Origin of the sequence: Streptomyces sp. NPDC127119 (assembly GCF_042677425.1) — a bacterium.
In the GTDB taxonomy this organism is placed as follows: domain Bacteria; phylum Actinomycetota; class Actinomycetes; order Streptomycetales; family Streptomycetaceae; genus Streptomyces.
This window is the reverse complement of the sequence record NZ_JBHXTO010000013.1, coordinates 57,672-114,974: the sequence shown is the minus strand read 5'-3', so window position 1 is coordinate 114,974 and position 57,303 is coordinate 57,672. Positions and strand designations below refer to the sequence as shown.

49 protein-coding genes (2 of these 49 running past the window's edge) are annotated in these 57,303 nt (G+C 70.8%); 27 read left to right on the top strand and 22 right to left on the bottom strand.

Translation table 11 applies throughout. From position 1 onward, the window contains the following. From ACFVH5_RS09480 to ACFVH5_RS09440, 9 genes are all read right to left on the bottom strand, one after another. Positions 1-59, bottom strand: partial view of a type 1 glutamine amidotransferase domain-containing protein gene (locus tag ACFVH5_RS09480; protein WP_385832972.1) — the start only. The gene continues 631 nt to the left of window position 1, outside the view; the window shows 59 of its 690 coding nt (coding positions 1-59); its start codon is at positions 57-59; its stop codon lies off the left edge, out of view. A gap of 100 nt (positions 60-159) precedes the next feature. Then, positions 160-753, bottom strand: coding sequence for a TetR/AcrR family transcriptional regulator (locus ACFVH5_RS09475; RefSeq protein ID WP_385832971.1), 594 nt, complete (start codon positions 751-753; stop codon positions 160-162). A 50-nt stretch (positions 754-803) separates the two neighbouring features. Continuing rightward, positions 804-2,390 (bottom strand): GMC family oxidoreductase, encoded by a 1,587-nt coding sequence (locus tag ACFVH5_RS09470; RefSeq protein ID WP_385832970.1) that lies wholly within the window; start codon positions 2,388-2,390, stop codon positions 804-806. Continuing rightward, complete coding sequence (locus tag ACFVH5_RS09465) at positions 2,387-3,229, bottom strand: hypothetical protein (RefSeq protein ID WP_385832969.1); 843 nt, start codon at positions 3,227-3,229, stop codon at positions 2,387-2,389. Before ACFVH5_RS09465 ends, ACFVH5_RS09470 begins: the two co-directional genes overlap by 4 nt. 101 nt (positions 3,230-3,330) lie before the next feature. Beyond that, positions 3,331-4,617 (bottom strand): diaminopimelate decarboxylase, encoded by a 1,287-nt coding sequence (gene lysA, locus ACFVH5_RS09460; RefSeq protein WP_385832968.1) that lies wholly within the window; start codon positions 4,615-4,617, stop codon positions 3,331-3,333. Next, positions 4,608-6,083, bottom strand: a complete 1,476-nt coding sequence (locus tag ACFVH5_RS09455; RefSeq protein WP_385832967.1) for an aldehyde dehydrogenase family protein — start codon at positions 6,081-6,083, stop codon at positions 4,608-4,610. The genes lysA and ACFVH5_RS09455 overlap by 10 nt, the downstream gene beginning before the upstream one ends. 94 nt (positions 6,084-6,177) lie before the next feature. Beyond that, the gene (locus ACFVH5_RS09450) at positions 6,178-7,419 is read right to left on the bottom strand and encodes an amidohydrolase family protein (protein ID WP_385832966.1); all 1,242 of its coding nucleotides are present in this window, start codon (positions 7,417-7,419) and stop codon (positions 6,178-6,180) included. Between the two features lie 5 nt (positions 7,420-7,424). Beyond that, positions 7,425-7,853, bottom strand: coding sequence for a hypothetical protein (locus ACFVH5_RS09445; protein WP_385832965.1), 429 nt, complete (start codon positions 7,851-7,853; stop codon positions 7,425-7,427). After that, positions 7,854-9,287, bottom strand: a complete 1,434-nt coding sequence (locus ACFVH5_RS09440) for an acyclic terpene utilization AtuA family protein (protein ID WP_385832964.1) — start codon at positions 9,285-9,287, stop codon at positions 7,854-7,856. A 67-nt stretch (positions 9,288-9,354) separates the two neighbouring features. Here ACFVH5_RS09440 and ACFVH5_RS09435 point away from each other — a divergent pair, with 67 nt between their 5' ends. The 10 genes from ACFVH5_RS09435 (at position 9,355) to ACFVH5_RS09390 (ending at position 21,853) form a co-directional block, all read left to right on the top strand. Next, positions 9,355-11,475, top strand: a complete 2,121-nt coding sequence (locus tag ACFVH5_RS09435; protein WP_385832963.1) for a prolyl oligopeptidase family serine peptidase — start codon at positions 9,355-9,357, stop codon at positions 11,473-11,475. Between the two features lie 176 nt (positions 11,476-11,651). Then, positions 11,652-13,205 (top strand): ABC transporter substrate-binding protein, encoded by a 1,554-nt coding sequence (locus ACFVH5_RS09430; RefSeq protein ID WP_385832962.1) that lies wholly within the window; start codon positions 11,652-11,654, stop codon positions 13,203-13,205. Positions 13,206-13,254: 49 nt separating this feature from the next. Next, positions 13,255-14,184, top strand: coding sequence for an ABC transporter permease (locus ACFVH5_RS09425; protein WP_384797175.1), 930 nt, complete (start codon positions 13,255-13,257; stop codon positions 14,182-14,184). Further along, positions 14,181-15,068: an ABC transporter permease gene (locus ACFVH5_RS09420; protein WP_385832961.1), complete on the top strand. Its 888-nt coding sequence runs from the start codon at positions 14,181-14,183 to the stop codon at positions 15,066-15,068. Before ACFVH5_RS09425 ends, ACFVH5_RS09420 begins: the two co-directional genes overlap by 4 nt. Continuing rightward, complete coding sequence (locus ACFVH5_RS09415) at positions 15,065-16,051, top strand: ABC transporter ATP-binding protein (protein WP_385832960.1); 987 nt, start codon at positions 15,065-15,067, stop codon at positions 16,049-16,051. The genes ACFVH5_RS09420 and ACFVH5_RS09415 overlap by 4 nt, the downstream gene beginning before the upstream one ends. After that, the gene (locus ACFVH5_RS09410) at positions 16,048-17,031 is read left to right on the top strand and encodes an oligopeptide/dipeptide ABC transporter ATP-binding protein (protein ID WP_385832958.1); all 984 of its coding nucleotides are present in this window, start codon (positions 16,048-16,050) and stop codon (positions 17,029-17,031) included. Before ACFVH5_RS09415 ends, ACFVH5_RS09410 begins: the two co-directional genes overlap by 4 nt. 59 nt (positions 17,032-17,090) lie before the next feature. After that, positions 17,091-18,242 (top strand): acyl-CoA dehydrogenase family protein, encoded by a 1,152-nt coding sequence (locus ACFVH5_RS09405; protein ID WP_385832957.1) that lies wholly within the window; start codon positions 17,091-17,093, stop codon positions 18,240-18,242. 82 nt (positions 18,243-18,324) lie between these two features. Further along, a complete protein-coding gene (locus tag ACFVH5_RS09400; protein ID WP_385832956.1) occupies positions 18,325-19,482 on the top strand; it encodes a thiamine pyrophosphate-dependent enzyme in 1,158 nt (385 codons plus the stop codon). Then, positions 19,479-20,450, top strand: coding sequence for an alpha-ketoacid dehydrogenase subunit beta (locus ACFVH5_RS09395; protein ID WP_385832955.1), 972 nt, complete (start codon positions 19,479-19,481; stop codon positions 20,448-20,450). The genes ACFVH5_RS09400 and ACFVH5_RS09395 overlap by 4 nt, the downstream gene beginning before the upstream one ends. A gap of 59 nt (positions 20,451-20,509) precedes the next feature. Next, entirely contained in the window at positions 20,510-21,853 is a 1,344-nt protein-coding gene (locus ACFVH5_RS09390) for a dihydrolipoamide acetyltransferase family protein (RefSeq protein ID WP_385832953.1), read from the top strand. 62 nt (positions 21,854-21,915) lie between these two features. Here the strand turns inward: ACFVH5_RS09390 and ACFVH5_RS09385 are convergent, their stop codons facing one another. From ACFVH5_RS09385 to ACFVH5_RS09355, 7 genes are all read right to left on the bottom strand, one after another. Then, entirely contained in the window at positions 21,916-24,234 is a 2,319-nt protein-coding gene (locus ACFVH5_RS09385) for a family 43 glycosylhydrolase (RefSeq protein WP_385832952.1), read from the bottom strand. Between the two features lie 23 nt (positions 24,235-24,257). After that, positions 24,258-25,739, bottom strand: coding sequence for a sulfatase-like hydrolase/transferase (locus tag ACFVH5_RS09380; RefSeq protein WP_385832951.1), 1,482 nt, complete (start codon positions 25,737-25,739; stop codon positions 24,258-24,260). Then, a complete protein-coding gene (locus tag ACFVH5_RS09375) occupies positions 25,736-26,713 on the bottom strand; it encodes an aliphatic sulfonate ABC transporter substrate-binding protein (RefSeq protein ID WP_385832950.1) in 978 nt (325 codons plus the stop codon). The genes ACFVH5_RS09380 and ACFVH5_RS09375 overlap by 4 nt, the downstream gene beginning before the upstream one ends. Before the next feature lie 155 nt (positions 26,714-26,868). Next, complete coding sequence (locus ACFVH5_RS09370) at positions 26,869-27,735, bottom strand: ABC transporter ATP-binding protein (protein ID WP_385832949.1); 867 nt, start codon at positions 27,733-27,735, stop codon at positions 26,869-26,871. Next, on the bottom strand, positions 27,732-28,550 hold the full coding sequence (locus ACFVH5_RS09365) for an ABC transporter permease (protein ID WP_385832948.1): 819 nt from the start codon (positions 28,548-28,550) through the stop codon (positions 27,732-27,734). Before ACFVH5_RS09365 ends, ACFVH5_RS09370 begins: the two co-directional genes overlap by 4 nt. Positions 28,551-28,581: 31 nt before the next feature. Continuing rightward, positions 28,582-29,847 carry an ROK family protein gene (locus ACFVH5_RS09360; RefSeq protein WP_385832947.1) on the bottom strand — a complete coding sequence of 422 codons (1,266 nt, stop codon included), beginning with the start codon at positions 29,845-29,847 and terminating at the stop codon, positions 28,582-28,584. A 209-nt stretch (positions 29,848-30,056) separates the two neighbouring features. Then, positions 30,057-31,052, bottom strand: coding sequence for a formylglycine-generating enzyme family protein (locus ACFVH5_RS09355; protein ID WP_385832946.1), 996 nt, complete (start codon positions 31,050-31,052; stop codon positions 30,057-30,059). 267 nt (positions 31,053-31,319) lie between these two features. On the opposite strand from ACFVH5_RS09355, the gene ACFVH5_RS09350 reads away from it, so the two are divergent. From ACFVH5_RS09350 to ACFVH5_RS09340, 3 genes are all read left to right on the top strand, one after another. Beyond that, entirely contained in the window at positions 31,320-32,468 is a 1,149-nt protein-coding gene (locus ACFVH5_RS09350) for an acyl-CoA dehydrogenase (RefSeq protein WP_385832945.1), read from the top strand. A gap of 70 nt (positions 32,469-32,538) precedes the next feature. Continuing rightward, positions 32,539-33,117, top strand: coding sequence for a Dps family protein (locus ACFVH5_RS09345; RefSeq protein ID WP_385832944.1), 579 nt, complete (start codon positions 32,539-32,541; stop codon positions 33,115-33,117). Positions 33,118-33,191: 74 nt separating this feature from the next. Continuing rightward, positions 33,192-33,758 (top strand): type 1 glutamine amidotransferase domain-containing protein, encoded by a 567-nt coding sequence (locus ACFVH5_RS09340; RefSeq protein ID WP_385832943.1) that lies wholly within the window; start codon positions 33,192-33,194, stop codon positions 33,756-33,758. 266 nt (positions 33,759-34,024) lie between these two features. Here ACFVH5_RS09340 and ACFVH5_RS09335 read toward each other — a convergent pair whose 3' ends face one another. Then, positions 34,025-34,852 (bottom strand): glycoside hydrolase domain-containing protein, encoded by an 828-nt coding sequence (locus tag ACFVH5_RS09335; protein ID WP_385832941.1) that lies wholly within the window; start codon positions 34,850-34,852, stop codon positions 34,025-34,027. Positions 34,853-35,116: 264 nt separating this feature from the next. Here ACFVH5_RS09335 and ACFVH5_RS09330 point away from each other — a divergent pair, with 264 nt between their 5' ends. From ACFVH5_RS09330 to ACFVH5_RS09315, 4 genes are all read left to right on the top strand, one after another. After that, entirely contained in the window at positions 35,117-35,524 is a 408-nt protein-coding gene (locus tag ACFVH5_RS09330; RefSeq protein WP_385832940.1) for a YciI family protein, read from the top strand. 6 nt (positions 35,525-35,530) lie between these two features. Further along, a complete protein-coding gene (locus ACFVH5_RS09325; protein WP_385832939.1) occupies positions 35,531-36,676 on the top strand; it encodes an RNA polymerase sigma factor in 1,146 nt (381 codons plus the stop codon). A gap of 124 nt (positions 36,677-36,800) precedes the next feature. Beyond that, on the top strand, positions 36,801-37,544 hold the full coding sequence (locus tag ACFVH5_RS09320; protein WP_385832938.1) for a TetR/AcrR family transcriptional regulator: 744 nt from the start codon (positions 36,801-36,803) through the stop codon (positions 37,542-37,544). 108 nt (positions 37,545-37,652) lie between these two features. After that, positions 37,653-38,573, top strand: coding sequence for an HD domain-containing protein (locus tag ACFVH5_RS09315; protein ID WP_385832937.1), 921 nt, complete (start codon positions 37,653-37,655; stop codon positions 38,571-38,573). Positions 38,574-38,631: 58 nt separating this feature from the next. Here the strand turns inward: ACFVH5_RS09315 and ACFVH5_RS09310 are convergent, their stop codons facing one another. Next, entirely contained in the window at positions 38,632-39,888 is a 1,257-nt protein-coding gene (locus ACFVH5_RS09310; protein WP_385832936.1) for a hypothetical protein, read from the bottom strand. Positions 39,889-40,092: 204 nt separating this feature from the next. Between ACFVH5_RS09310 and ACFVH5_RS09305 the strand changes: the two genes are divergently transcribed. Genes ACFVH5_RS09305 through ACFVH5_RS09295 form a run of 3 tightly spaced genes read left to right on the top strand, consistent with a single transcriptional unit; the run spans position 40,093 to position 42,375 of the window. Further along, the gene (locus tag ACFVH5_RS09305) at positions 40,093-41,133 is read left to right on the top strand and encodes a beta-ketoacyl-ACP synthase III (protein ID WP_385832935.1); all 1,041 of its coding nucleotides are present in this window, start codon (positions 40,093-40,095) and stop codon (positions 41,131-41,133) included. 37 nt (positions 41,134-41,170) lie between these two features. After that, positions 41,171-41,404, top strand: a complete 234-nt coding sequence (locus tag ACFVH5_RS09300) for an acyl carrier protein (RefSeq protein ID WP_159074146.1) — start codon at positions 41,171-41,173, stop codon at positions 41,402-41,404. Next, positions 41,404-42,375: an alpha/beta fold hydrolase gene (locus ACFVH5_RS09295; protein ID WP_385832934.1), complete on the top strand. Its 972-nt coding sequence runs from the start codon at positions 41,404-41,406 to the stop codon at positions 42,373-42,375. The genes ACFVH5_RS09300 and ACFVH5_RS09295 overlap by 1 nt, the downstream gene beginning before the upstream one ends. A 108-nt stretch (positions 42,376-42,483) precedes the next feature. Here the strand turns inward: ACFVH5_RS09295 and ACFVH5_RS09290 are convergent, their stop codons facing one another. The 3 genes from ACFVH5_RS09290 to ACFVH5_RS09280 form a co-directional block, all read right to left on the bottom strand. Further along, positions 42,484-44,763: a M4 family metallopeptidase gene (locus ACFVH5_RS09290; protein WP_385832933.1), complete on the bottom strand. Its 2,280-nt coding sequence runs from the start codon at positions 44,761-44,763 to the stop codon at positions 42,484-42,486. Positions 44,764-45,109: 346 nt separating this feature from the next. Next, on the bottom strand, positions 45,110-46,117 hold the full coding sequence (locus ACFVH5_RS09285; protein ID WP_385832932.1) for an alpha/beta hydrolase fold domain-containing protein: 1,008 nt from the start codon (positions 46,115-46,117) through the stop codon (positions 45,110-45,112). A gap of 89 nt (positions 46,118-46,206) precedes the next feature. Then, positions 46,207-46,524 carry a putative quinol monooxygenase gene (locus ACFVH5_RS09280; protein ID WP_385832931.1) on the bottom strand — a complete coding sequence of 106 codons (318 nt, stop codon included), beginning with the start codon at positions 46,522-46,524 and terminating at the stop codon, positions 46,207-46,209. 192 nt (positions 46,525-46,716) lie between these two features. Here ACFVH5_RS09280 and ACFVH5_RS09275 point away from each other — a divergent pair, with 192 nt between their 5' ends. The 7 genes from ACFVH5_RS09275 to solA all read left to right on the top strand — a co-directional run bounded on the left by ACFVH5_RS09275 (position 46,717) and on the right by solA (position 56,644). Beyond that, the gene (locus ACFVH5_RS09275) at positions 46,717-47,655 is read left to right on the top strand and encodes an AraC family transcriptional regulator N-terminal domain-containing protein (protein ID WP_385832929.1); all 939 of its coding nucleotides are present in this window, start codon (positions 46,717-46,719) and stop codon (positions 47,653-47,655) included. Positions 47,656-47,836: 181 nt separating this feature from the next. Further along, positions 47,837-48,586, top strand: a complete 750-nt coding sequence (locus ACFVH5_RS09270; protein ID WP_385832928.1) for an SDR family oxidoreductase — start codon at positions 47,837-47,839, stop codon at positions 48,584-48,586. A gap of 260 nt (positions 48,587-48,846) precedes the next feature. Then, entirely contained in the window at positions 48,847-49,383 is a 537-nt protein-coding gene (locus tag ACFVH5_RS09265) for a hypothetical protein (RefSeq protein ID WP_385832927.1), read from the top strand. A 185-nt stretch (positions 49,384-49,568) separates the two neighbouring features. Next, a complete protein-coding gene (locus tag ACFVH5_RS09260; protein ID WP_385832926.1) occupies positions 49,569-50,981 on the top strand; it encodes a Rieske 2Fe-2S domain-containing protein in 1,413 nt (470 codons plus the stop codon). Then, entirely contained in the window at positions 50,968-52,536 is a 1,569-nt protein-coding gene (locus tag ACFVH5_RS09255; protein ID WP_385832925.1) for a glutamine synthetase family protein, read from the top strand. Before ACFVH5_RS09260 ends, ACFVH5_RS09255 begins: the two co-directional genes overlap by 14 nt. A 71-nt stretch (positions 52,537-52,607) precedes the next feature. Next, positions 52,608-54,077, top strand: a complete 1,470-nt coding sequence (locus ACFVH5_RS09250; RefSeq protein ID WP_385832924.1) for an aldehyde dehydrogenase family protein — start codon at positions 52,608-52,610, stop codon at positions 54,075-54,077. Next, positions 54,074-56,644, top strand: a complete 2,571-nt coding sequence (gene solA, locus ACFVH5_RS09245) for an N-methyl-L-tryptophan oxidase (RefSeq protein WP_385832923.1) — start codon at positions 54,074-54,076, stop codon at positions 56,642-56,644. Before ACFVH5_RS09250 ends, solA begins: the two co-directional genes overlap by 4 nt. A 98-nt stretch (positions 56,645-56,742) precedes the next feature. Here solA and ACFVH5_RS09240 read toward each other — a convergent pair whose 3' ends face one another. After that, on the bottom strand, positions 56,743-57,303 hold the 3' portion of the coding sequence (locus ACFVH5_RS09240) for a GntR family transcriptional regulator (protein ID WP_385832922.1). 204 nt of this gene lie beyond the right edge of the window; 561 of the gene's 765 nt are visible here — the last part of the coding sequence; the start codon falls outside the window, past its right edge; the stop codon is at positions 56,743-56,745.

The following is a 57,303-nucleotide window of genomic DNA, read 5'->3' as shown; positions in this document are numbered from 1 at the left end:
GTCTTGCGGCCGGTGTCACCCAGCTCGTCGTGCGAGGTGAGTACGAGGAGAACCTTCATGTCTGCCTGCTCCTTGGTCGGGTGCCTGGGGGACCGGGTCTGATTAGACCGGTCGTCTAGAAATGTTCAAAAAAGGGGAGGGAAGTCGGGGTGGTCGGGCCTACAGGTGCAGCAGCCGGCGAGTCATCGCCGTCGTGGTGTCCAGCGGCGCGGGGCTGCGGTGGATCTTCGCCATGACGCTGGCGCCGAGCCACATGTCGTAGAGGACCTGTGCCGTGCTGCGGGCATCGCCTTCGATGGTGACCGACCCGTCCGTCAGGCCGTCGGTGATCGTCCGCTCAAGGCGGTCGACGATCGCGTCCGTGCCTTCCTTCAGGACCAGACGCATCGGCTCCGACAGGTCGGACACCTCGGCGCCGAGCTTGACCGCGAGGCACTTGCCCTGGCAGTCGTCCAGGCTCTGCGTCTCCCGCCACTGCTGCCAGTAGGCCGTGAGCCGCTCGGCCGCCGACTGGCCGGGCCGCGCGAAGACGCGGTCCATGTCGGCGACGTACTCGTCGAAGTAACGCCGTAGCAGCGACTCTCCGAAAGCGTCCTTCGAGGCGAAGTAGTGGTAAAAGGACCCCTTCGGTACGCCTGCCTCCGCGAGCACCTCGTTGATGCCGACCGCGGAGTAGCCCTTGTGGGCCATGATCCGCTGGGCGGCGTCGAGGATGTTCCGACGGGTGTCGGTGGTGCGTGCGGTGGCTGGCATGTCGGTAACCGTAGCGCATGATTAGACCGGTCGTCTAGTCCGTGGGTCGTTCACGCCGCCGGTCCGCTCGCGAAGGCCGTCGGGCCGGTCATGAGGGCTGTCGGGCCGGTCCCGAAGGTCGTCGGTCCGGTCATGAAGGCGGCGATCCTCTCCGCGACCACGACGGTCGGGAGCGCCGGGGTGGCCCGCGGGATGTCGGGGAACACCGACGCGTCGGCGATCCGCAGCCCGCTGACGCCGACGACCCGTCCCTGATGGTCGACGACCGTCATCGGATCGTCGGGGACGCCCATGGCGCACGTACCGGCGGGATGCCAGTAGTGCGAGTGGTGACGCCTGATCCAGTCGTCCATGCCCTCGTCGTCCGGCGGGACCGGCTTGTGCAGGGGAGTGCCGAGGTGGCGGTCCATGCGGGGCAGTACGTTCTCGGCCGTCCAGCGCAGACCGTGGCGGACGCTTTCGAGGTCGGCGCCTGCCGCGTCGCTGAAGAAGCGGGGGTCGACGATCGCCCGTACGCCGGGTGCCCGGGACGCGAGCCGTACGGTGCCGCGCGAGCGCGGACGGAGCTGGCTGATGGGCAGGACGCACCGCCAGCCGTACTCCTGCGTCGGATCGGGCTCCACCCACGGATAGACATGGAGGTCGTACGGTCCGTCGGAGACCGGGGAGCGGAGTTTGACGACGCTCTGCTCCTGCGGCAGCCAGCCGCCCCCGGAGAACTCGGCCAGATCCCGTTGCAGTTCGGCGGTGCCGGCGAACTCCAGCAGGGCCGCCGGATGGTCGTGCAGATTGGCGCCGACTCCCGGGCGGTCGCTGACCAGGTCGATGCCCAGGTCCGCCAGATGGGCCGCGGGTCCGATGCCCGAGCGCAGCAGGACCTCAGGACTTCCGTACGCGCCCGCGGCCAGGACCACCTCCCGGGCGCCGATCCTGGAGGTCCGGCCGTGCCGGGTGACCGTGACGGCCTCGACGGCGCCGTCGAGGAACTGGATCCGGTCGACCAGCGCGTCGGCCGCGACGGTGAGGCCGGGCCGGGCGCGCTGCGCGTCCAGGTAGCCGAACGCGGTGTTGATCCTGGTCAGGTCGCGGACGTTCACGGGCGCGCAGCCCACGCTCTGCGAGGCTCCGAGATCGTCGAGGTCGTCCAGGGCCGGTATGCCCGACCGCCGGCAGGCGCGGATGAACTCGCGCTGGAACGGCTGGATCTCCTCCTCGCTGTAGCGGCGGAACCGCAGCAGCTCGGCTGCGGCCGTGAACAGGGGAGCGAGGTCGGCGGCGCCCCAGCCCGGACAGCCCGCGGCGGCCCAGGCGTCGTAGTCACCGGCCCAACCGACGCTCTGGCTGCAGCCGTTGTGTGCGGAACACCCGCCGATGACCCGTGCGCGGTCGTACGTCAACGGCTGCCCGGCCGCCCCCGTGCCCTGGTATCCCCAGTCGTGGGTCGTGGGCAGTTCGGCCGCGTCGAGCAGCTCCGCGGGCCAGGCGCCGTCCGCGAGCGGGCCGTAGTCGGGTCCGGCTTCCAGGACGAGCACCGTCCGCCCGGCCGCGGCGAGCCGCGCCGCGATGACGCAGCCGGCCGTGCCACCACCGATCACGATGGTGTCCGTCCGCTCCGGCAGCGGTCTGACCGAATTCATCGAGGCCTCTCGGGTTCTTTCGTTCCGTCGGAATCGCCGTCGGACTTTCCGTCAGGAATACCGTCGGAAATGGTTTCGGAACTGGTGTCGGGAATCGGTTCGCTGAACGCGTGGACCACTCCGAGATAGGCGCTCGCCTGGACGGTCCACCCGTCACGGTCCGTCCGCTTGGGAATGTCGGGATGCGTGCGCGAACGCAGCAGATACCCCACGGACAAGGCCTCGATGGCCCAGATCAGGTCCTCCATGGTGCGGTCGGCCCTCAGGCGGCGGCGCGCGTACCGCAGCAGAATGCCCAGCAGGTGATCCGTCGCGTTGACATAGCGTTCGTTCGCGCCGGCCTGGGCGTCCCGCACCATGTCGACCGGGGCCAGTGCCCCCAGCCCGAGGGCCAGGAACAGTTCAGGAGACGCGCTCGTCCACCGGAAATCGGCCTCGCTGATCTGACGGAAGATTTCCTCGGGTGCTTCTCCGTCGGCGACCAGCTCGAATGCGAGCGCCTGGATCTGCCCCGCCCCGGGCGTGGCGATCTCGTCCATCACATGGCTCATCAGTTCCCGCTGGAAAGCGGCCTGATCCTGCCAGATCTGGTAGAAGGCTCCCGTCGTCAGCTTCTTGTCGTCGGGATTGCGCCGGTTCACCTCGACGAGAACGTCGGAGATACGGATGTCCGCCAGGGGATTGTGCAGCTTCGCCGACTCGGGGCGCGTTCGCTCGATGGCGAGGTTCGTCGCCGCGTCGAGCAGCATGGCTCGGGTCTCCTCGCGGGGGCGGTGCCGGCGTTGAGGACGCTTGGGGCCGGTCGACTTCGTCGCGCCATCTTTCGGGGTATCCACCATGCGGCCAGCGTACTCCGTATCGCGAGATCGTAAGAATTTTACCATCAGGGGTCGTCGTTCGGCCGGGGCTGTCAGGACCGACCCGGACCTGCGCGTCAGCGTCATGACGCGTCGATCCACTCCGATGTGTCGCGCGCGAAGAAGTCGGTGAGGGTCTCGCGGCGGACCACCTCGCGTGCCTCGCCCTCGGCACAGAAGACGACCGGTGCCTTGAGGGCCCCGTTGTAGTTGTTCGCCATGGTGTGGCAGTACGCCCCGGTCACGGGTATCGCGATGACATCGCCGACCCGCGGTGCCCGCAGGGTGACGCCGGAACTGATCCGGTCGCCCGACTCGCAGTGCCGCCCCACGATGTCGACGGGCTCACCGCCGCCGACCCGGTCGACCAGAGTGGCCTCGAACCGCTGCCCGTAGAGCGCGACTTCCATGTTGTCCGCCATGCCACCGTCCACGGCGACGGTCACCCGGTCACCTCGTTTGACGTTGACCACGCGGTACAGGGTCACCCCGGAGCGGGCCACCAGACTGCGGCCCGGTTCGATCATCAGCCGCGCGGAACCGGGCAGATGACGCCGGGCGGTGTCGACGACCGCGCCGATCCACTCCTCCGGCTCGGGCGGGTGGTCGGTGTAGGTGTAGCGCGCGCCCAGGCCGCCACCGAGGTTGTAGGTCTCGAACTCCCCGAGGCCGGCGAGGGCCCGGACGGCGGCGGCGAACGGCTCCACGTCGAGGATCTGGCTGCCGACATGCGTGTGCACTCCGGCCATGCGCAGCTTCGCACTGGCACGTATGCGCTCGATCGCTCGCGGCACCTGGTCCAGGGGGAGTCCGAACTTGGACCCCTTCTGCCCGGTGGCCACCGCCTCGTAGGTGTCCGCGCGGACCTCGGGCAGCACCCGCACGAGGACGTCCTGACGGCCGGTCACCGTGTGGTCCAGCGCGCGTTCCAGACGGTCGATGTCGTCGAAGTTGTCCACCACGACCAGGCCGACGCCGGCGGCCACCGCCATCTCGATCTCGGCACTGGTCTTCGCATTGCCGTGCAGGACCAGGTCGCGGCCCTCGACACCCCCGCGGAGAGCGGCGGCCAGCTCACCGAGCCCGGCCACGTCCACGCCGATCCCCGCCTGCGCCATCAGCCGGTACGCGGCCACGCACGGAAAGGACTTGGAGGCGAACACGAGCCGCGAGTCGGGCCAACCGGCGCTCAACGCCTGCTGGTACCGCCGGATCCGTGCGCGCAGACCCGCCTCGTCGACGACGTACGCGGGGGTCGAGAACCGGTCGGCGACCTCGGACAGGGCGACGCCGCCGACGGTCAGGCCGCGGTCCGCCTCGACGGTCGTCCCCTCGGGGAACAGCTCCAGGATGCCGGGGTTCACGCCCATGCGAGCATCACATGCTTGATCCGGGTGTAGGCCTCCAGGCCGTACAGCGACAGGTCCTTGCCGTCGCCGGTCTCCTTGAAGCCGCCGTGCGGCATCTCGGCGGCCGTCGTGATGTGGGTGTTCACCCACGCGACGCCGAAGTCGAGCGCGCCGGTGACACGGAGGGCGCGGCCCACATCTCGCGTCCACACACTGGACGCGAGGCCCTGGCGTACGCCGTTGGCCAGGGTGATCGCCGTCTCCTCGTCGGTGAAGGTCTGCACGGTCAGCACGGGCCCGAAGATCTCCTCCTGGACGATCTCGTCGGCCTGCTCGACCCCGGTGATGACGGTCGGTTCGAAGAAGAAGCCGGGACCGGCCTCCACCTTCCCGCCGGCGGCTGTCAGGGCGGTGCCGCGTCGGCGTTCGACGAGCCCCGACACCCGTTCCAGTTGCGCCCGGCTGATCAGCGGGCTCCTGCCGTCCCGGGCGTTCCCCTGCTCCACGAGCGCGAACGACCGGGCGTGGTCGGCCAGGGCCCGTACGAGTTCGTCATGGACGTCGGCGTGCGCCAGTACACGCGACGGCGCGGTGCAGTCCTGGCCCGCGTTGTAGAAGGCGGCCTCGGCGATCAGCTGCGCGCAGTGGGTCACGTCGGCGTCCTCGAAGACCAGGACGGGACCGTTGCCGCCCAGTTCGAGATGCGTGCGGCGCAGGTCGCGGGCGGCGGTGCGCGCCACCTCGCTGCCGGCACGGGTCGAGCCGGTGAGGGCGACCATGTCCGCGCGCGGATGCCCCGCCACCAGCTTGCCCGTCTCCCGGTCCCCGCAGACGAGGTTCACGCAGCCCGGTGGGAGGTGGCGTCCGCAGATCTCGGCGAGCAGCAGCGCACTGGACGGGGTGGCCGCGTCGGGCTTGAAGACCACCGTGTTGCCCGCCGCGACGGCCGGAGCCAGCTTCCAGACCGCCGTCATCAGCGGGTAGTTCCAGGGGGCGATCGAGGCGATCACACCGACCGGTTCACGGCGGACCATGGAGGTGTGGCCCGCCACGTACTCCGCCGCGGCGCGCCCCTCCAGCAGACGGGCGGCACCGGCGAAGAACCGGAACTGGTCGATGATGGGCAGCAGTTCCTCGGACCGGAAGAGATCGGTCGGCTTGCCGGTCTCCCCGCACTCGGCGGCGACGAATTCGTCCGCCCGCGCCTCCATCTCGGCCGCTATGGCGAGCAGCGCCGTCTGCCGTTCCCCGGGGGTGCTGTGTCTCCAGGACGCGAAGGCCACGGCCGCCGCGTCGAAGGCGGCGTTCACCTCGTCGGCCCGGGAGACCACGGCGGTCCCGCGGACCTGTCCTGTACGCGGATCGGTCAGGGTCGACCGCCCGGCGGCGTCTCTGCGGGCGCCGTCGATGAAGTTGACGACGTGATGGGCGTGGTCGACACGTTCGGCTTGGTCGGCACGTTCGGCGTGGTCTGCTTGGTCGGTCATACGGGGACTCCTGTCGTGCTGCTCGTACTTCGAACACTGGTCGGTACCGCCGTGCACACCGGTCGGTCCTGTGGTGCGAGGAGGTGGCGGCCGGTCACCCGGACCGCGACTCCACCAGCGCGCCGTCCATGTAGACGGCGTCGATCCGGTGGGCCAGGCAGCTGAAGTCGGAGGCGTCGCCGGACACGACGACCAGGTCCGCGCGCTTGCCGGGCTCGATGCTGCCGTACCTGTCCGAGACACTCAGCAGCCGAGCGGCGTCCAGGGTGCTGGCGCGCAGCACCTTCGCGGGGCTCAGGCCGTTGGCGGCCATCAGCTCCAGTTCTTCCAGGTTGCGGCCCGGAGCGAGCCCGACCGCGTCGGTGCCCATGGCGATGGTGACGCCCGCCTCGCACGCCTTCTTGAACGAGGCGAGGTGGGTGTCGGCGACCTCGTGGGCCTTCGCGAGCGTGGCGTCGGTCAGCCGGGCGCCGTTGGCAGCCGCCTTCAGCACACTCCTCGGGGCCAGCAGGGTGGGCACGAGGAACGCCTCGTGTTCGAGCATCAGCTCGATGGCCTCGTCGTCGAGGAAGATGCCGTGCTCGATGGACCGCACCCCCGCCCGCAGCGCGTTCTTGATGCCGACGGAGCCCTGGGCGTGGGCCATCACCGGCAGGCCCGCCGCGCGTGCCTCGACGACGGCGACGGTCAGTTCGTCGAGACCGAAGTGCGCGTGGTGCGGGTTGTCGCGCGGCGACATGACTCCGCCGGAGGCGGCGACCTTGATGACGTCGGCGCCGGCCCGGATGACCTCGCGGACCGCCTTGCGCATCTCGTCGACGCCGTCGACGACCCCACGGGGCCGCCCGGGATGGGCGATCCTGTTCTCGACGCAGTTGCCCGAGGCCAGCCAGCCGTCCGAATGCCCGCCGGTCTGGCTGAGCATCGAGATGGCGATCTGCAGCCGGGGCCCGTCGATCAGACCGTCCTCCAGGGCGGTCTTGACGCCCAGGTCGGCGCCCGCCGCGTCCCTGGCGTGCGTGATCCCGATCCGGCGCAGGGTCCGTAGATGCCGGGCGGCCTGGAAGAACGGATAGGAGAACGGGGTCTGCAGCCGGTCCACGGTGTCGATGCTGCCGATCATCACGTGGACGTGGCAGTCGATGAGGCCCGGCAGAAGGGACTTCCCCGTCAGGTCCACCTCCACATCGCCGTCCAGACCGGTCCCGACGTCGATGATCCGGGCACCCTCCACGACCACGTCGCCGTGCCGCGGCTCCGCGCCCGTGCCGTCGGCGACGAGGCCGCCCCGGAACAGGATCCGCCGCGGGCTTGCCGGACGTTCGATCGAACCCATCGTGCTTACCTCCGTGTGCCGTGCGAAATTCTGATCCCCGACCACTCCGACCGCTCCGGTGACTCCGGATTAGGCTCCGGCTCCAACTCCAGTTCCGGCTCTGGGCCATGGCCGTCACCGATGTCCATGCCGAGGAGCAGGGAGCCCAGGCATTTGCCGTGGGTGTCGAGGTTGAGGCTGCGGGTGACCCCACCGTCCAGCGCGCCTTCGAGGACGAATTTCAGCGCGCCCAGGTGCGGCAGCTCGTAACGCCGGACATCGCCTTCACCGCGTTCTCCGCGTTCGAGCAAGGCGGAGAAATGTCGCCGGATCCTCTCGGCGGTCACGACCTCCCTCAGGAGGGGGAAGTCCCGTGCCTCGTAGGCGATGACGGTGATGTCCGAGACGTTTCCCTTGTCACCGGACCGGGCGTGGGCGAGTGCGTGCAGGAGCATCTAGACCTCCGCGAACGTGACCGACGGTGTGACGTCGGAGCGGGGCAGGAAGACCGACGCGATGGCGATCCGCTCGGTGACGGACGTGACCACACCACCGCCGCCGGCGGGGCCGTTGAGCCACATCGCGCTCACCTCGTGCGCGATCCGGCGGGCCCCGTCCTCGGAGTCGGTCCGGCCGGCGACCCGGACACGGACCTCGTTCAGCCGGTCCGGATCACCCGCGCCGAGACCGGGGCCGGGGCCGACATCGGGATTGGTGTTGGGGTTGGGATCGGCGCCGGGACCGAGGCCGCGGCTGACGGAGTCGACTCCGATGAGTTCGTAGCGCGCCTCCCCTGAGGTGATGCCCTGCTTCTCGATCCGCGCGCGCAGGACGTCCAGCGCCAGCCTGGCCCGGGGCAGTGCGTTGGGGCCCGCGTACGAGATCTGGCCCTCGCCGGTGAAGCCGTCGCGGTAGCCGACGGAGACCTTCAGGTCGTCCGGGCGCCGCCGCCCACGCGCTCCTCGGACCAGCACGGTGTCGTGGCCGGACTCGTCGAAGCGGACCTCGGAGAAGTCGGCCACCACATCGGCCGACGGATATGCCGACGGGTCGTGCACTTCGTAGAGCAGCTGTTCCGTGCACGTCGCGGGCGTCACCAGACCGCCCGACCCCGGCACCTTGCTGATCCTGAAGGTTCCGTCGGCGTGCACCTCGGCGATGGGGAAGCCCAGATCGGCGAGGCCGGGAACGTCCTTGTATCCAGGGTCCGCGAAATAGCCGCCCATGACCTGGGCCCCGCATTCCATCAAGTGCCCCGCACAGGCGCCCTTGGCGATCAGGTTCCAGTCGCTGGTGTCCCAGCCGAATTCATGGACAAGGGGTGCAATATATAGCGAAGGGTCCGCAACTCGGCCCGTGATCACTACATCGGCGCCCTGGCTCAGAGCGTGGGTGATCCCTTCGCATCCCAGGTAGGCGTGGGCCGACACCACGCGGTCGCCGAGGGAGCCGACGGTTCCCTCACGCTCCAGGAGCGGGAGATCGGGTCGCTCAAGGATGCGATCGAGTACATCGTCGCCCGTCACCACGGCGACCGACAGTCCATGCAGTTCGGTGGCCCGCGCGAGCCCGGCGACGAGCGCGCCCGCCGCCTGCGGGTTGGCCGCGCCCATATTGGTGATGACGCGAATCCCCCGGCGCGCGCACTCCGGCAGGACGGCCGCCATGCGGTCGGGGAGCCACGGGTTGTATCCGCGGGCGGGGTCGTGGCGCCGCTCCAACTCCGCCAGGGCGACCGAGCGTTCGGCCAGGCATTCGAAGACGAGGTACTGGATGTCGCCGGATTCGACGAGTTGTACGGCGGGCTCGATGCGGTCGTCGGCGAAACCGGCGCCGGAGCCGATGCGCAACGCGCCCCGCTCACTGCCTGAGGCCTGAAGAGTGACCATGTTCGGAGTGTACATACATTTTTTGTAACTGGTAATATTTTTACGAACTTCGATCCGAGGAGTAGCCATGTCCCCGACCGACACCGGATCCGACCGGACGATCACCCAGGCCGTAGAGGCGATGGAGCTGGTGCACAGTGCCGATCTCAGCCCGGACGGCACGCTCGTCGCGTGGTCCTCGTCCCGTATCGAGAGGGACACCGAGCGGCGCGGTCTGCGCCTGAGTGAGGTGGCGAAGGGCTCGGCGGCCTCCGTCCCCGCGCCCTCCGCCGCCCCGGCCTCCGTCCCCGCACCCCCCGCCGCCCTGGTCTCCACCGCCGTCGAGTTCGGTGACAGCGACCACACCCCCCTGTTCTCGCCGGACGGCAGCCGTCTGGCGTTCCTCTCGCAGGACGGACCGGTCACGCGCATCGTCCTCGTCCGCCCCGCCGACGCGCCCGACTTCGTGTTCGAGGTGCTCGTCGACCCGAAGGCGCCGGACCGCTCGGTCTTCGGACGGCCGGCGTGGAGTCCGGACGGCCGCCGTATCGCCTACGCGGCGACGCGGCGGACGCGCGTGCCCGGGGCGCCGTACCGGATCACCCGCGTGATCGGCTGGGCGGACGGGCTCGGCCTCGTCGACGACGCGACCGCGGACATCTTCGTCCTCGACCTCGACACGGGGACGCACACGCGGCTCACGGACGACGAGTGGGTCAACAGCCAGCCCACGTGGTTGCCGCCCTCGGGGACCGGTGAGGACGAGGCTGTTCCTCCGTCGTCCTGGCGGATCGCCTACCGCGCGGGCCTCGGCCCCGACCAGTGGCAACAGGGCGTCGCCGCCGTCCGCTCGGTCGCCGCCGACGGGACCGACGCGACTCCCGTCGAGCACCTGCGCGCACTCGACATCTTCTCCGTGGGTGCATTGGCCGACGGACGGATCGCGGTGACGTCCTCCGGCGCCAAACCGCACTCCGTGGGGCAGTTGTGGACCCTGCGAGCCGTCGACGGTGAGGCCGCGGACCCCGCGCCCTGGCAGTCGACCGACCGCGCCGCGGGTCTGGACCTCGATCTCAACGGCGACGTCCTGGGCGACATAGCCGTTCCGTTCATGGACCCCGACACGAGACTGCTCCTGCACGACGGAGACGCCGTACTGCGCGTGCAGGTCGAGGACCGCCTGGAGGTGCACCGTGTCGCGCTGGACGGCGAGCCGAAGGCCGATCCGGTACTGGCCGGCACGGGCTGCTTCTACCCGCTGGCGGTCGCCGGGCAGCGCCTGCTGTACGGCCACGGCACTCTCACCGGCCCGCCCGACCTGTGGCTCCGCGATCTGGACACGGGCGACGACGTACGCGTCACCGACACCGCCAGCCACAACAGGTCCTGCATCGTGCCGTGCACGGTCACCACCTTCCGCGTGCCCATCGGAAGCGGCGCGACGGTCCAGGCCAAACTGCTGCGGCCCGCCCACGCCGTCGGAGCCCTGCCGACCGTCCTGCTCATCCACGGCGGCCCCAGGTCGGCCTACGGCGAGGCCTATGTCACCGACGCCCATGTCCTGTGCGGCGCGGGGTTCGGGGTGCTCATGGTGAACCCCCGCGGCTCGCGCGGCTACGGCACGGACTTCGCCGACGCCATCATCGGCGACTGGGGCAACAAGGACTTCCACGACCTGATGGCCGCGGTGGACCTCGCGGTGGACGAGGGCTGGGCCGATCCGGACCGGCTGGGGGTCTCCGGGCTGTCGTACGGCGGCTACATGTCCAGCTGGATCGTCGGTCACACCGACCGGTTCAAGGCCGCCGTGATCGAGAATCCCGTGACGAACTTCTGGAGCATGTACGGGACCAGCGATGTCGGGCTGAGTTTCCTTCCCGCGGTGCTGGACGCGCTGCCGCAGACCGACTTCGAGCGCTACCGGCGGCTGTCGCCGATCACCACGGCCCACACCTGCACGACGCCGACCCTGTTGATCCAGGGTGAGGCCGACCACCGGTGCCCGCCCGAGCAGAGCAAGCAGTTCTATTCGGTGCTGCGCCGGGCCGGTTGCGTCGCCGAGCTGCTGATGCTGCCGGACGCCTCCCACGAGGGGGCGATCTCGGGGCCCGTGCCGTCCCGGCGGGCGCAGAACGCGGCGCTCCTCGACTGGATGGTGCGGCATGTGCAGGGGCGTGATCAGGCCCGGCGGGGCGGCGCGGACGACTGACGTGCCGATCCCGAAGCCGTATGAGCCTGCTGAAAGCCGCAGGTCGGACGGCAGATGTTCATGCGAAGTCCGCCCCGTCGGCACCCGCTTTTTCCAGCCACCTAGACGAGTGACGGAACCCGGCGTAGATTGAGAACGTCACTTGGTAGATAACTTACGAAACTGCGAGGGAAGTTATGCGCAAGTCGACAGCCGGGACCACCGCGTGCGGTACGGCGCTGATGGCCACCGCGCTCCTCCTCAGCGGATGCAGCTCCGGCGGTACGGACTCGGCGGCCTCCGGGACCGCCTCTTCGCCCGCGAAACGGGGCGGCTCGCTCTCCATGTCGCTCAGCAGCGCGATCGACACCTGGAACCCCCAGAAGGCACTGGCGACCCAGAGCTACCGGGTGTTCCCCCAGGTCTACGCCTCGCTCCTGCGTTCCACGCCCGACGGCAAGACCCTCCAGCCGGCCCTGGCCTCGTCCTACAAGGCCGATCCCAAGGCCAGGACGCTGAAGTTCACCCTGAGCCCGGACGCCAAGTTCAGTGACGGCAGACCCGTCACGTCGGCCGACGTCAAGTTCTCGGAAGGCCTGTGGAGCAAGGGAGAGCTGTACGGCAGCTACTTCTCCTCCATCAAGTCCGTGGACACGCCGTCCAGGAACACCGTCGTCTTCCACCTCTCCGAACCGGACGAGACGCTCCCCGCCGTCCTGTCGACCGCCAACGCGGCGATCTTCCCCGACAAGTACGGCGGCCGGAGCGCCGCCGCGTACTGGAAGAAACCCGTAGGGGCGGGGCCCTTCGTGATCAGCGGTGAGACCGTGGGACGGTCCATCGCCCTCACCCGGAACCCGCACTACTACCGCTCCGGCCTGCCCTACCTCGACAAGGTCGACTACAAGGTCGTCGCCGACAGGGGACAGCAACTCCTGCAGTTCCAGAGCGGTTCCCTCGACGTCGTCAACGGCGTGGAACTCGAAGCGGCCGCCCAGTACCCCAAGAACAGCATCGTCCGTGCGCCCTCCACCGGCGTCAGCGTCCTCACCATGAACACGAAGTCGGGGCCCCTGGCGGACGTCCGCCTCAGGAAGGCGATCGCGCTGGCCGTCGACTACCGCAAGCTCGTCCGCGGCGGATACGTCGGCGAGGCCGGCGTGGCCACATCCTTGCTGCCGCAGCAGGTGCCCGGCGTCGCCAAATGCCCCAAGTGCACCTGGTCCACCACCGACGTGGACGCCGCGAAGAAGCTGGTCGACGCGTCCGACTACGACGGCCGGACCATCGAGCTGATCGTGCCCAGCGACGGCGGCCCCGGAAAACTCGCGGCACAGGCCCTGACCCCGATGCTGGCCGAGGCGGGCATCAAGGCCACCGTCAGCCCGCTCCCGACCAGCTCCCTGATCGACGATCTGAGCAAGGGCTCCTTCCAGCTCGGCATGGTCACCTACAGCGCACTCGCACCCACCCCCATCGACCCCCTCGGCTTCCTCGGGGCGACCGGCGTCGTGTTCTCCCAGTCCGACCCCGGCCCGGCGAACAAGGCCCTGGCCGCCGTCCACGCGGCGAGCGACACGTCCGAAGTGAGCGCCGCCGTACAGGACTTCGAAGCCACCGCCAACGCCACTCACGCCGTGCTTCCGCTGGCCGTGCCCAACGCGCTCGACGCGGTCTCCGACCGCGTGCAGGGCTTCGTCCCGGCGCCCTACCAGGCGTACTGCGCGGATGAGTTGAACATCAGGAGCTGACAACCGTGTCCGGCACTCTCCATGGAAGGGAGGGAGTTTCGTGGTAGCGATGAGAACGGTGCTCGCCCGGCTGGTCCAGCTGGTGCTCGTCCTGCTCGCGGTCACACTGGTCGTGTTCGTGCTGACCCAGATCGCACCCGGCGACGCGGCCAGACTGCGCCTCGGACCACGAGCCTCGCCCGAGGCGGTGAGCGAACTGCGCCATCAACTGGGCCTCGACCGCAGCCTCCCGCACCAGTACGTGGACTACGTCACCCGGGTGCTGCACGGCGACTTCGGGACGTCCATCGACGGACAGAGCGTCAGCGGCGTCATCGGCCAGCGCATCGGAGACACCCTGTGGCTCCTGCTCGGCACCCTGGTGCTCGCGGTCACGACCTCACTCGTCCTCGCCTGGACCGCAGCCTGGTTCAGGGACCGCCCCGTCGACCACGTGATCAGGCTGGGCGTCCTCCTGGCCCTGTTCCTGCCGGCGTTCTGGGTCGGCTTCCTGCTCATCAGACTGGTGGCCATCCCCACCGGCTGGTTCCCCGTCGCGGACCTGGGATCGAGCCCGGCGGAACTGCTCCGCTCGCTGGTCCTGCCCTCCGTGACCGGCGCGATCATCCTCACGCCCGTCCTGGTACGGAGCCTGCGGTCCAGCCTGATCGACGTGCTCGACTCCGAATACATCGCGGTCGCCAGGTCGCTGGGCGTCGGCGGCCCCACCCTGATCGTCCGGCACGTGCTGCGCAACGCACTCGGCCCGGTCCTCACCCTCCTCGCACTCAACGTCGGCTACCTCTTCTTCGGAGTCGTCATCCTGGAAGCCACCTTCAACATCGCCGGCCTGGGCAGCGCACTGGTCGAGGCGTCCGCGAAACGCGACGTCTACACGGTCCAGGGCATCACGCTGCTGTTCGCCACGGGGGTCGTGCTGGCCAACATCCTCGGCGAGACCGTCGTCTCGCTGCTCGACCCGAGGACGGTGAGCACATGATCGACACGCCTGTCGTCGAGGACGCCGCGCCGCACACCCGATCCTCGCGCCACCTGCGCCGACGCGGCGACGGCAAGCTGGCCGTCGGCGCGGTCATCGTCGCACTGTTCGTCCTGGCCGCGCTCTTCGCACCGCTCATCACCAGCGGACACCCCGCCGAACAGGACCTGCTGAACCGTCTCGCCCCGCCCTCCCGGGCCCACCTCCTCGGCACCGACCAGCTCGGCCGCGACGAATGGACCCGACTGGTCTACGCGATCCGGATCGACCTGCGCGTGGCGGTGCTCGGCTCGCTCATCCCCGCGGTCCTGGGCAGCCTGATCGGTATCGCGGCGGGCCTCGGCAGCAAGTGGCTGGACGCGGCGATCATGCGCACCTCCGACATCGTCGTCTCGCTCCCGCTGTTCATCTTCTTCATCGCCCTGGTCGGCCTGCTCGGCCCCGGCACCGGATTCCTGTTCCTGGGCCCCGGCGAACTGCCGCTCATCATCGGCTTCACGGTCATCTCCTGGGTCGTGTACGCCCGGCTGCTGCGCAGCGAAGTACGCAGAGTGCGCTCCATGGACTACATCCGGGCCGCACGACTGGGTGGCCTGCCCCGCCGGCGGGTGATCGCCTGGCACATCGTGCCGAACGCCATCGGCCAGAGCATCGTCTACTTCTTCGTCGATGTCGGGCTGGCCGTCGTCGCGATCTCGACCCTGTCCTTCCTGGGCGTCGGCATCCCCGTCGGAACCCCCGAATGGGGCTCGATGATCCAGTCGGGCCGCAGCGTCATCCAGACCAACTGGTGGTTGATCGCGGCCCCCGGAGCGGCGATCGCCCTGATCGGCATGGGCCTGGCCCTGATCGGGGACGGCCTGGACGATCGGATCAAGTCATGACCCGTACAGAACGCGTGATCGAGATCGAGAACCTGTCGATCGCCGCGGCGCAGGGCGGAGTCACCCTGGTGGACGACGTGTCCCTGCACGTCGACGCCGGTGGCTGCCTCGGGATCGTAGGTGAGTCCGGATCCGGCAAGAGCCTCACCCTGCGTTCCGTGCTCGGGCTGCTGCCGCCCGCGCTGAAGCAGACCCGGGGGACCACACGGTTCCAGCGGAAGCCGGGGGAGGGGATGCGGTCCGTCGCACCGCGTGAGCTGCGCGGGCACGGGGTCTCCATGATCTTCCAAGAGCCCATGAGCTCGCTGAACCCGACCATGCGCATCGGCGACCTGGTCGCCGCCGGCCCCCGGGCCCTCGGCATGTCCCGCCGGGCCGCCGCGGACCGGGCCCTGCAGCTCCTGACGGAGGTCGGCGTGCCGCACCCGGAGCAACGGGCCCGTGCATGGCCGCACCAGCTCTCCGGAGGCCAGCGCCAGCGCGTGATGATCGCGATGGCGCTGTCGGTGGAACCCTCGCTCCTCCTGTGCGACGAGCCGACGACCGCACTGGACACCACGGTCCAGGACCAGATCCTGACCCTCGTCGAGCGGCTGCGGGCCGAGCGCGGGCTGGCCCTGATCTTCGTCAGCCACGACCTCTCGGTCATCTCCCGTATCGCGGGCCGCACCGCCGTGATGTACGCGGGCCGCATCGTCGAACAAGGCCCCACCCACGACCTGGTCGACAACCCGAGCCATCCCTACACCCGTGCGCTGATCGACTCGATGCCCCAACTGCACGGCCCGCCCACGCGGTTGAAGACCATCAGCGGATCCCCGCCCACCGCAGGACTGCTGCCCCCCGGCTGCCGCTTCGCCCCTCGCTGTCCCCACGTCGCGGACGTGTGCCTCGACGCGGACCCCCCGCTGCTGGCCATCGGCCCGCACCGGGCCACCGCGTGCGTGCGGCAGGCAGTCACGAACGCTGGAGACCAGCCATGAGCGCCCTCGTCGAACTGGACGACATCTCCGTCCACTTCAAGGTCAGGACGCACAGGTCCGTGCCGCCCACGACGCTGCGGGCCGTCGACGGTGTCAGTCTCGCCGTCGAACGCTCCGAGTGTCTCGGCGTGGTCGGCGAGTCCGGATGCGGCAAGTCGACCCTGGCCGGCGTACTCGTCGGTCTGACGGAGCCGACCGCCGGAGTTGTCCGCTACGACGGTCAGGACATGGGAGTCCTCAGGTCGAAGGAGCTGCGCCGGCGGATCCAGATGGTCTTCCAGGACCCGGTCGCCTCGCTCAACCCCCGACGGCGGGTCCGTTCCGTACTGGCCGAACTCATCGACTGCCACGGCCTCGTCCCCGACGCCGGAATGACCTCCGCGCTGAACTCCCTCATGGAGATGGTGAACCTGCCCCCGCGTGTCCTGGACGCGCGACCGCGTGAACTCTCCGGGGGCCAGCGCCAGCGCGTCGCCATCGCACGGGCCCTCGCGGTCCGGCCCGACGTGCTGGTCGCCGACGAGGCGGTGTCCGCCCTCGACGTGTCCGCCCAGGCCACCGTGGTCAACCTGCTGGCCGATCTGCGCGCCGAACTCGGCCTGACGATCGTCTTCATCTCCCACGACCTCGGCATCATCCGCACGCTCTGCGACCGGGTCGCGGTGATGTACGCGGGCCGGGTGGTCGAGGAGGGGGCGGCCGAGACGATCTTCGCCGCGGCCCAGCACCCTTACACGCAGGCCCTGTTGAGGGCCGCACCCGACCTGCGGCGCCGCGGCACCGAACCGCGTCCGCCGGCCCTTGAGGGCGAACCGTCCGGCGCCCTCGACCTGATCACGGGCTGCCCCTTCCGGCCCAGGTGCCCGGAGGCCGAGGCCGCCTGCGCGAAGGCCCCGCCGCCCTACGTCCACGACGGATCGCACCGCACCGCCTGCATCCACGCGCCGTCGAGCCACCGGGCACCGGCCGACACCCCGTAACCACCGCTGCCCACCGGCCACCCGGCCTCGGCACCCGCACGTCACCGAAAGGCATCACTGTGAGCGTCGAGCGTGAACTGCCGTCCGACGAGGCCCATGAACTGATCGGGCTCACCGCCGAGATCGCCGACAAGGAACTCGCCCCGCGCGTGGCCGAGTTCGAGGAGGCCGAGCGTTTCCCCCGCGAGGTCTTCACGCTGCTGGGGTCGGCGGGACTTCTCACCCTGCCGTTCCCGGAGGAGTTCGGCGGCGGCGCGCAGCCCTACTCCGTCTACCTCCAGGTCCTGGAGGAGATCGCCGCACGGTGGGCGGCCGTGGCCGTGGGCATCAGCGTGCACGCCCTGTCCTGCCATCCGGTGAACGCGTTCGGGACCGACCGCCAGAAGGCCGACCTCCTCCCCGACATGCTCGGCGGAGACCTGCTCGGTGCCTACGCCCTGTCCGAGGCGCACGCCGGGTCCGACCCGTCCGCCATGCGGGCCTCCGCCACCGGCACCCCGGAGGGCTGGCGCGCCCGCGGCAGCAAGGCATGGATCACCCACGCGGGACAGGCCGACTACTACACCACCTTCCTGCGCACGGACTCCGACAGCAGGCACGGTGTCTCCTGCTTCCACGTCCCCGCGGGCACCCCCGGCCTCTCCGCGGGCGCCCCCGAACGCAAGATGGGCCTGTGCAGCTCGACGACCGCCACGATGAACTTCGATGACGCGCTGATCCCCGAGGACCACCTCGTCGGACGCCCCGGACAAGGCCTGTCCATCGCGCTGTCCGCCCTCGACGCCGGGCGCCTGGGCATCGCCGCCGTCGCCACCGGCATCGCGCAGGCGAGCCTGGACTACGCGGTGGCGTACGCGAAGGAACGCGAGGCCTTCGGACGCCCGGTCATCGACCATCAAGGAGTCGGTTTCCTGCTCGCGGACATGGCCGCCGCCACCGCGTCCGCCCGCGCCACCTATCTGTCGGCCGCCCGCCGCAAGGACGCGGGCCTCGGCTACAGCCAGGAGGCCAGCATGGCGAAACTCGTCGCCTCGGACACCGCCATGTCGGTGTCCACCGACGCCGTCCAGATCCTCGGCGGCGCCGGATACGTCCGCGACCACCCGGTCGAGCGGTACATGCGCGAGGCCAAGGTCACGCAGATCTTCGAAGGCACCAACCAGATCCAGCGCCTGCTCATCAGCCGCGCACTCGCCCGCACGGCACGCTGATGCCGCGCCGGCCCGCCGCAGGTCCGCCGGCCCCGCCCATCGCCCAGGGCCGTACGGCCGACATCTCGAAGGAGTTCGGAACATGCCCCGCACGTCCGCGAAGACGAAGGACCGACTGGACCCGATCCAGTTGCTGACTCCGCAGGGCGAGGCCGTCAGCGACGCCCGGCTGCCGTTCGACCCGGCCGACGCCGATCTCCCCGCCCTGTACCGGGACATGGTGCTGGCCCGCCGCCTCGACAGCGAGGCCATCGCCCTCCAGCGGCAGGGCGAACTGGGCCTGTGGCCCTCCCTCTTCGGCCAGGAGGCGGCGCAGATCGGTGCCGCCCGCGCGCTGCTCCCCTCCGACATGGTCTTCCCCACCTACCGCGAACACGGTGTGGCCTGGTGCCGCGGACTCGACCCGGCGTCCCTCCTCGGTCTCTTCCGGGGCACCACCCTGGGCGGCTGGGACCCGAGGGACGTCAACTTCAACCTGTACACGCTGGTGATCGGGGCCCAGACCCTGCACGCCGTCGGCTACGCGATGGGAATCGTCCGCGACCCGGTGGGCCCCGCTGTCTCCGCGGCCTCCACAGCAGACGCCCCCGCCGCCCCCGCCGTCCTCGCCTTCCTCGGCGACGGCGCCCTGAGCGAGGGCGAGACCAACGAGGCGTTCATCTGGGCCACGACCCAGTCCCTGCCCGTGGTCTTCTTCTGCCAGAACAACCAGTGGGCGATCTCGGCCCCGTACAGCGTGCAGAGCACCGTCCCCGTCGCGCAGCGCGCCGCCGGATTCGGCCTGCCGGGCATCCGTGTCGACGGCAACGACGTCCTGGCCTGCCTCGCCGCCACCCGCAGCGCACTCCACACGGCCCGTACCGGCGGCGGCCCCACCCTGATCGAGGCGTTCACCTACCGCCGCAACGCCCACACCACCGCGGACGACGCCTCCCGCTACCGCGAGACGGCGGAGGAGGCGGAGTGGGCGGCCAAGGACCCCATCGCCCGGCTGCACGACCACCTGGTGACCACCGGGGCCGCCGACTCCGCGTACTTCGCCGGGATCGAGGCCGAGGCGCAGACCTTCGCGGAAGGCCTGCGCGCCCGCTGCCGTGCGCTGCCCGAGCCCGATCCGGACCTGCCGTTCGAGCACACCTACGCCGAGATGACCCCCGAGCTGAGCCGCCAGCTGGCCGAACACCGTGCCCATCTCGCCTCGCTGCAGGAGTTGCCCGACCCGAGCGGAGAGCGCGCATGACCACGACGACGCTGGCCAGAGCGATCAACGACGGACTGCGGCACGCGCTCATGACCGACCCGGCGGTCCTGCTGCTCGGTGAGGACATCGGCCGTCTCGGCGGCGTCTTCCGCGTCACCGACGGACTCTGCGCCGACTTCGGCACGTCACGCGTGGTGGACACCCCACTGGGCGAAGCCGGGATCGTCGGCACCGCCGTGGGTCTGGCGATGCGCGGATACCGCCCCGTGTGCGAGATCCAGTTCGACGGATTCGTCTATCCGGCCGTCAACCAGATCATCAGCCAGCTGGCCAAGTACCGGCACCGCTCGGGCGGCCGTATAGCCATGCCGGTGGTCATCCGCATCCCGTACGGCGGTGGCATCGGCTCCATCGAGCACCACTCGGAGTCCCCGGAGGCCTACTTCGCGCACACCCCGGGACTCAAGGTCGTCACCTGCGCCACCCCCGACGACGCCTTCAGCATGATCGGCCAGGCCATCTCCAGCGACGACCCGGTCATCTTCCTGGAGCCCAAGCGCCGGTACTGGACCAAGGGCGAGGTCTCCGGCGCACCCTCACTCGACCTGCACCGGGCCCGTACCGTCCGCACGGGTTCCGACCTCACCCTGGTCGCCTACGGGCCGTTGGTCGCACCGGCGCTGGAGACGGCCCGCATCGCGGGGGAGGAGGGGCACAGCGTCGAGGTCATCGACCTGAGAAGCCTCGCACCGCTGGACACGGACACGGTCATGGCCTCCGTGCTGCGCACCGGCCGGCTCGTCATCACCCACGAGGCCTCCCGCACGCACGGCATCGGTGCCGAGATCGCCGCCCGGGTCCAGGAGGAGGCGTTCTACGCGCTGGAGGCCCCCGTCCTGCGGGTGACCGGATACGACACGCCGTACCCGCCGAGCCGCCTCGAGGAGGACTGGCTGCCGGGCGTGGACCGCATGCTGGCCGCCGTGGACCGGAGCCTCGCCCACTGAGAGCCGTCTCCGTGGCCCGACGAACGACCGGCGCGAACACCCTGAAAGGCAGGACCGCCATGCCCACCACCGAAGATTTCTGCCTGCCCGACGTCGGGGAAGGCCTCACGGAGGCCGACATCCTCCAGTGGACCGTGGCCCCCGGCGACACGGTCGAGGTCAACCAGATCATCGTCGAGATAGAGACGGCCAAAGCCGCCGTCGAACTGCCCTCTCCGTACGCGGGCACGGTCGCCGCACTGCACGCCGCCGAAGGCGACACCGTGCCGGTCGGCGCTCCCCTGATCACCATCGCCGTCGGCACACCCGACGAGCATGAAGGGGCGGCGAGACCGGCCGGCTCCGACCAGGGTGCCGAAGGGGGACGCACCGCGCTCCTCGTCGGCTACGGTCCGCGCGACGCGGGTACGGCCCGCCGGCGTACCGCTCGCCCTGCCGCGTCCACCGGGACCGCCGTTGCCGCGCCGGCTCCGCCGCGCGCCGGATCTCTCACTACTGCGTCCGCACCTGCCGCTCCCCGCCCCTCGGCCAAGCCGCCGGTGCGCAAGCTGGCCAAGGACCTCGGTGTCGACCTGCGCACGGTGCCGCCCACCGGACCGCACGGCACCATCAGCCGCGAGGACGTCCATCTCGCCGCCACACCGGTGAAGGCGCCCTCGGGCGACTCGCCCTCCGGAAGCGCCGACGTCAACTCGCGCGGAGAAAGCCGGATCGCGATCCGCGGCGTACGCAAGCACATGGCCGCCGCGATGGTGGCTTCGGCCTTCACCGCCCCGCACGTCACCGAGTTCGTCACCGTGGACGTCAGCGAGACGATGAGACTGCGCGAACTGATGGGCGCCCGGCGCGAGTTCGCCGGGATACGGATCTCGCCGATGCTCTTCGTGGCGAAGGCCCTGCTGCTCGCCCTGCGCGGAACACCGGAGCTGAACTCCGTCTGGGACGAGGCCCGTCAGGAGATCGTGCTCAAGCACTACGTCAACCTCGGCATAGCCGCCGCGACCGACCGGGGCCTGGTGGTGCCCAACATCAAGGACGCGGATCTGCTCTCCCTGCCCGAACTGGCCGCAGCCATAGCGCAGTTGGCGAAGACGGCCCGGGAGGGGCGGACGGAACCGCGCGACCTGGCCGGCGGCACGGTCACCCTCACCAACGTCGGTGTGTTCGGCGTGGACACCGGTACGCCCATCCTCAACCCGGGAGAAGCCGCCATCCTCGCCCTGGGGGCCGTGCGACGCACCCCGTGGGTGGTCCAGGACCAGGCGGGAGAGCGTATCGAGCCGCGCTGGACGGCCCAACTCGCCCTTTCCTTCGACCATCGGCTCGCCGACGGCCGGCAGGGTTCGCGCCTGCTGGCCGACGTGGCGGACCTGCTGCGGGAGCCGGGGCTGGCCATGCTGTGACATCGGCGGTCCGCACCCCCCAGCCACTCGGGATGCGGACCGCTTCCGTGTCAGCCGCTAGTTCAGCTGCGATAGGTGCGCACGTAGTCGAAGCGGGCTGTCGCCCCGGCCGTGTTGAGTGACACCAGGCCGATCCGCAGGGCCTGCTCGTCCGGCAGGGCCCACACACCGGTCCATGTCCAGTGCACGCCGTCGGTGCTGGTGGCGGCCCGTACCTCGTGCTCGCCGCCCGCCCTGTCGGCGTGGTACGCCAGCCGCATCCAGAGCGTCCGCGCGGGCGGCCCGCCGAACATCGGGCCGTACGCCACGGCGGTCGGCGGTGTGGTCGTGGGCCGGGCGCCCTCCTTCGCGAACTCGGTCACATGGGTGACCTTCCCGTCGGTGTGACTCACCGGCAGCACCGCGTGCACCAGCTTGAAGTACCGGTCGTCGCTCCCGTAGAGCACCAGCCCGGCCTGCTGATTGCCCGGACCGTTCGCCAGGTCGAGCTTGGTCTCGACCGTGAAGTCACCGGCCGGTGCGGGGCGGGTGAGGACCGACGCGGTGTTGGTGCCGAGATACAGCTCGGCGTTCTGGGTCGGCCAGGACAGGACACCCTCGCCGGTCGTCGCACCGGCGGCAGGACCCCGTACCCAGCTCCAGTCGGAGGACAGGGCGGCGGAGTCGAACTCGTCGCTGTAGGAGTGCAGTTGAGCACCGGGTCGAGGGTCGGCGACGCGCCGCGTGACCGGCTCGTACAGCTTCACGGCGCCCACGTTGTCGGCGGTCGCTCCGTTCCCGAGTGCGGCGGTGCCGACCTTCCCGGCCCGCGCGGCAGCCGCCGGTACGGTACGGGTCTGGGTGGCCACGGCGTCGCGCAGCCGGTCCGCGCTCACCTCGACGGTGAGGCGGTTGCCGCGCAGCTCGGCCGCCACGTTGCGCCAGGCGTTCCACTGGTAGCCGGACGGGAGCGCGGTCACCTGTTGCCCGGCGCTGACACCGTTCACCCGTACATCGGTGACCAGGGCGTTGCGGGTCCGGTCCAGCCAGGCCACGACATGGTTCGCGGGGTTCTTGTAGGCGAGGACCAGACCGGCCGACCCGCCCGCCGAGGTGACCCGGAGATCGGCCTCGGCGCGTACCCGGGCGGGAGCGTTGCCCGAGGAGACGAGGAAGGCCGGGGCGGTGGCGCTGCCGGAGTGGGTGACGAAGGTGCCGGGGTCCTGCTCGGTGGCCGTCGCCCAGGCCTTCGTACCGGAGCCCTGCGCCTGCCAGCCGTCCAGCGAGCCGTCGTAGAAGGTGCCGCCCGCCTGCCAGGTGGTGACAGGTGCCTCGGTGCCGTCGGAGGAGGGACCGGCGCCGGCCCGGACGACGGGCCAGCCGTCGATCCAGTCGAGCCGGTCGACCAGCATCGGACGCCTGCTGAGGGTGCGGTCGATGCCCGGTACGAGGTCCAGGTCGGGGTCGGCGGCGGGTATGGCGTGGTAGACGAGCCAGTCCTGCCCGGACAGGTCGGTCTGCAGCGCGTTGTGTCCGGGCCCGATCCAGCGGTCGCTCGAACCGACCACGATGCCGCCCTTGCTGACGGGGGACATCAGGTCGGCACCGCGGTCGTCGGTGAAGGGCCCGGTCGGACTGGTGGAGCGGCCCACCTTGACCTGGTAGCCGCTGTACGCGCCGTCGCAGCAGCCCGCGTCCGAGTAGAAGAGGTAGTAGTAGCCGTCGCGTCGGACGACGAAACCGCCCTCCATGCGCCGCCCCTGGGCGACCTCGGTGACCGTGCCCTCGATCCGGGTGCGGTCGCCGTTCATGCGCGCCACGCAGATGGTGTCGTAGCTGCCCCAGTACAGGTACGGCTGTCCGCCGACGTCGGTGAACTGCGCCTGGTCGATGTCACCGGTCGCGCAGCCGCTGTCCGCCGGGAGCACGGCGCCCGCGTCGGTCCAGGGCCCGGTCGGCGTGGGCGCGGTGGCCACTCCGACGGTGTCCTGGTCGGGCACCGAGTAGAAGAGGTTGTAGTGGCCGTTCGTGTAACGGATGTCCGGCGCCCACAGCCGCGAACCGCCGTGCCAGGCCGGCTGGGTCTGCGGGGTGAACACCTCTCCCGCGTACGTCCAGTGGGTGAGGTCGGCCGACTTCAGGATCGGCAGCATGCGTTCGGCGGTCTGGCCCTGGGTCTGGAAGACGGGGTTCTGGGTGCCGTAGGCGTACCAGAAGCCGTCCTTGCCGCGGATCACCGCCGGGTCGGGGAAGGTGTCGACGGTGCCGGCCGTCACCGGGTTGGTGTACGTGGACGCCCGCGCGGGGGAGGCGGTGGCGGTCCCGGCGGGCGGGAGGACCGCGAGCAGGAGGCCGGCGAGTGCGGTGACGACCTGCGCGGTGCGACCAGCTCTTCGGTTCACGCGGTTCAGGCGGTTCGCTCGGTTCACGGGGGCGAGACCTCACTGCTCGAAGGGGATTCGAAGGAGCTCAGGGTCGGGTCGTAGTCGGAGGCGCCGATGTCGTACATGGACGTCATCCAGTGGTGGAAGTTGTCGCCGCGCTCCCGCAGCAGGTCGTACAGACGGCGCATCAGACGCAGCCGGACGGCCTCCAGTTCGGGGTCCGGGTAGCGGTTGGTCAGTTCGTGCGGGTCGCTTTCGAGGTCGTACAGCTCGTTGACCGAGTCGGGATTGACGACCAGCTTGTAGCGGCTGTCGCGCAGCATGCGCTGGGGGTACGGGAAGTGGTGGCCGTGGAACTCGGCGAGCAACTCCTCGGGCCACTCGGGGTGTTCGCCGCGCACCAGCGGCAGCAGACTGCGGCTGTCGGTGGCGGGTTCCGGGTCGCAGCCCGCCAGTTCGAGGATGGTCGCCGTGCAGTCGGTGAGGCTGACGAACTCCTGCCGCACCTGCGGGGCTTGGCCCGGCACGCGGACGATTCCGGGGATGCGGTAGATGTCCTCGTACATCGCCGGACCCTTGTCGTGCAGCCGGTGGGCGCCGGTGAACTCGCCGTGGTCGGCGGTGAAGAAGACCGACGTGTCGTCCTCCAGACCGAGTTCGTCGAGCCGGGTGAGGATGCGCCCGATCTGCTCGTCGACGAGGGTGACGTAACCCCAGTAGACGGCGATGAGTTTGCGGGTGACTTCGAGCGGCATGGTGTCGAAGGTCCAGTGCGCGCTGTAGTTGCGCTGCACGGGCGGTTTGCCCTCGAAGGTCTCCGCTATCGACGCGGGCAGTTCGACGAGTTCCGGGTCGTAGAGGTCGTAGTAGGCGTCCGGCAGCAGATAGGGCAGGTGCGGGCCGAAGAAGTGGGTGGCCAGACAGAAGGGGCGGCCGTCGGCCGCGTACTTCTCCAGGAGTTCGATGGCGCGGGTCGCGAGGTAGTGCTCGAAGGTCGCCTCCACCGGCTGCTGGAGGCGCGCGGCGAGGAGGTTGCCCGGGTTGCCGTTGGGTGTGGTCCCGCGCACCGGATCGGTGATGCGGTACGGCGGCAGGTCCCGTTCCTTGAGATAGGCGAGGTAGTCGGGGTGGTCGACGGGGTTGTGCCAGCCCGGCAGGTCGGGCCCCTCGAAGCCGTAGGAGGCGGCGTTGCGGTGGGTGCCGACGTGCCACTTGCCGACCAGGCCCAGCTGGTAGTCGCGTTCGGCGAGCGCGGCGGGGAAGGTGAAGGCGTCCTCGGCCAGGTCCTCCAGATAGCCGACGTTGCGCTCGTGGTTGGCGAGCAGCTTGTGCCGGAAGGGGGCCTGGCCGGTGAGGAGACTGGCCCGGGCCGGAGTGCAGATGGCGGTGGGCGTGTAGAAGCGGTCGAAACGGGTGCCGGTGGCGGCGAGCCGGTCCAGGTTCGGGGTGGCGACATGCGGATTGCCGTAACAGCCCAGCGTGTCCACGCGGTGCTGGTCGGTCATCAGGAAGAGGAGGTTCACGCGGCGGCCTTCGTGTACACGTCGCCCGCGTAGAACGAGGTCGCGGCCGGGGCCTTCTTCAGCTGGCCGGTGCTCACGAAGAAGTCGCTCATGCCGTCGAGCCACGTGCCGACCGTGCCGTCCTTCGTCTTCGCGACGAGTTCGGCGGTCGTCAGCGTCTCGACGTGACTCGCGTCCGCCTTCACCTTGTCCTCCGGCAGCTTCAGAAGCGCGGCGGTGAGCTTGACCGACTCCTCGGGGTGCGCGGCACGCCAGTCGTTGGCCTCCTGGAGCACCTTGACGACCTTCGCCTCGGCGGGCCCCTTCTTCCCGCCGGTGACGAACGCCGTGGGGAACGAGCCACCGATGTCCTTGGTGCTCGCGACCTCGACCAGGTCCGGCACCTTCTGCTTGATGGTGTCGATGAGCGGGTAGTTGATGCCGGCCCCGTCGATCTGCCCGGAGGAGAAGGCCGAGACGATGGTCGGCGCGTCCATGGCGACCTTCTTGATGTCGTCCATCGTCATCCCGGCCTCACGCAGGGCGAGTTGAAGGATCATCTCGCCGGACGTCCCTTCCGGGACACCGACCTTCTTGCCCTTCAGCCCGGCGATCGAGGTGATGCCCGGCTTGGCGATGACCCGGTCGGCATAGGTCAGCGTGTCGATCGCGACCACCCGTGCCTTCCCGGAGGCGGGCAGCCACAACGCACCGGGACCGATGTACCCGTAGTCGAGATCCCCACTGCCCAGCGCCTGAATCTGAATGGGCCCATTGACGAACGTCTTGTACGAGGCGGACACCCCGTGCTTCTTCCACAGCCCCTGATCGTCGGCGATGGCCAGCAGACTGGCCCCGTTGTAGTCGGCGATGTACCCGAACCGGATCTCGGTACCACCACCACTGTCACCGTCACCGGAGGAGCAGGCGGACACGGAGAGCGTGAGTGCTGTGGCGGAGAGTGAGGTGAGGAGGGTGCGACGGGACATGCTCATGGCGCTGAGCCTTTCGTTTCGTTTCGTGTCGTTTCAGCCCGTCCGGCGTTTGAGGACGAGCGCGAAGCGCGATCAGGGGGCGAGGGGCGCAGCCCCATGCAGTGACGGGAAGGGTAGGGGCGGCGGGGGCGCAAAAGATCGCAGCCGACAGCCGGTCAACTCACCGGGGTCACAGAGGGCTCCTGGTGATACACCGCATGCCAGACCTCATTGCGAATGCGAGCGAACTCGGGGGACAACCGCAGTTCCTCGGTCCGCGGAAAGGGCAGGTCCACCTCGATGACCCGATGGACACGCCCCGGCCGAGCCGCCATCACGACAACGCGCCGCGCCAGATAGACCGCCTCGTCGACGTCATGCGTGACGAAGAGAACGGTCCGCCGCTCCTGCGTCCAGGTGGACAGCAACTGGTCCTGCATCTGCACCCGCGTGAGGGCATCCAGCGCACCGAACGGCTCATCCATCAGCAGGACTTCGGGGTCGACCGCGTAGGCGCGGGCGATCGCACAGCGCTGCTTCATGCCACCCGACAGCGTCTTGGGCAGCGCGTCGGCGAAGTCCTTGAGCCCGACGAGTTCGATGGCGTGGTCGGCCTTGCGGCGCCGCTCGGCGGCGGACAGGGAGGTGAGCTTGAGCCCGAACTCGACATTGCCGCGCACGGTGAGCCAGGGAAAGAGCGCGTATTGCTGGAAGATGACTCCGCGCTCGGGCCCGGGGCCCGTCACGACCGCTCCGTCGACCAGGACCTGCCCGGTGGTGGGTTCGGCGAGACCGGCCGCCAGGTTCAGCAGCGTCGACTTGCCGCAGCCCGAGGGGCCCACGACCGTGACGAACTCACGGTCGGCGATGTCCAGCGACACCTCGTCGAGGGCCGTGAACTCCCCCTGCTTCAAGGGGAAGGTCTTACCGGCCCCCCGGAAGGAGATCTTGGCGCTGGTCGTGCCGGTCGTGCCGGACACGGCGAATACACCGGATGCACCGGACAAGCCGGACGCGTCCGACTTACTGAGTGAGGGCTTCATCGTCGCTCCTGCCAGGCCGTCAGATGGCGTTCCGCGCGCAGCAGCAGGCGGTCCATCACCAGGCCGATCACTCCGATGCTGATCAGCCCGACGAAGATCGTCGGCAGGTCGTAGTAGGTCTGCGCGTGCATCATCTCGTAGCCGAGGCCCTTGTCCGCGGCGATGAGTTCGGCCGCGACGACCGTGGCCCAGGAGGCCCCGAGTCCGATGCGCATACCGACGAGCAGGAACGGGGTGGCGGCCGGAACGACCACCTTGAGGAAGATCACGCGGTCCCGGGCACCCAGCACACGGGCCGCGTTGACGAGCGTGCTGTCCACGCCGATCACCCCCTGGAACGCGGCCACCACACTGGACAGGAACGCGGCCAGGAAGATCACGAAGACCTTGGGTGTCTCACCGATGCCCATGGTCACGATGGCGAGAGGGATGATCGCCAGCGGTGGGACGGTCCGGAAGAACTGCACGTACGGTTCGAGCAGACCGCGGGCCAGCGGGTACCAGCCCATGAGGAATCCGACGGGCACGGCGAGCAGGGTGCCCAGGGCGAAGCCGAGGAAGACCCGGCGCAGGCTCGCCAGCGCGTCCTCGCCGAGTGTGCCGTCGCCCGCCATCTCCAGCGCGCGGGAGCCGACCGACAGGGGACCCGGCACATCCACCAGATGGGCCGAGGTGGCCACGGCCCACACGGCGATGCCCAGGCTGAGTGCCGCCAGGTTGAGCACGAACGGGGGCACGGTCCGCGGCCGGCGCCGCCGACCGGCTGCGGCGGGCGTCCTGTCGGGCCGTTTGTCGGGTGCGGTGAGCACGGTCATGGCGACCTCGGCGGTACGGGGACGGTCACGGTCACTCCACGGAGTTCGGTGTGTGATAGCGGGTGAGCAGGGGGGAGTCGTGCAGGACCAGTGCGATGGCGCCGAGCGCGCCGCCCACTTCGCCGAGCGTGGCCGGCCGCAGGTCGACGTCCGGCCGGGAGACCGGCATCAGATGGGCGGACAGGGCGCGTTCGACGGGCTCGAAGAGGGCGGGTCCGGCCTCGGCGAGTTCGCCGCCGAGCACCGTGACGTGGGGGCCGACCGCGTTGCACACGGCCGCGAGGACGGTTCCCACCCGGGTGCCGACGTCGTCCAGCACGCGGCGTGCGGCCGGGTCCGTGGGCAGCGCCGCCAGGAAGCCGTCCAGATCGGCGACATCGGGGTGGGCGTCGAGTACGGCGCCGATCGAGGCCACCGTCTCCAGACAGCCGTCCTTGCCGCACGAACATCGGCGCCCGTCCGGTTCGGCCGTGATGTGGCCGAACTCGCCGGACAGTCCGCGGGCGCCCCGGTGCAGGGCGCCGCCGACGACCAGCCCTCCGCCGACGCCGTGCGACAGCCGCAGATAGAGCACGTCCTGCACACCGGCCGCCGCTCCCCAGGTCGCCTCGGCCAGCGCCGCGAGCCGGGTGTTGTTGTCGAGCAGCACGGGTACGCCGAAGCGCTTGCGCAGCAGTAGCGGCAGGTCCTCGTGAGGCCGGGGCGCACCGGCAGCGGGGGAGTCGGCCGTGGGGGAGCCGGACCGTTCGGCGGAGCGGCTGCTGACGGCCGAGGTACCGGTGACCGGGATGCCGGTGGTCGAGGTACCGGTCGCGGGGGCGTCGTGCACCGGTCCGACCACGCCCACGCCGATGCCGCTGAGCGCCCCCAGACGCAGGGTGCCCCCGGCGAGTCCGCCGACCAGCCGTGCGGCGAGGTCGACCCGCTTCTCCCAGGACAGCCCCGAGCCGTGTGCCGCGCTCGCGGAACCGATCACCTCGTGGGCGACGTTGACCGCGGCGACGTGCACCGCGCGCCGCGCGAAGTCGAGGCCGATGGCCTGGCCCGCGTCCCGGTGGAGGGTCAGGGTCTCGACCGGCCGGCCGCGGCGGCGCTCGGCGGGGGCGGGAGCCGTGGCCACGACCGCTCCGCTGTCCACCAGCGCGGACACGATGTCGTACAGGGTCGTCCGGGACAGCCCTGTCAGCCGCCCCAACTCGGCCCTGTTGAGCGGGCCGTGGGTGCGCATCTGCCGCAGGACGAGTTCCTCGTGACCACGGCGCAGCCGTGCCAGCGGACCCTCGTGGTCGTGTGCCATGGGGCACAGGATGCGGACTCGGCAGCTTTTACGTCAACAGTCCGGAATAAATCGGTGAACCCGGGATCAAGCTCCACAGGGTCATGAACGCCCAGGTCAGAGCGGTGTTGAAGGCCGTCCCGCGAGGCGGTCACGTTTCATGAGGCTGCAATGTTGCGGTCACCGGGTGCGGGTCGGTCGCGTAGGACGGGCCACCCGGGCGGGGTCCCTCAGGCGTCCCACGCACAGCGGAAGCCGAGGTTGCCCGTGCTGCTGTCGGGCGTGTTGGCCGTACGGGCGGCGACGCGGTAGCGGTTGCAGTACGAGCTGTGGCAGAGGTAGGAGCCACCGCGCATGACGCGGGACGCGCCCTGCGACGGGCCCTTCGGGTCGGTGCGCGGGCGCTCGGAGTGCCGCGTGCCCCACCGGTCGGCGCACCACTCCCACACGTTCCCGGACATGTTGTACAGCCCATGGCCGTTGGGCTCGTACGTGTCCACCGGCGCCGTGCCCCGGTAGCCGTCCTCGGCGGTGTTCTTGGTCGGGAAGTGCCCCTGCCAGATGTTGCAGCGGTGCTCGCCCGCCGGCGTCAGCTCGTCCCCCCACGGGTAGCGGTTCTGCACCAGGCCGCCCCGCGCGGCGTACTCCCACTCGGCTTCGGTGGGCAGCCGGGCACCGGCCCAGCGGCAGTAGGCGGCGGCGTCGTTCCAGGAGAGGTGCACCACGGGGTGGTCGCCGCGGTCGGCCACCGAACTGCCCGGCCCTTCCGGGGTTCGCCAGGTCGCGCCCTCGACCCCGCACCACCAGGGCGTCTGCGGCGGCCTGGCCGCGCCGCGCCGCAGGGCGGCGGGCAGGAATCCGGCGAAGACGAACGACCAGCCGAAGCGCTCCGCCTCGGTGACGTGACCGGTCGTCTCGGCGAACCGGGCGAACCGGTCGTTGGTCACGGCGTGAGCATCGATCCGGAAAGGTGAGAGGACGACCTCGCGCACCGGTCCCTCGCCGTCGTCGGGGAATCCGTCGGTGTCCCGGGTCCCCATCAGGAAGGAACCGCCACCCAGCAGCACGCTCGCGTCCCGGTCCCGGCCCGGGGCCCCCTGGCCCTGGTCCCGCACCTCGTCCGGCACGCGGTCCGCGGTGGCGCGGACCGTCGGCCCGAGGGAGAGTCCCGCCGCGCCCCGGTCGACCGAGGGCGCGCAACAGCTCCCGGACTCCGCCTCGTCCACCCGGCCTCCCGCAAGAAGTGATCTCTGTTCGAGGCTACGGCACCTGAGGGGAGGTGATCATTGCGGCCTTCGCCGAGGCCGTGGGCCGGGAAAACACCCCGGACCTCGCGAAGGGACAGAAGTGGCAGAGGTCCGGACGCTGCCTGATGCTGGGCTCTACAGGCCACCCATGTGCGCTGTCGAGTCATCTTCTGGCCGTTTGTCGGCAGATGTACCGGGCAATCGGGACGAAGCGTTTCAGCCGGACGATGTGTGCAGGAGGCCCGCGTGAACGCCACGCCCCCCGAAGTGACCGACGCCGTGCGCTCCCCGGAGCGGCGGACGGCTGACCTGTTCACCCACTTCGTCGAGCGCGAGGCCTCCGGAGTGCCGCTGCCGGGCCGGTCGACGGCCCATCGCTTCGCCGTCCTGAGCGCGCTGGGTCGCCGGGACCTGTCCCTGGCGCGGCTCGCGGAAGGACACCTGGACGCGACGGCGATCCTGCACGAACTGGACGACTCCCTGCCCGCCGAAGGCGAACGATGGGGAGTGTGGGCCGCGCGCCCGCCCGGCCCCGGTGTGCACGCCACCCGCAGCGAGCAGGGGTGGCGGATCAGCGGAGTCAAGCCCTACTGCTCGGGTGCCCGCAGCTGCACCCACGCCCTGGTGACCGCGGACGCCGACGACGGCCACCGCCTGTTCGCCGTCGCCCTGGACCACCCGGGCGCCCGGGCCGTGGAAGGGACCTGGCCGGCGATCGGCATGGCCGGGAGCGACAGCCTGGACATGTCGTTCACCGACGTACCCGCACGAGCCGTCGGCGGGGTGGACGGCCATGTGCTGCGCCCCGGCTTCCAGCACGGGGGCATCGGGGTGGCGGCCTGCTGGCTCGGCGGTGCGCACGCGGTCGCCGCGCCGCTGTACGGGCGAGCGGCGGCGGGGCAGCTGAACGGCCACGCGGCCGCCCACCTCGGAGCGGTCGACATGCTGCTGCACACCGCCGACACCGTGCTGCGCCGGGCGGGCGACGACATCGACGCCGACCCCTTCGACGTACGCGAGGAGGCACGGGTGCGCGGCCTGCGGGTGCGGGCCCTGGCCGAAAAGGTGTGCACGGAGGTACTGGAGCACGTCGGGCGTGCCACGGGCGCGGGGCCGCTGTGCCGCGACGAACGGCACGCCCGCGCGGTGGCGGACCTGACGGTGTACGTGCGCCAGCACCACGCCGAGTCGAACCTGGCCGAACTGGGCCGCCTGGCCACCACGGACTCCCCGGCCGCTACGGCTCCCGCGGCCACCACGGGCCCTGCGACCGTCAAGGGCGCCGCGACCTCGGTGCCCGATGGTTCGGATGGGGCCCGGGTGGATTGCGTTTGCACACCAGGGGTACCGGGAGGGGGCAAATCCGTACGAGACATCCCCGTACGCAACCTATGAGCCGTACGTGATGTGCAAGCTGCACAAGCTGTATCAACGGTACAGAACGCACGAGACAGGAGACATGAACATGGCTTCTCAGGCCACCCCCCGCTACACGGTCCCGGGCCTCACGGTGGAGAACGCCTCCACGCTCATCGAGCTGCTGCAGCTGCGGCTGCACGCCCTCAACGATCTCCACCTCACGCTCAAGCACGTCCACTGGAACGTGGTGGGGCCGCACTTCATCGCCGTACACGAAATGCTCGACCCGCAGGTCGACCGCGTGCGTGACATGGCCGACGACGTCGGGGAGCGGCTGGCGGCCCTCGGAGGCGTCGCCCACGGCACTCCCGGCACGCTGGTCGAGGAGCGCACGTGGAAGGACTACAGCGTGGAGCGGGCCGACGCGATCGCCCACCTCGGCGCGCTCGACGTCGTGTACACCGGTCTGATCCAGGACGTGCGCGCCGCGGTCGAGACGTCGGGCGACATCGACCCCGCCACCGAGGACCTGCTGATCGGGCAGCTGCGTGACCTGGAGCAGTTCCAGTGGTTCGTCCGGGCACACCTGGAGACCGCGGGCGGCACCCTCAGCACGGCCGACGCCACCACCGAGGCCGGCGCCGCCGAGAAGGCCTCGAAGGCCTCGAAGGCCTCGAAGGCCTGACGGACCCGCCACACGGGCACACCACGCCCCCTTCGCGACACGCCCCCTTCGCATCGAGAGAAAGGCTCACCGAGATGTCCGACAAGCCGCTCAACGGTCACCGGGTACTGGTGCTCGTCACCAACTACGGAGTTGAGCAGGACGAGTTGGTGGTGCCGGTCCGCCGGCTCCGGGAGAACGGGGCGGACGTCACGGTCGCGGCCGTCAGCTCGGATCCCATCGAGACACTGGTGGGCGACAAGGACCCCGGGGAGACGGTGGACCCCACCACGACGCTCGACGCGATGGACGCCGACGCGTACGAGCTGCTGCTGCTCCCCGGCGGCACCATCAACGCCGACCAGCTCCGTCTGCAGGACAAGGCCCTTGAGACGGTCAAGGCGTTCGCGGCGTCGGGCCGGCCGGTCGCTGCGATCTGCCACGGCCCCTGGGCCCTGGTGGAGGCCGACGTCCTGAACGGCAAGACGCTGACGTCGTTCCCCTCCGTGCGCACCGACATCCGTAACGCGGGCGCCAGGGAATGGGTGGACGAGGAGGTCGTGAGCGACAGCGCGAACGGCTACACCCTGGTCACCTCCCGGACGCCGAAGGACCTCGACGCATTCGTGGGTGCCGTCGGCAAGGCCCTGGTCGGCTCCTGAGCCCCGCCCGGCGCTACGCCGGCCCCGCCCGCAGCCCTCGGCCGACAGCGGTCGGCCATCTGTCGGCCCGGCATCCCCCCCGTGGCCCCCGCCCGATCAGGCAGGGACCACGGGGCGGACCAGGTGACGGAGCGGCGCCGGTCAGTCGAGGTGGTGCGCGCGGTCCTACCGGAACGCGGCGAGCCGTTCGGGGTCGGTGGCGTCGACGACGAGGGCGTCGATCCGTGTCGCCGAGTCCGCCATGGCCTCATCGTCCCACCGCGGCGTCAGCCGACGAGGGCGACGGGCGCGTCCCAGGCGTTGCGGTCCACGGTGATCGCGTACCCGCCGCGGGACTCCTTGCTGTTCACCATGTACTGGTGGGCGCGGCTGTGGCCGGTGTACAGCTTCGGGTCCCAGGGCCAGTCCGCGGTGGTGGTGTTCTTCTTGTCCCACAGCGCGTACCAGAGGTTGCCCGGCAGGTCCGTGCGGTCGGTGGCGGTGGCGATCGCCTTGGCACTGGAGCTGCTGAAGCCGTAGTAACCGCCGCGGTAGGTCTTGGCGCGCAGCGTCTTGGTGAAGGAACGCACATAGGTCAGGACCGCGTCGTTGCACGCCTTGTTCGTGACGTCGTACGGCTCCATGTCGAGGTAGACCGGGCTGCCGGCCTTCATGCCGAGCGCGGAGGCCTTGGCGACCGCGTCCTTGGCGTCGCTCGCGCCGACGGAGGCGGCCGTGGCCGCGGTGAACTTCTCCGGGTTCGCACTCGTCTGGCAGGGCGGCTGGGCGCCGACGTACAGGGGGATGAGCTTCCAGCCCAGGGCGGAGACGGACTTCGTCCAGGACGCGGTGAGGTTGGGCTGGGCACAGCCGCGGTTCTTGCCACCGATGTAGACCGCGGCGGCTCCGTAGAAGCCCGTGTTCCAGGCCTTCATCGCCTTGAGCGAAGGCGCCGTGCAGGCGTCGAACGCCCGGCCGGTGTACGTCTTCTGCGCGGGCCACGTCGTGGCCGCCATCGAGGTCTGCGCCATGACCCCGCCACCCGCGACGACGACGGCCCCCGCCGCCGTCCACGCGATGTAGCGCCCCTTCTTGGACAACCGATGTCTGGACATCCCCACCCCATTCACTGCACGGCCCACCGCCGCAACCGACACGCCGGGCATGCGCGACATACGCCGCGACCCGACGGAGAGAAGGTTAAGCCGCCTCGTGCGCACGGGTTCACCCGCCCGGTCGACGGCCGGTTGTAGCCTCCTTCCGCGGTGTCCCCGAAGTCCGGGAAAAGATTTTCCGGGGTGATGTCGAGAACCCGCGCGCGGCTCCGTCCTCGCAGTGAACACGGCCGCAAGGGGCCGTACCGCACCAGGGAGAACACGATGGCCAAGTACCTGCTTCTCAAGCACTACCGGGGCGGGCCCCCATCCCTCAACGACGTGCCGATGGACCGGTGGACGCCGGAGGAGGTCTCGGCCCACATGCAGTACATGAGTGACTTCGCGGAGCGGCTCGAAGGCAGCGGCGAGTTCGTCGACAGCCAGGCCCTGTCGTCGGAGGGCACGTTCGTGCGCCACGACGGCGAGGGACGGCCGCCGGTCACCGACGGCCCGTTCGCGGAGACCAAGGACCTGATCGCGGGCTGGATGGTGATCGACGTCGAGACCTACGAGCGGGCGCTCGAAGTGGCCGGCGAGCTGTCCGCGGCGCCGGGCGCGGGCGGGAAGCCGGTGCAGGAGTGGCTGGAAGTACGGCCGTTCCTGTCCCCGTGCGTGACCGTCACGGACTGACACACGGTGGACGAGACCCTGCTGCGGACGCTCACGCCCGCCGTGCTCGCCGTCCTCGTCCGCCGCGGAGCCGACTTCGCGGCGGCCGAGGACGCCGTGCAGGACGCCCTCGTCGAGGCCGTGCGCGTATGGCCGGACGACCCGCCGCGGGACCCCAAGGGCTGGCTGGTCACGGCGGCCTGGCGCAAGTTCCTCGACGCCGTCCGCGCCGACACCTCCCGGCGGCACCGTGAGGTACGCGTCGACCGCGAGCCCGTGCCCGGCCCGGGCGAGGCGGCCGACGACACGCTCCAGCTGTACTTCCTGTGCGCGCACCCGGCCCTGACCCCGGCCTCGGCCGTCGCCCTCACCCTGCGCGCGGTCGGCGGCCTGACCACACGGCAGATCGCCCAGGCCTACCTGGTGCCGGAGGCGACCATGGCCCAGCGGATCAGCCGGGCCAAGCGGACCGTCTCGGACAGCCGCTTCAACCAGCCCGGTGACGTCGCCACGGTCCTGCGCGTGCTCTACCTGGTCTTCAACGAGGGCTACTCCGGTGATGTCGACCTGGCCGCCGAGGCGATCCGGCTCACCCGCAGCCTCGCCGCCGGGACCAGGCACGAGGAGGTGGCGGGTCTGCTGGCACTCATGCTGCTGCATCACGCGCGGCGCCCGGCACGGACCGGCGCCGACGGCAGGCTCGTACCCCTCGCGGAGCAGGACCGAGGCCTGTGGAACACCCGGCTGATCGCGGAGGGGGTCGACATTCTCCAGGCGGCCCTCGCCCGCGACCGGCTGGGCGAGTTCCAGGCGCAGGCCGCCGTCGCCGCGCTGCACGCCGACGCCCGGTGCGCCGCGGAGACGGACTGGGTGCAGATCGTCGAGTGGTACGACGAGCTGGTACGCCTGACCGGCAACCCGGTGGCGCGCCTCAACCGGGCCGTCGCGGTGGGCGAGGCCGACGGCCCGCGCGCCGGCCTGACCGCCCTGGCGCAACTCGACGCCTCGCTGCCCCGTCACACGGCCGTCGCGGCCTATCTGCACGAGCGGGACGGCGACCTGGCGACCGCGGCACGGCTCTACGCCGAGGCCGCCCGGTCGGCGCCCAGCCTCCCCGAGCGGGACCACCTCACACGCCAGGCCGCACGGCTCAACGCGGAACTGCGCGGTTGAGCGGTCGGGCCGACTGTGCGATGGGGCGGCCGAGCGGCGTGCGGTCCGCCTGACAGTGTCAGATTTTCTTCTCGGTTTACGAATTCGGCGTACACGGCGGCAGTTGACGTCGTACGGTCTGCGCATGCCCGTCGACGAACACATGGCCGCCCTGCCCTCTCTGCGTCAGCGGCGCCGAGCGGCCGCCACCCAGGAGATCCTGGACGCGGCCGAACGCCAGATCGCCGAGAACGGCCCCGCGGCCCTGTCCCTGCGTGCCGTCGCCCGGAGCCTGGGCATGACCGTGCAGGCGCTCTACCACTACTTCCCGAGCCGGGACGAGCTGGTCACGGCCCTCATAGCCAAGGCGTACGAAGCCCTGGGCGACGCCGTCCAGGCCGCCGTCGACGCCTCGCGGGAGGACTCGGCCATGGAGCGGGTGGTGACCGCGGCCGAGGGCTATCGCCGGTGGGCCGTCGACCATCCCGAGCGGTTCCAGCTGCTGTACGGCACACCGTTGCGGTACTACGAGGCTCCCGTCGAGGGTGCGACCACCCAGGCGGTGCGCCGGATGGGCGCGATCTTCGAGCGTGAGATGTTCGACGGCTTCACCCCGGCACAACTGGCCGCGGTCGACGCCTCCGAGCTGTCGCCCGCGTTCGTCGCGTATCTGGACGCGTTGCCGCCGACCGGTCAGGACGCTCTGCCGCCGATCCTGACCGCACTCGTCATGAGCGCGTGGGGGCACATGCACGGCCTGGTCGTCCTGGAGGTGTTCGGGCACACCACGTTCCTCGGCGAACACCCCGCGGAAATCTTCCGCATGGGGATGCGGAACACGCTGAAGGACATCTTCAACCGGATTCCACCGGTGGAACAGGCCGGTTGACCGCCCTGCTGGCGAGAATCCGGAGTTGCTCGGCATTTTCGCCGCTGTCTGCTCCGCGGCACCGTCCATAGGCTCGTGGCATCAACCGCCGACGAGAAGGCTGTCCGCATGTCCGACAAGAGCAATGACGGCACGAGTAATTCCCGTACGAGCAGTTACCGTACGAAGAATTGCCGTATCGGTAATTCCCGTTCCAGCGATGCCCGTTCGAGTGATTCCGGCGGGAGCGGCGCAGGGAAAGGTGTCACCCGGCGCACGGCACTCGGGCGCGGGGCCGGTGTCGCCGCGATCGGCGCGGTCTCCGCGCTCGCCGGCGCGGTGTCCGGTTCCCCCGCCGCCGCGGCGGGACCGGCGACGCGCGCCAACACCTCGGCCCCCGCTGCGGGCGCCCTCCCCAGGTCTGTGGCCGGAGTGCGCATCCCGACCAGCGAACTGGCGGTGAAAACCGCGCAGTTCGTACGGAGCGTGTCCTCGGTGACGCTCTACAACCACGTCATGAGGACGTACCTTTTCGGCTCCCTGCTGTGCGACCGGCGCGGCGTTCCCTACGACAGGGAACTCGCGTTCGTCGCCGCTGCTCTGCACGACCTCGGGCTGGTCACGGCGTACCGGACCCCGGACGAGCGCTTCGAGGTCGACGGCGCCGACGCCGCACAGCGGTTCCTGCGGGAGCAGCACATGTCGGCCGAACGTGTGGCGGTCGTCTGGGACGCCATCGCGCTGCACACCAACGCCGGTATCGCCGCCCGCAAGAGGCCGGAGATCGCGATGGTCTCCGTGGGATCGGGGGTCGATTTCTCGGGGAACGAGCTGGACCGCATTCCGCCCGACACCCTTGAGGAAATACTGGCGGCCTTCCCCAGGGAGGGTTTCAAGCAGGACGCGCTCGACAACATTCTCTCGCTGTGCCGCACCAAACCCATGTCGGTGCTCCTGCACCCCTTCGCCGAGGTCGGCCGCCGTCACCTCCCCGATTTCCCGGTGCCCACGGTGGAGGATCTCCTGCTCGCGGCGCCGTTCGAGGAGTGACGGCCGTTCGAGGAGTGACGGCCGGCCGACCGGTTCCCGCCCCGTCAGGGCGTAACGCTCACTTGCCCGGCGCCGCCTTGCGCAGGGTGGTGATGCAGCTGCTGATGGCCTCCTGGAGCTCCTCCAGGCGCTGAAGCATGTCGTCCTCGTAGAGGGTGTCGAGGTCGTCGGCGTCGTCGAAGGTCAGGTCCTCGAAGACCTTCGTCGCCTTCTGCAGGCTGCTGTAGAACTTCGTACGCCGCTCCTGGAGGCGGAGTTCGGGATCGGCCTGGATGGTCTGGGCGACGATGTCCTTCATCGAGTCGAACGCCTCGGAGGCCCACTCGCTGGTGTCCTCGGTCTCGTCCAGTTCGTCGATGAGCGAGAGGTGGCGTTCGGCCTCGGCGCGCAGCTCCGCGGGGGCGTCGATGGTCTGCCCGGCGGGCGTCTTGACCTGGCCGTTCTCCACGATGTCACGGACATAGCCGATGCGGCTGGCCGCCTGCGTCTCGGTGGCCACCGCCTTCTTCAGGTCGTCGGTGCGCGCGATGTCACGGGCCCACTCCGTCTGCAGCGCCGGGTCCTCCTGGAGTCGGTCGAGGAGCGCCGCGCGGGCCGCCTTCGCCGTGGAGGGGTCGGCGAGGATCGCCGCCCGCAGCGCGGTGGGGTTCTCGGCGACCTCCAGGGCCTTCGTCGGCCGGATGCCCTCGGCCTCGGCCGCCGCGGTGATCGCCGTGCCGCGCTCGGAGGAGGCGCTGGACCGGGAGACGTAGTACGAGTGCCACACGTCGGAGTCCGGCAGCTCCACGTCCTGCCCGGGCGCCAGTGCCTCGAAGTACGGGACGAGACCGTCGTCGGCCGCCTTGTCCCACGCCTTGTAGTAGCGCATGACCCGCTCGGGCGAGCACCCGGCCAGCTCGGCGAAGGCCTTCGCGGAGACCTTCCGCGTCTCACCCGGCGTCTCGCCGCCGGGCCGCACGCTGCGCGCCACCTTCAGCGCGAACGCCCAGCCGCCGGCCCGCACGTACGCCCCGAAGTCCTGGGCGTCGCGCGCGACCTCGGCGGGCACGTCCTCCGGCGTGACGTCGGCGTGCGCCTCGTCGTCGGCGACCTCGGCGTCCGTCCCGTCGGCCGGAGCCTCGGCGTGCGCCGCGTCCGCCGGAGCCTCGGAGTGCGCCCCGGCGTCCGGAGCCACCTCGTGCGCCCCGTCCGCCGGAACCCCGTCGACGGACGCCTCGGGCTCGACCCAGAACTCCCCGGTTTCCGCGGCAGCCTGCGCGGGCACCTGGTCGACGGGCGGAACGGCCGGTTCGGTTTGAGCGGTCACTACGGTCACTGAAAGACTCTCCCGGGGAAGGAACAAGGCGGCAAAGGGCAGCGTACGCAGCCTATATGAACCCGTTCATGATGGTTCGAACTCCCTTGCGCGGACCGCTCCGACGCGCCCGCCGCCGCTCCCGCCCCACCCTCGCCCCCTCCCGTCCCACGAGGGGCCGGGCCCGCAGATAACTCTCCGCCTTCACTCAAGTACGCTTAGTAAATGAACGTTTCGAGTGCGGAACTCCGTGAACCGCAGGGGCCGGCCGCGGTGGTGACGGGCGTGGGCTCCCATCTTCCACCCCGCCGCGTGACCAACGACGAACTGTGCTCCCGGCTGGACAGCAGCGACGAGTGGATCCGGGAGAGAATCGGCATCCAGGAGCGTCGCCGCGCGGACACGACGGTGTCCACGGGAGATCTCGCCGTCGAAGCGGCGCGACGCGCGATGCGGTCGGCCGGTGTCACGGACGTCGACGCCCTCGTCCTGGCCACGACCACCCCGGACCACCACTGCCCGGCCACCGCGCCCGCGGTCGCCCACCGGCTCGGCCTGCGCGACACGATCGCCTTCGACGTCACCGCCGGCTGCGCGGGATTCGTGTACGCGTCGGCCGTCGCCGCCGGCCTCATCAGCGCGGGCAGCGCCCGCAGGGTCCTCGTCGTGGGCGCGGAGACGATGTCCGCCATCATCGACTCCGACGACCGCGCGACGGCCCCGCTCTTCGGCGACGGCGCCGGAGCCGTGGTCCTGGAGGCCGGACTCGCGGGACAGGACGGCAGCCTCGGACCGTTCGCCTGGGGAAGCGACGGCTCACTCGCCGACGCCATCGTCATCCCGGCCGGCGGAGCCCGTGAACGCGACCGGCGGGACACCGCGCCCGCGGGCGACTTCTTCGTTCACATGCGCGGTAACGAGGTCTTCCGGCACGCGGTGCGCCGGATGAGCCAGGCCGCCCGGGACGCGGCGCAGGCCGCCGGATGGACGCTCGACCAGGTCGACCGGCTGGTCGTCCACCAGGCCAACGGGCGCATCGCCGCCTCCGTGGCCGACGCCCTCGGCATCCCGCCCGAGCGCACGCCCTCCAACATCGCCCACGTCGGCAACACCGCGGCGGCCTCCGTCCCGCTGCTGCTCGCCCACGCCGCGGACGAGGGGCAGCTGAAACCTGGGCACCGCGTGCTCGTTGTCGCTTTCGGCAGCGGGCTCGCCTGGGCCGCCACCAGCCTCGTATGGCCCCCGGGCATCACCGCGGAGCTGTAGAGATCCATCTGCCCAGGAACGTAAGGAAACCAAGCACGTGCTGGAAGAACTCAAAGGCATCCTCACGGCGCAGGCCGGACTGCCCCCCGCGCCCATCACCGCCGACGCCACCCTGGCCGACGCCGGCATCGACTCCATGGCCGTGACCGTGCTGTCCATGCAACTGGAGGACCGCATGGGCCTGTTCCTCACCGAGGACGAACTCTCGTGCGCCCCCACCGTCAACGCCCTGGCCGACCTCATCGCGAGCCGAGCCGCCGGGAACCCGTGATGGCGACCGTCCCCTCCGTGTGGAACCCGCCCGAGTGGAACGCGCCCGAGGAGACGAGGGAGGAACTGGTACCCCTGGAATGGCGCGGCCTGCGCTACACCTGCCGCGTCATCACCTCGGACCGGCCCCCGGTCACCGAACCCCTGCTCCTGCTCGGTGGCGCCCTCCAGGACATGTACGCGTGGCCCCGGCTGGAGCGCAGGCTCAGCGCCCACATGCCGCTGGTGTTCGTCGACCTGCCCGGCGTCGGAACAGCCGACGACCTGCCCGCCGAGCAGGGCTTCGACGCGCTCGCCGAGGCCGCCCTGCGGGTCACCGACCGGCTCGGGTTCGACCGGATCAACCTCCTGGGCGCCTCGTACGGCGCGCCGATCGCCTACCGCGCCGCCCTGAGCCGGCCGGCGCGGGTCGCACGGCTCGTCCTGGCGGGTGCCACGCACCGGATGAACCCGCGCCTGGTCTCCGACTGCGAGCAGGTGTGGAGTGCCCGCGCCGCCCTCGCGGACGACGTCGACGGGTCGCTCTCGGACTCCGGCTCGGACGAGATCGCGGGCCGCGCCGTCGCCACGCTGCTGAACACCGCTCTGCGGGACCAGGTCTCCCAGGCGGCCACCGTGGCACGGATGCTGCACCGGCAGTTCGCCCGCATCACCCCGGCCGCGGCCCGCCGCCACGCCGTGTGCCACCGCCGCCTCCTGGCCGCGGACCCGCTCCCGTCCGAGACCATCGACGCCGTGCGCGCGCTGGTGTTCACCGGCGAGCACGACGACGTCAGCACTCCGGACGAGTGCCGTGCCGTGGCAGCCGCCATCGCCGATTCGACCTTCCTGCTGGTCCGCGACGCCGACCACATGGTGCATCTGGAGCGGGAGGCCGAGTACGCCGACCTGGTCCTGCGCTTCCTCACCGACCTCCCGCTCGACGGCCTGCCGTACACGACCGCACCGGAACGGCTCGGGCCGCGCCGGTAGGACCGCAGGCCCGCACACGGCACCGCCCGCCCTGACCATGGCACGGTCCGAGCGGGCGGGCTGTCATGTCGACAGGGCGTCAGAAGGCGTCCTGGCTGTCAGGGAGCGTCACGGAGTGATGCGCCACTGCTGGATGTAGCCCACGTCGATCGCCGCCACGTCACGCACCCGCAGCTTCCACGTGCCGTCGACCGGCTGCGCCGAGGCGTTCACCGTGAAGGTCTGGTCCACGTTGTCCGCCGAACCCCCACTGCGGTTCAGCAGCGAGTACACGGTCCCGTCGGGGCCCACCAGATCGACCGTCAGGTCGCCGCGGTAGGTGTGGACGATGTTGACGTACACCTCGGTGGTCGCCGAGGCGTTGCCCGGGCGGCCCGTGATGGTGATGGGCGACTCGACCGCGGCACCGTTGTCGGGGATGTCGACACGGGTGGAGCTGCCGTAGATGTTCGCCACGCGCCACTCGAAGGTGTCCGACGCGGTCGAACCCGTGCCGTCGGTGACCGTCACGGTCACCTCGCTGGTGCCGGTGGCTGTCGGGACACCGGAGATCAGCCCGCTGTCGCTCGCGGTCAGACCGTCGGGCAGGCCGGTGACCTCGTAGGTCAGGCCCGAGTCCGAGTTGGTGGTGTAGGCCTCGATCTGCAGGGACACGTCCTGGCCGACGCCGGAGAGCTGGTCGGCGATCGGGGAGAGGTTGGTCCCGAGCGCGATGCGGTCACCGACGTTGATGCCCGCCCAGGCGGCGGCGACGGCGAGGTAGGTGTCGCTGTAGGCCCCGAAGAGATCGGTCGCGGCCTGCAGCGTCGCGGTCCTGGCAGCCGCGTAGTTGGTCGTCGAGGTCATGTACGTCGACAGCGCGCGGTACCAGATGTCGGCCGCGTTCTCGATGCCGATGCCCGCCACCGGCACGCCGTCGACGGTCGGGCTGTCGTAGGCGACCCCGTTGACCGTCTTCGCCCCGCTGCCCTCGGAGAGCAGGTAGAAGAAGTGGTTCGCGGGACCGGAGGAGTAGTGGACGTCGATGCTGCCCAGCGAGGCGTCCCAGTAGTCGCGGGAGCGGCTGTCCTTGGAGGGCTTGTCCATGTACCGCAGCGGCGTGCCGTTGCCGTTGATGTCGATCTTCTCGCCGACCAGGTAGTCGGGGACGTCCGCCTCAAGATTGGCGTTGAACTCGACGGCCGCGGCGAAGATGTCCGAGGTCGCCTCGTTGAGGCCGCCCGACTCACCCGAGTACACCAGGCCCGCGGTCGCGGCGGTGACGCCGTGGCTCATCTCGTGGGCCGCCACGTCGAGCGACGTCAGCGGCGCCGCGTTGCCCGCGCCGTCCCCGTACGTCATGCAGAAGCAGGAGTCCTGCCAGAAGGCGTTGACGTAGTTGTTGCCGTAGTGGGCGCGGCTGTAGGCGGCCACACCGTCGTTGCGGATGCCGTTGCGGCCGTGGACGTCCTTGTAGTAGTCCCAGGTCGCCGCCGCGCCGAAGGCGACGTCCACGCCGGCGGTCTGCCGGTTGCCCGGAGTGCCGTCGCCCCAGACATCGTTGTCATCCGTGAAGAGGGTGCCCGTACCGGACGTCCCCTGGTTCAGGTCGTACGTACGCTGCCCGGCGCGGTCGCCGTCGACGAGCTGGTACGAGGAACCGGAGAGCGTGCTGCCGACGGACACGTCGCCGTTGTACTGGCCGTGGCCCGCTCCGGTGTGCACGCCCTCGTACTCGGCGGCGACCTTCCCGGTGCGCGCGTCGGTGACGACGTGCAGTTCGCTGGGCGTGCCGTCGTCCTGTACCCCTTCGACGACGGACTCCCAGGCCAGGACCGGCTTGGCGGACCCGGCGGCCCACACCACGAGCCGGGGCTTGCCCTCGATCGCGGACTTCTCCACATCGGCGGCCTTGCCGACGGCCAGCGCCTTGTCGGCTGCGCCGGTCGCGGAGATCTTCGGCGTGGTCGTCGGCACCGTGATGGTGGCGCGGGTCGCCTTGGACGTGGTGGTGCGGCCCTTCTTCACGTGCAGCACCAGGTCGCCGCCGAGGACCGGAAGCCCGGCGTACGTGCGCTCGTACCGGGTGTGGGTCGTACCGTCGGCGTCCTTGACGACATCCTTGACGACGAGCTTCTCGTGGGAGCCGAGGCCGAGTTGCTTCGCCGTGTCACCGGACTTCGCGGTCGCGCTCTTGAGCAGCGCGGTACGCGCGGCGGGCGACAGGGCGGGCTGGGCTGCCCCGGCGCGCGGTGTGGCGATGATCTTCGAGGGGCCGGAGCCGGGGTCGGCGGGCGCGGCGGACACGGGTGCGCCCTGGACGCCGAGGACGAGCAGCGAGCTCGCGGTGGTGAGGGCGAGAGCTGCGGCGCGTCTGCGCCGGTGGGCAAAGCGATGGGGCCCGGACAATGTCTTCTCCTCCTGCGACGGCCGACGTCTGGTGGACGCCGACGGTGAGCGGGCCGACGGGGTACGGCCGGCCCGAAAGGGGGGTGGAGCGGGAAGAAGCGCAGCACGAGGTGCACACGAAGGCGCCGGAGAACTCGGCGGCGCGTGAGACGTGGGGGTACGGGGGATGTGTGGGTGGGGGGTGTGACGCTGTGAACGAAGGGTGAACGTTCGACAGCAGAGTGACATCCGATGCACAGGTTGTCATGGATGTGACAAGACAACGGCTTGAATTGACCATTGCTTGCTGGGAGTTCCTCACCCGTGGCACATGTTTTCGGCCGTGCTCACCCGGGACCGTCGACGACTATGCCGCACGACTCCGGCCGAGGTGCCGGGCAAGCCAGTCCGTACGGGTCCGGCGGGCCGTGACCGAGATGGGCGCCTGTGGGAAGAGGGCGTCGAATCCGTGGAATCCGCCCGCCCAGACGTGGAGTTCGGCCTGGCCGCCGGCCGCCCAGATGCGGGTGGCGTAGTCGGTGTCCTCGTCGCGGAAGACCTCCGCCGAGCCGGTGTCGATGTAGGTGGTCGGCAGGCCCGAGAGATTGCCGGCCAGGGCGGGGGAGACGTACGGGGACACATCCTCGCCGCCGGGGTCCGGGAGGTCCCCGAGGTCCCCGGCGCCGTCGAGGCGGCCGAGGACGGCATGCCAGCCGAACTCGTTCATCTCGCGGGTCCAGACGCCGGGACCGTCCGCGTACTGGCGGCTGGAGACGCTGGTGTTGCGATGGTCGAGCATGGGGCAGATCAGTATCTGCCCGGCGATCGCCGGGCCGCCGAGGTCACGGGCGAGCAGCGCGACCCCGGCCGCGAGGCCGCCGCCCGCGCTGGCGCCGGCGACGATGATCCGGCCGGGATCGATTCCGAGTTCCCCGGCGTGCTCGGTGATCCAGAGCAGGCCCTGGTAGCAGTCCTCGACCAGGGTCGTACCGGTGGCCTCCGGCGCGAGCCGGTAGTCCACGGAGACCACGACCGCCCCGAACGCGTCCAGCCACTCCAGCGGGATGTCGAGCTGCGAGAAGCGGTCACCCATGACCATTCCGCCGCCGTGCATCCAGTAGACGCAGGGGGAGGCCGTGCCGCGATCGGCGTTCGCGGGGCTGAAGACCGACAGGGGGATCGGGGCGCCGTCCTTGGCGGGCGTGGTGACCTCGCGCCGGTCGGCCTCCCGAGGGGAGAGCAGCAAGTCGACCGGTGTGGGCGGGAGTTGGCGCAGCTGGGCGAGAACCTCCGGGGTGAGCCGCGGGATCAGCGGCATGTCGCCCAGCAGGGCACGCAGTTCGGGGTCCAGGTCGGGTCGGGGGGTGGTGGTCATGGTCGTTGCCTCTCGTGAGGGGTGGGCCGGTGGGTGGTGACAGGCGGGGCAGGGTGGGACGGTGTGGGGCGTGGCGTGGCGTGGTCGCGTCAGAAGGTGGCCTTCCCGCGGACCGGGACGTAGTCGGTGTACGCGGACTCCTGGGCCAGCAGCCCGTCGATCTCCGCCACGATGGCCTGCGCGGCCTCACCGGCGAAGATCCGGTGATGGTCCTCCTCGCTGCTCCATCCCTCGGTGACCTGGACGACATCGGGGTCGGACGCGGAACGGGAGACGAGGTAGACGAGGCAGTGTTCGCTCGCGCCGGGACTGCCCTCGTCCAGGCCGGTCAGCAGCAGGTCGACCAGCCGGTCCCCCATCCCGGGCCTGGCGGTCAGCACGGCGTTGAACCCATAAGCGGCGATCATCGGACGGCTTCCTCTCGGTTTTCTCAGCCTTTTTTGATCTTCTCGATCTTCTTGGCTGATGGAGCGCGATGTGGTGCGGTGATTCCATTGAACCGAGCTGACCTGCGGAAACGTTAGACCGATGCTCGTCGCTGCTTGCACAATCCTCGCGGTGGCCGGAGCGGGAAAGCCGAATGGTGCTGCAATGGACCCATGTGTTTCGAAGAGCTTCGAACCCTGCTGGCCCGGCACGCGCGGCCCGACTGGACCACCGCCGTCGACGGCGTCCTGATCTCGAAGGTCGACCGGCCGGATCCGCCGGCGCCCTCCATGTCGGGCACGGTGCTCGCCGTCATCGCCCAGGGCGCCAAACGCCTCGCGCTGGGCGACCGGGTCTACGAGTACGGCGCCGGGCAGTATCTCGTCGCGTCCGTCGACCTGCCCGTCACCGGGCAGTTCCTCCAGGTCGAACCCGAGCAGCCGGCCCTCGGTTTCGGACTCACCCTCGAACCGTCCGCCGTCGCCGAACTGCTCCTGCGGGCCGGCCCCGGTGACAACCCCCGCCCGGAAGGCGGGGCGCCGTCGGCGATGGCCGTCAGCGACGCCTCGCCCGCGCTGCTCGACGCGGTGGTCCGGATGGTGCGCCTGCTCGACGAGCCCCGCGACCGCGCCGTACTGGCCCCGCTCGTCAAACGCGAGATCCTGTGGCGCGTGATCACCGGCGAGCAGGGCGCCACGGTCCGCCAACTCGGCCTCGCGGACAGCCGGTTGAGCCATGTCTCCCGGGCCGTCGGCTGGATCCGCGAGCACTACGCGGAACCCTTCCTGGTCGAGGACGTGGCGCGCATGTCCGGCATGAGCGTCTCCGCCTTCTACCGCAACTTCCAAGCGGTGACGGCGATGAGCCCCATCCAGTTCCAGAAGCAGATCCGGCTGCAGGAGGCCCGGCTGCTGCTCGCCACCCACCCGGGCGAGGTCACCGGAGTCGGCCGGCGCGTCGGCTACGACAACCCGTCACAGTTCAGCCGCGAGTACCGCCGCCAGTTCGGCGCGCCCCCGAGCCAGGACGCGGCCCGGCTGCGCGACGCCGTACGCACTCCGGGCGCTCCGGCGGGTGCCCCGACAGGTGCTCCGGCGGGTGTCCTTCCCTGAGCGAGCATGGCCTGGGGTGACCCCCCGGCCTGAGGCGGCTGGGAGGATCGTGCAAGAGGGAGCGAGGATGCTTCTAACATCTTCACAGCTCACAGCGCTTCACTGGGAATGTCGGTTCTTCCGCCGGGAGTAGGAACATGCCTCTCTCGCGCGGATCCCATCATCCCGCAGGGAGCACAGCATGAAGACAGTTCTGATCACCGGTGTCTCTTCCGGATACGGGCGGGAGACCGCCCTGTACTTCCACTCGCAGGGGTGGACCGTCATCGCCACGATGCGTACTCCGAGGGCGGACCTCCTGCCCCGGTCGGATCGCCTCCGGGTCGTCGAACTCGACGTGACCAAGCCCGAGACGGTCACCGCCGCGCTGGAAGCGGCGGGACCCGTCGACGTCCTGGTCAACAACGCGGGTGTCCCGCTGATCGGCGTGTTCGAGGGGACGCCCATGGCCCGGGTGCGGGAGGTCTTCGAGACCAACACGTTCGGCGTGATGGCCGTGACGCAGGCGGTACTGCCCCAGTTCCGTGAGCGCGGCTCCGGCGTGGTGGTCAACGTGACCTCCAGCGTGGTGCTGGGACACATGCCCCTCTCGGCCGTCTACAAGGCGAGCAAGATGGCCGTCGAGGGATTCACCGCGTCCCTCGCGCTGGAACTCGCGCCCTTCGGCGTGCAGGCGAAGACGGTCGAGCCGGGCGCCTGTCTGACGACGAACTTCGCGGCCAGGGCGACGGGCGGCGGGGCACTGGACGAACTGATCCCCGCGCCCTACGCGCCGTGGGCGGAGAAGGTCATGGGCGACTTCACGGGCCAGGCCCTGTTCACCAAGGAGAGCGACGTCGCCGAGACGGTGTGGCGGGCCGTGCACGACACGACCGGGCAACTGCGTTTCCCGGCGGGGCCGGACGCGGTCCAGCTCGCCCAGGCGAAGTGACAGCTGTTACCGCTGAGAAACAGGGGCCGGTCGGGTACGAAACATGTATCGCTCAGGTTTGTCCGTATCTGCGAGGGGGTCGTCCCACGCGAGTGACATCAGGAGGACCGTGAGCACGTCATCCCCTTCGTTCCTTCTCCGGTGTGGCAGCGAACCTCCCTACCGGAGTGCCGCCCGGCCCGGGGCGCGTACCCCTCTCCGTCGGCCGGTGTCCGCCGAGACCGGCACGGGGGTGGACCGGTCCGCCCGGTGCGCGCCCCATGCATGAGGTGCTGTGGGTGACAGGGCTGGTGGGCGGGGTGCTGTGCCTCGCCGGACACCTGCCGTCACCCGTGCCGCAATGGCTGCCGCACGCGGTCGCGCTGGCCTGTATGGCGGCGATGACTCCCGGAGCCGGTGACCGGGGGCTGTGGGTGGCGGGTGCCGTCGCGCTCGGCGGTGCCACTCTGTGGGAGCTGCGGGCGGGATGTGTGTTCCGCAGAGCCGCCGAGGCGGTGAATCTGGCCGCGATGGCGCTGCTGACGGCGGTCACCGCGGTTGTAGGACAAAGCCACCACGGCGGGGCAGGTGTCGCCGGCCTCGTGTCGGCCGACTTCACGCCGGCCGAACTCGCGCCGGGGCCGGTGCTGTTGTCCGTCGCGTGCTGGAGCGTGGCGCGGGCGGGCGTGGTGCTCGTCCGGCAGGCCTGGCCGCCCCGGATCACCGCGCTCCCGCCGGGCAGACGTGCGCGTCTGCTGGGCGAGGCGGGCGGTGCGCTCATGGTCACCGCGATGGCCGTCATGCTCGGGCTCCCCTGACGCGGGAACCCGGGCGACGGTGACCAGACCACTCAAGTAGGCCTCCTTGTAGCGGAGTTGAGGTCCCGGGAGTCCGGTCGAGGAAGACCGTGATGTGGCTCCCGAAAATTTGACCCTGTCGCTTTGGATCTCGATGTGTAAGCATTGGATCCAATCAATAAGCAATCGGATGCACGAGGTGAGCGATGCTGAGACGCGAGGACAACGAGCGCGTGACGCGCACTGGTCCGGGCACGCCCCTCGGGCAGCTCATGCGCGCCTACTGGCAGCCGGTCGCCCTCGTCTCGGAGATGTCCGACGAGCGACCGGTCAAGGCGATCCGCATCATGAGCGAGGACCTGGTCCTCTTCCGCCGGGACGACGACGCTCAAGGTGACGACGCTCAAGGTGGCCACGCGCCAGGTGACCACGCGCAAGGTGCGGGGGAGGAGGCGGCCGGGACCGGAGGGTGGGGGCTCGTCGGACGGTTCTGCGCCCACCGGGGCGTCGACCTCTCCTTCGGACGCCGGGAGAGCGGCGGGCTGCGGTGTCTCTACCACGGCTGGCTGTACGGGCCGGACGGCCGCTGTCTCGAACAGCCCGCGGAACCGGAGCACAGCAACTTCGCCGCCAAGGTGCGCATCCCCAGCTACCCCTGCGTGGAGCGCAACGGCATCGTCTTCGCCTACCTCGGCACCGGCGACCCGCCACCCTTCCCGGCGTACGACTGTTTCCGCGCTCCCGAGGAGTACACCTTCGCCTTCAAGGGATGGTGGGAGTGCAACTGGCTGCAGGGGGTGGAAGGCGGGATCGACCCGAGCCATGTCTCCTTCCTGCACCGCTTCGTGGGCGAGGACCCGCGCGAGGTGTACGGGCAGCAGTTCAGCGAAGAGGTGGAGGGCACCGGGAAGAAGCTCTCGGAACTTGTGGGGGCCAGCTTCCGCCCGGACATCGAGGTGGAGAGCGCCGAACACGGCCTGCGGGTCTTCGCGCTGCGCGACCTCACCGAGGACGTCCGGCATGTACGGATCACCAACCTGGTGTTCCCCAACGCCTTCGTGGTGCCCTTCGGCAACGGCAAGGCCTTCTGCCAGTGGCACGTCCCGATCGACGACGAGAACCACTACTGGTTCATGATCCTCTACGACTTCGAGGAGGTCACCGACCAGGAAACACTACTGGCCCAGCGCCTGGCCGAGGTCTCGCTCCCCGACTACCGGCCGCTGCGCAACCGTACGAACGACTGGGGCTTCGATCCCAGGGAGCAGCGGGAACTCACGTACACCGGCATGGGACTGGACATCAACGTCCATGACCAGTGGGCCGTGGAGAGCATGGGGCCGGTGCAGGACCGGACCGTCGAGCGGCTCGGGGTGTCCGACCGTGCCGTGACCGCCAACCGCCGTCTGCTGCTCAAGGCGATCACCTCGTTCGAGAGCGGCAATCCGGTGCCAGGTCTGCCGCTCGACGCGCGGGAGGCCGAGGAGCTGACCGGGCCCCTGGCCATCGACACCATCACCCCCGCGGACGGCTGGGAAGAGGCGTGGCGGCTACGGGAGTCGGAGCGGCGCGCGCGATCCCCGTGGGCGGGGCGGGAGGTGCCCCGTGCGCAGCGCTGACGAGCGGCCGAGGGCGCAGGGCGGCGACGGACCCGGTGCCCGCCCGCTGACCTCCGCCGGAACGGGCGGGTTCGTCGAGCGGCACGGCCTGTGGGACGAGCGGCAGTACGTGGCCGCCGGACACGTACGCCGGGTGATCGACGAACTCGGCCTGGACAAGGTGCGGTTCTCCTTCGCCGACCAGCACGGCGTGCTGCGGGGCAAGACGCTGACCCGGGAGGCGGTGCCCGGCGCCCTGCGATCGGGCGTCACCGCGCCGTCGTCCCTGCTGCTGAAGGACAGCTCCGGCCGGACGGTCTTTCCGGTCTTCTCGGGCGGCGACGGCTTGGCCGACGGGCGCTTCAGCGGGGCCGGTGACATCGTGCTGGTGCCGGACATGACGACGTTCCGGGTGCTGCCGTGGGCCGAGCGGACCGGGTGGATCCTGTGCGACCTCTACCACCCCGACGGCACCCCGGCGGCGTTCTGCTCGCGCGGACTGCTGCGCGACAGGCTGGCCGCGCTGGCGGACACGGGGTACGACCTCACGGTCGGTGTGGAGCTGGAGTTCCATGTGTACCGGCCCGCGTCCCGTCCTTCGGGGGGCGGGACCGCGTCGGTGGGTGTGGGGCGCCCTGGCGCACCAGGACCCGCACCGGAGGTCGAGCCGCTGAGCGGCGGCTCGCAACTGCTGCACGAGGAAGGGCTGGACCGGCTCGACGAGCTGGTGGACCTGCTGTACCGAGGGCTCACCGGACTCGATCTGCCGTTGCGTTCCCTGGAGTTGGAGTTCGGGCCCAGCCAGCTGGAGCTGACTCTCGACGCGCGGGGCGCGGCGCGGGCGGCGGACGACGCGCTGCTGGCCCGTGCGGCGGTGCGGCAGATCTGCCGCAGGCACGGCTACCACGCGACGTTCATGGCGCGGCCCGCCGTGGCGGAGACCGCGTCGAGCGGCTGGCATCTGCACCAGTCGCTGCGGTCCCGGTCGACCGGCGAGGCCGCCTTCGACCCGGCGCCAGGCCCGCAGCCGGGGGAGTCGGCGGGGGCGGTGCAGGGAGAGGCGCTGTCCTCGGTGGGCCGCCACTACCTCGCCGGACTGCTGGAACACGCGCCCGCCGCCACCGTGTTCACCACACCGACCGTCAACGGCTACAAGCGGTACCTGCCGATGTCCCTGGCCCCCGACCGGGTGGTGTGGGGCATCGACAACAAGGGCGCCATGGTGCGGGTCGTCGACGCCCAGGGCGGGGGAGGCGCCCGGCTGGAGAACAGATCCGGCGAGCCGGCGGCGAACCCGTATCTCTACATCGCGTCGCAGGTGATCAGCGGGATGGACGGGATGGCCCGGCGGCTCGACCCGGGCCCGCCGACCACCGATCCGTACGACCCCGCGGCCCGCGGTCTGCCCGGTTCGCTCGCCCAGGCGCTGGACGCGCTCGACGCGGACCCGGTGTTCGCCGAGGCGCTCGGCGAGGACGTCGTCTCCTGGCTCACCACGATCAAACGCGCGGAGTTCGCGCGCTACCTGGCGCATGTCTCGGACTGGGAGCAGCGCGAATACTTCGACCTCGTCTGAGCCGCATGCCGGCCTCCCCTCCGTACCGAACCCCGGCCCCCGCGGTCGGCTCACACCTCACGGAAGACGCCATGACCACGATCAAGGCCCGACCCGCGTTCAACGCCCGACCCGTGCCGCTGGAACCCTTCCTCGTCGACGGACGGTGGATCGCTCCCGGCGAGCGCCGGACGTTCCCCGTCGTCGACCCCGCCTCGGAGACCGAACTGAGCCGGGTCGCCCAGGCCACCCCGCAGGACGTCGACGACGCCGTGGCCGCGGCCTCCCGGGCGCACGAGGACGGCCGCTGGCGCGGTCTGCCGGTCGCCGGGCGCAGCCGCGTACTGCACCGGATCGCCGAGCTGATCGAGGAGCACGCCGAGGAACTCGCGGTACTGGAGACCCTCGACAACGGCAAACCGATCGAACGCTCGCGCGCCGACACCGCGATGAGCGCCAGGACGTTCCGGCACTTCGCGGGTGCCCCCGCCCGGCTGGCCGGCACGGTCGTGCCCCTCGACCGGGGACACCACGTCTACACGGTGCCCGAACCCGTCGGGGTGGCCGCGCTGATCCTGCCGTGGAACTTCCCCATCATGACCGGCTGCTTCAAGCTGGCCCCCGCACTCGCCGCGGGCTGCACCGTCGTGGTCAAGCCCGCCGAGCAGACCCCGCTGACCATGCTCCGCGTCGCCGCCCTGTGCGAGGAGGCGGGGCTGCCGGCAGGCGTGCTCAACGTCCTCACCGGCGACGGCGAGGTGGGTGCCGCGCTCACCGCGCACCCGGGGGTCGCCAAGGTGTCCTTCACCGGCTCCACCGAGGTCGGCAGGATCGTGATGGGCGCCGCCGCCCCCACCGTCAAGCGCCTCACCCTCGAACTCGGCGGGAAGAGCCCCAACATCGTCTTCGCCGACGCCGACCTGGACGCCGCCGTCGTCACCGCGATGCGGGCCGCCTTCGGCCACTCCGGACAGATGTGCACGGCCGGCAGCAGGCTGCTGGTCCAGCGTTCCGTCCTGGCGGAGATGGAGGAGCGACTGGCCGACGCGGTGCGCAAGGTCCCCGTCGGCAACGGCCTGGACGGCGGGATCACCGTCGGCCCGCTGGTCTCGGAGGAGCAGCGGACCCAGGTCCTGTCCTACGTCGAGGCCGGTGTCGCCGAGGGCGCGAAACTGGTGACGGGTGGTCAAGTACCGGACAGGCCGGGCTACTTCGTCGAGCCGGCGCTGTTCACGAACGTCACCAACAGCATGCGGATCGCCCGCGAGGAGATCTTCGGCCCCGTGGTGGGAGTGATCCCCTTCGAGGACGACGACGAAGCCGTCGCCATCGGCAACGACACCTCCTACGGACTCGCCGCCGGTGTGTGGACCAGGGACCTCTCCCGCGCCCACCGCATGGCAGCGCGCCTGCGCGCCGGAACGGTCTGGATCAACACCTACAACATCTTCGACCCGGCGCTGCCCTTCGGGGGAGTCGGCGACTCGGGCCTGGGCCGGGACCTGGGCGACGACGCCCTCTACTCGTACTGCGAGCGCAAGGCGGTGGTCGTCGCACTATGAGCACCGACACGACTCCCGGCACCGACACGACTCCCGGTACGGGCACGACCGCGGCCACCGTCCCGCCTCCGGCGCCCGGCGCACCGGCGTTCGACGTCGCGGCACTGCGCGCCGCCACCCCCGGCATGCGCCACGCCCACCACATGAACGCGGCCGGGTCGGCGCTTCCCAGCGCCGCGACACTGGCCGCCGTCACCGACCATCTGCGCCTGGAGTCGCTGCTCGGCGGCTACGAGGCGGCCGAGGCGCTGGCCGACCGCACGGAGGCGGTGTACGACTCGGCGGCCCGGCTGATCGGCGCGGCGCCCCAGGACATCGCCCTGATGGACAGCGCCTCCACCGCCTGGCAGCGGGCGCTCGGAGCCCTCCGGCTCAAGGCGGGCGACCGCGTCCTGGCCTCGCCCTCCACCTATGTCAGCTCCGCCCTGCACCTGCTGGAGATGCGGGACTCGCACGGCATCGTGCTGGAGGTACTGCCCGCCGACGCGAGCGGGCAGGTCGACCTCGGCGCTCTGGAGACGGCCCTGCGCGAGCCGGCGGCGCTGGTGACCGTCGCGCATGTCCCCACGTCGTCCGGACTGGTGGAGCCGGTGGCCGCCGTCGGCGCGCTGGCGGCCCGCGCGGGGGTGCCGCTGCTGCTGGACGCCACGCAGTCGCTCGGTCAACTCCCCGTCGACGTAAGGGAGATGCGCTGCGGCATCGTCGTCGCCACCGGCCGCAAGTTCCTGCGCGGACCGCGCGGAACGGGCCTGCTGTACGTGGACCGGGAGCTGCGGGAGAGAGCGCGGCCCGCCGCTCCGGACGTACGCGGTGCCCAGTGGTCGTCGGCCTACGGGTACGAGGTGGTGCCGGGGGCGCGGCGGTACGAGACCTGGGAGTCCTCCCACGCCCTGCGACTGGGCCTGGGCACGGCCCTGGACGAGGCGCTCGGCCTCGGCGTCGCCCGGATCCACGACCATGTGACGGAGCTGGCCGAGCGGTTGCGGGCCGGGCTGTCGGGCGTGCCGGGCATCCGGCGGACCGATCCGTCGGCGGCTGCCTCGGGCATCGTGACGTTCCTGCGCGAGGACGAGGACCCCCGCCAGACCGTACGGGACCTGCGGGCCACCGGTTTCAGACTGACGACCGTGCCGGCCTCGCACGGTCAGTGGGATCTGGGCAGACGCGGTCTGGAGCGGGTCGCGCGAGCCTCCCTGCACGTCTACAACAGCGAGGACGACGTGGACGCGCTCGTCGCGGCGCTGACCGCACGGGAACGGCGGCGCAGGGGAGCCGGGACGGAGGGCCACGGCTCGGCAACCGCAGCCGCAACCGCAGGCGCCACCGACGCATCGGCGCCCGCCGTCGAGCCCGTACCCGCACCGGCGGCTGCCGTCGAGCCCCCGTCCGGTCCGGTGGCCCTCTCCCGGCCCGCCCCCTCCCGGCCGTCGGGACCCGTCGGTGACAGGGCCGATGTGATCGTCGTCGGGGCCGGCATCCACGGCTCGTCCGCCGCCTGGCAGTTGGCGGCGCGCGGAGCGAGCGTGATCCACCTCGACCGGTTCCCCGCAGGTCACACCGAGGGCTCCTCGCACGGGCGGACGCGGATGATCCGGCGGGCCTACCCCGCCGAGGTCTGGGACGGCCTGGTCGACACCGCCTACCGCGCCTGGGACGAACTCGAACTCGCCGCCGGGCAACGGCTGGTGACCACCACGGGCGGCCTGTACGCCAGGGCGGTCGACGCCCCCGCCACCCTGCGCGGCCCCGGCTGCGAGACCGTCGACCACGTCCGCGCGGCCGGACTCTTCCCCGGGCTGCGGCTGTGCGAGGGATTCACCGCGGTGCACGATCCGGCCGCCGGTGTCATCGACGCCCAGGCCTCGCTCACCGCCCTGGCGGCACTGGGCCGCGCGCACGGCGTGGACCGGCGCGACGGCTGCACGGTCCTCGGCCGGCACCGGGACGGCGAGGGCGTACGCGTGGAAACGGACCAGGGTGTCCTGCACGCGGACCGGCTGGTCGTCTGCGCGGGCCCCTGGACCGGTGAACTGCTCCCCGCCTTCGCCACGCCGCTGAGCGTGGTGCGGATCGTGAACCTGCACCTCGGCTCCGCACGGCGCCACCTGCTGGAGCCACCGCTGCTGGGCGCGTTCTCCGTGGACGTACCGGATGTCGGGCTGCTGTACGGCATCCCGGCCTTCGGTGGAGCCGGTGTCAAGATCGGCCTGGACCACGGGCCGCCCGAGGACCCGTCGACGACCGCCGGACCGGTCACCGAGGCGGAGCGGGACCGGCTCCTCGGCCTGGCCTCACGGTTTCTCCCGGCGGCCGACGGGCCGGTGGAGGAGGCGATCACCTGCCGTTACACCATGGCACCGAACAACCGCTTCGCCGTCGGCCGACTGCCGGGCGAGGAACGGGTGTTCGTGGCGGCGGCCTGCTCCGGGCACGGCTTCAAGTTCGGGCCCGCGCTGGGCGCCGCGCTCGCGGATCTGGCGGAGGGCAAGGAGCGGCCGGACCTGGACTTCCTGTCCCCGGCCGCGATGGGCATCACCGACCGCCCCGCACCGGGAGCCACGCCATGACCACGGGCACCCGCGCGGCCGGCCGATCGGCAGCTGCAGGTCGATCGGTGACAGCCGACCGATCAGCAGCGACGGAGCGATCAGCCGCGGCCGGGCGCTCAGCCGCGGAAGACCGTGGCCGACCGCTGCTCGTACCAGCGCGCCAACTGCTCGCCCGCGCTGATCACATGGGCCTTCATCTCACTGCGCGCCCGCTCCGCGTCCTCGGCGGCCAGCGCCTCCACGATCCGCTCGTGTTCGCGGAGGTTGTCCTCGCGATGGCGGGGGTTGTCCTGGAGGACGAGGGCGGAGACGTTACGCGGGAACGCCTCGTTGATGTCCTTGATGGCCCGCGCGAGACGCCTGTTGCCGGCGACCGTGTGGATCAGCGTGTGGAAGCAGTCGTTCGCGGAAGTGGAGGGCGAGGCGTTCGGGGCGGGCGAGGCCTGCGTCGACGCGGAGGGCCGGGAGCCCTCACCCGGCTTCGGACCGCCACTCACGGCGCGTACCGTCTCGTTGGCCTCCCGCAGTTCCCGCAGCACCTCGGGGGTGACCGCGCGGACCGCCCGGACGCAGGCGAGTCCTTCGAGTTCGGCGCGGATCTCGTAGGCCTCGCGGACCTCCCAGGGCGCGGGGACACGGACCACGGCACCACGGTTGGGCAGCACCTCGATGAGACC

Excerpts from the sequence above, each read along its gene's own strand:
- ACFVH5_RS09475 (WP_385832971.1), bottom strand. The coding sequence starts at position 753 with ATGCCAGCCACCGCACGCACCACCGACACCCGTCGGAACATCCTCGAC.
- ACFVH5_RS09470 (WP_385832970.1), bottom strand. The coding sequence starts at position 2,390 with ATGAATTCGGTCAGACCGCTGCCGGAGCGGACGGACACCATCGTGATC.
- ACFVH5_RS09465 (WP_385832969.1), bottom strand. The coding sequence starts at position 3,229 with ATGGTGGATACCCCGAAAGATGGCGCGACGAAGTCGACCGGCCCCAAG.
- lysA (WP_385832968.1), bottom strand. The coding sequence starts at position 4,617 with ATGGGCGTGAACCCCGGCATCCTGGAGCTGTTCCCCGAGGGGACGACC.
- ACFVH5_RS09455 (WP_385832967.1), bottom strand. The coding sequence starts at position 6,083 with ATGACCGACCAAGCAGACCACGCCGAACGTGCCGACCAAGCCGAACGT.
- ACFVH5_RS09450 (WP_385832966.1), bottom strand. The coding sequence starts at position 7,419 with ATGGGTTCGATCGAACGTCCGGCAAGCCCGCGGCGGATCCTGTTCCGG.
- ACFVH5_RS09445 (WP_385832965.1), bottom strand. The coding sequence starts at position 7,853 with ATGCTCCTGCACGCACTCGCCCACGCCCGGTCCGGTGACAAGGGAAAC.
- ACFVH5_RS09440 (WP_385832964.1), bottom strand. The coding sequence starts at position 9,287 with ATGGTCACTCTTCAGGCCTCAGGCAGTGAGCGGGGCGCGTTGCGCATC.
- ACFVH5_RS09435 (WP_385832963.1), top strand. The coding sequence starts at position 9,355 with ATGTCCCCGACCGACACCGGATCCGACCGGACGATCACCCAGGCCGTA.
- ACFVH5_RS09430 (WP_385832962.1), top strand. The coding sequence starts at position 11,652 with ATGCGCAAGTCGACAGCCGGGACCACCGCGTGCGGTACGGCGCTGATG.
- ACFVH5_RS09425 (WP_384797175.1), top strand. The coding sequence starts at position 13,255 with ATGAGAACGGTGCTCGCCCGGCTGGTCCAGCTGGTGCTCGTCCTGCTC.
- ACFVH5_RS09420 (WP_385832961.1), top strand. The coding sequence starts at position 14,181 with ATGATCGACACGCCTGTCGTCGAGGACGCCGCGCCGCACACCCGATCC.
- ACFVH5_RS09415 (WP_385832960.1), top strand. The coding sequence starts at position 15,065 with ATGACCCGTACAGAACGCGTGATCGAGATCGAGAACCTGTCGATCGCC.
- ACFVH5_RS09410 (WP_385832958.1), top strand. The coding sequence starts at position 16,048 with ATGAGCGCCCTCGTCGAACTGGACGACATCTCCGTCCACTTCAAGGTC.
- ACFVH5_RS09400 (WP_385832956.1), top strand. The coding sequence starts at position 18,325 with ATGCCCCGCACGTCCGCGAAGACGAAGGACCGACTGGACCCGATCCAG.
- ACFVH5_RS09395 (WP_385832955.1), top strand. The coding sequence starts at position 19,479 with ATGACCACGACGACGCTGGCCAGAGCGATCAACGACGGACTGCGGCAC.
- ACFVH5_RS09390 (WP_385832953.1), top strand. The coding sequence starts at position 20,510 with ATGCCCACCACCGAAGATTTCTGCCTGCCCGACGTCGGGGAAGGCCTC.
- ACFVH5_RS09375 (WP_385832950.1), bottom strand. The coding sequence starts at position 26,713 with ATGAGCATGTCCCGTCGCACCCTCCTCACCTCACTCTCCGCCACAGCA.
- ACFVH5_RS09370 (WP_385832949.1), bottom strand. The coding sequence starts at position 27,735 with ATGAAGCCCTCACTCAGTAAGTCGGACGCGTCCGGCTTGTCCGGTGCA.
- ACFVH5_RS09365 (WP_385832948.1), bottom strand. The coding sequence starts at position 28,550 with ATGACCGTGCTCACCGCACCCGACAAACGGCCCGACAGGACGCCCGCC.
- ACFVH5_RS09360 (WP_385832947.1), bottom strand. The coding sequence starts at position 29,847 with ATGGCACACGACCACGAGGGTCCGCTGGCACGGCTGCGCCGTGGTCAC.
- ACFVH5_RS09345 (WP_385832944.1), top strand. The coding sequence starts at position 32,539 with ATGGCTTCTCAGGCCACCCCCCGCTACACGGTCCCGGGCCTCACGGTG.
- ACFVH5_RS09340 (WP_385832943.1), top strand. The coding sequence starts at position 33,192 with ATGTCCGACAAGCCGCTCAACGGTCACCGGGTACTGGTGCTCGTCACC.
- ACFVH5_RS09335 (WP_385832941.1), bottom strand. The coding sequence starts at position 34,852 with ATGTCCAGACATCGGTTGTCCAAGAAGGGGCGCTACATCGCGTGGACG.
- ACFVH5_RS09330 (WP_385832940.1), top strand. The coding sequence starts at position 35,117 with ATGGCCAAGTACCTGCTTCTCAAGCACTACCGGGGCGGGCCCCCATCC.
- ACFVH5_RS09320 (WP_385832938.1), top strand. The coding sequence starts at position 36,801 with ATGCCCGTCGACGAACACATGGCCGCCCTGCCCTCTCTGCGTCAGCGG.
- ACFVH5_RS09315 (WP_385832937.1), top strand. The coding sequence starts at position 37,653 with ATGTCCGACAAGAGCAATGACGGCACGAGTAATTCCCGTACGAGCAGT.
- ACFVH5_RS09305 (WP_385832935.1), top strand. The coding sequence starts at position 40,093 with ATGAACGTTTCGAGTGCGGAACTCCGTGAACCGCAGGGGCCGGCCGCG.
- ACFVH5_RS09295 (WP_385832934.1), top strand. The coding sequence starts at position 41,404 with ATGGCGACCGTCCCCTCCGTGTGGAACCCGCCCGAGTGGAACGCGCCC.
- ACFVH5_RS09285 (WP_385832932.1), bottom strand. The coding sequence starts at position 46,117 with ATGACCACCACCCCCCGACCCGACCTGGACCCCGAACTGCGTGCCCTG.
- ACFVH5_RS09280 (WP_385832931.1), bottom strand. The coding sequence starts at position 46,524 with ATGATCGCCGCTTATGGGTTCAACGCCGTGCTGACCGCCAGGCCCGGG.
- ACFVH5_RS09275 (WP_385832929.1), top strand. The coding sequence starts at position 46,717 with ATGTGTTTCGAAGAGCTTCGAACCCTGCTGGCCCGGCACGCGCGGCCC.
- ACFVH5_RS09270 (WP_385832928.1), top strand. The coding sequence starts at position 47,837 with ATGAAGACAGTTCTGATCACCGGTGTCTCTTCCGGATACGGGCGGGAG.
- ACFVH5_RS09265 (WP_385832927.1), top strand. The coding sequence starts at position 48,847 with ATGCATGAGGTGCTGTGGGTGACAGGGCTGGTGGGCGGGGTGCTGTGC.
- ACFVH5_RS09260 (WP_385832926.1), top strand. The coding sequence starts at position 49,569 with ATGCTGAGACGCGAGGACAACGAGCGCGTGACGCGCACTGGTCCGGGC.
- ACFVH5_RS09250 (WP_385832924.1), top strand. The coding sequence starts at position 52,608 with ATGACCACGATCAAGGCCCGACCCGCGTTCAACGCCCGACCCGTGCCG.
- solA (WP_385832923.1), top strand. The coding sequence starts at position 54,074 with ATGAGCACCGACACGACTCCCGGCACCGACACGACTCCCGGTACGGGC.